The organism is Scytonema sp. UIC 10036 (genome assembly GCF_009725235.1).
Genome location: NZ_WJFC01000058.1, coordinates 1 through 57,671, shown reverse-complemented (window position 1 = coordinate 57,671; position 57,671 = coordinate 1). Strand labels below are relative to the sequence as shown.

Genomic DNA, 57,671 nt, shown 5'->3' with positions numbered 1-57,671 from the left:
GCTAGCCCTATGGCTGCTACCAAGAAAAACCAAACTGCAAATAACACGGCGATTGTTAAAGCAGGAGGTATCGATCTACTGGATTTGTTAAAGGAAGGGTTAGTTACGCCATCGCGAGTTGTCAATATCCGCACCCTTCCCAACCTGGATCGCATAAGTGCAGATGCCCAAACTGGTTTACGCATCGGACCTCTGGTTACACTTGCTCAACTCAGCACAGATCCGGCAGTCCGTCAAGGTTATACTGCCCTTGCTGAAGCAGCAAGTCATATCGCCACACCACAAATCCGTAACGTTGCTACTATTGGTGGAAACCTCTTACAACGTCCGCGCTGTTGGTATTTCCGCTCCGAACAGTTTCGCTGTTTGAAGCGGGGAGGTCAGGAATGCTTTGCTATTGAAGGGGAACACAAGTTTCATGCTGTTTTTGATAATGAGGTTTGCCCTTGCGTGCATGCTTCTACAGCTGCAACGGCACTCCTCGCCCTTGGTACTCGACTGGTGTTGACGAGTCCAAAAGGAGTGCGCGAAGTTGCACTGGAAGAGTTTTTCGTCACACCAGAAAAAGACGTGCTGCGCGAAAACTCGCTTCAGCCTAACGAGTTAATTACAGAAATCCGGGTACCTGTACTGGGGGCAAACGTGCGATCGGTGCATCTCAAACAGGGTGAGAAAGAGTCTTTTGACTGGGCGATCGCAGAAACTGCTGTGATGCTGGAGCAGTCTGGTGGACGCTGTACAAAAGCTTCTATCGTCCTCGGTGCAGCCGCTCCTGTTCCGTTGCGTGCTAGGACTGCGGAGGCTGTTTTAATTGGCAAACAGATTAATGAAGAGATGGCGCTTGCGGCAGCACGTGCAGCAGTACAAGGCGCAAAGCCGCTCTCACAGAATGGGTATAAAGTACCTATTTTTGAGGTGTTGGTGCGGCGTGCAATTCTGCTTGCGGCTTCAAATACTGGAGGTAGTCGTTGAATGAGGTATAGCGATTCCCACTTTAGTAAACCTGAGTTCGGCGTAAGAAAAAGTCTGAAAACCAAGCAGAGTAAAGATTGTAGCAATACATAAATAAGCTTTGCTTATTGCAGCGAAAAAAAATCAGATATCTTGGGTACTCAAAGAAGTAAAATGAATTTGTGATGAATTCATTTTGCTTATGAGTAGTAAAAAAGTGTTCAAACAGGATCGCCGGGGAGGAAGACGTGAAAATGCACCATTATTAGGCAATTTGGAAGAATAAAGACACAATTACAATCCGTGTACCCAAATTAATTGCAACACAAGTACTAAAGAAAAATTACCAGGAACTAACTCTCCCCAAACACTATCTGGAATAATCGTTCCTAATTTTCGAGAATTATCACCCAGTTAGGAGAGCACTAGTAATAAAGAAGATATTCATGAACACGTAAGCTGTAAGAGTCGCACCTAAACTGAGGTGTTCTATTTGCAGTAGATTTTTCTTTTTTTCGCCATTGTAAAGTCTGTGAAAAAAGGTCTGAATCGCACTTACAAACAGAATAAAGAGCATTGTAGCAATATGAATTTTATCAACCAGAGTCACCTCTTCGACTTGCCCAAGCATTGACTCTGCAACCTGCAAATTCACGAAAACTGCAAACAAACAACCCACTAGTAGACTAAGACTCGCTGTAAAAAGGTCATTTTGCGATACATCAAAAAAGATGCATAATAGGCAAACAGCAAAGATAATATAGACCCCCGCAGTTAACTTGAGGAAACTCATGTAACTTATTCGTTGGAGATCAAAAGTAATTATCAATTTTGGAAAATAGAATTCATCAGTTTTTATTCTTGGATCGCCAAAATTAGAGATATAGTGAGAACTTTCAGGCTTCACATTGAAACTAGTAATCTTCCAACCATCTTCCAGGTTGATATCAGGATGTATCTTGGAAGATTTCATATCACTTTCATAGACCAGATTGTCAACATTTATATTTTCACTAGGTTCAAAAAAAAGTTGCAGCTTGTGACGATCAAAAGGATAGTTTTTCAAATCCCAGTTTTGTTCAAAAGTGCCTTGGAGATTACCAATTACATATGTTCCCGCTCCCATTTGAGTGGTTGAAGTATATGTCATTTTGTAGTTTTTTCCGTTAGGAAAATATACGGTTTTGAAGTCAAGAGCATTCGGTTTATTACAATTAGCATACAGCCAAGTATCGATAAAAAACGAGCTTTGTGTAAAGTTAAAATCATTGAGCCTCATGATATAGGCATTAATTTTACATCGAGTCTGTGCATTGGGGGGTTTAGTAGTTGCCTTCGAGGCAGTCGTGGGAGCAATAATTGGGGTGGGGGTTTGAGCCGTTACATGAATCGGATACTCTATCAGGGCAACCAGACAGATGAGGATGATACCTAGTCCACAGAAAACTGGATACAGCAGCGCCTGAAATACTGACTGTGCAAAAAGCCGTTTACTAAGTAACATTATCCGTTGCCAGAAGACCATCTTCTTTTGCTGGTTCGATAGCTTTGCGGTATCTAGAGTACTATTTTTGTTGCGCTTATACATTCCCTTTACTAGTAATCGTGAACAAATTTAAGTATATCTACTCGTACTATGTTCAATACGGTGATATCGACTATCCGATCTTGAAGATACGTCTTCTGGACGATGTTCAAGACGATTTAAAGTGTTTTTCCCAGCCAAAGTAATTGATTCTTGTTCTGAATTAATTACTTTTCCTACCGCCAGTGCAAATATTGGGTCGTGACGTAGAGTTTCACGATCGTTGATATCTTCATAGCCCATGATTAAGTCATATATTCTTTGTGCAATTAAGCTATTAACTGGATGCAAAATTTTATTGGGATCTCGGTAGTCTTTGAAACACGCTGCTAACCGGGACGTTATTTCTCTTTTTCTGTCCAGTTCCGTAATTAATGTTAGTCCTGCATCGGATGTTACAGGCTTGTCATTGAAATTAACTATAACTGGACATGACCTTACTTGTTCAAATACGAACTGTTTCGGTATACTATGATTTTTATTTGGGGTTATACTTCAAACCGCTTTCATCGTTGTGCAATATAGATTTTGGCAGTTTTTGACCCTTATTTCTTCAAGCCTGGTGAGAAATCCGGGTATAAGTATGTAGTGGAAGCGACTGATACAACAATTACAGGTAGCAGGAATGGATGGTTCTTTCGTACATAGTGTGCTAAATTTTCATTAAAATCTACAAGTATGCTTGTATTTACAAGGCTTACAGGCACTTATAATTTCAATTTTAACAAGGAGTAACATTTTGAAACTAATAATAGCTGTAAGCCAAGCCCAGCAATAGTTTTAAGCTTATTTTTTTACAATTTTAGCACGCTAAGTACGCAAGAGCCATATGTATAAGCGATTAACCCGGCAATTACATTAACCATAAAATTACAAAGCGTCAATTAACTCCAACTTATGTCGTTCAGACATACGAAGCAAATCCCAGCCTGAAAAAAAAGAGAAATATTACAGATAGTGCCAATCTTGATGCCGAAGAGAAAGTATTTGGTATTGGTGATTTGCTGGCTTTAAAGCCAACCGTAGCAGTGTTAGAACCAACAGGGGTAAACTACTCAGGCGTTGTGGATTCACCACCTCAAGCTTGCAGGAGTAGAAGTACTGCTCGTAGGTCACGATAAACTGTGTCGATATCGCAACACAGAAGATAAAGATGATGCAGGGGATGCATATGCACTCGCTAGTTATTATGCGTGAAAATTATGGTACTTGCGTACTTAGCGTGCTATTTTTATGGAAAAATTAGCTTAAAATCCTTGTCTGGATTGTATTACAGCCATTATTACCTTCATAACAGTATTCTTTTCTAAAATTGAAACTAGAAGTGTCTGTAAGCCTTGCAAATAAAGCATAATTATAAATTTTTATGAAAATTTAGCACGCTATGTACGAAAGAACCAAAACGCTCGGCAGCAAAGGCTCGCACTCGCATTATGGGTCGGGCTGTCATGTTGCTGTGCGCGAGAGTTGGTTAAAGAGCTCGCAGCCCAAAAAGAAGGCTACAACTCAACAGTTAACCCAGAAGTAAAGGTATAGGCACCAAGAAGCGAGTGTAATTCAACACTCGTTTTATTTCGCTATCGCCATAACTCCCACCATATGCACTGCATATTGTGAGCCGATGTCATTAGATGCTTCTACACGCTGTACCAACCATTCAGCATCACGGCATAAGACTCGCATTCCAGGAGCCAGGGGCAGGATATTGGGCATAACATAGAATTTGTATAAAAAAATACGCAAATACTTTTTTAATTTAAACTGTGGCACATAACACAGAAATATATTTCCAATGTTGTTTTTTTGCTCTGGTATAAATTAAATAAGTGCTTCAATATCCCTGTATAACACCTCAATTTTCTAATGTCAATTTTTTAGACTTCATATGCAGTCTGTAAAAATACGTAAAAGCTTTGGTTTTATATCGCCCTACTTATCTATCAAGTAATCGCCTCTCATCTTCAATCAAAGCCATTTTCACCGGAAAGCGATCGCCTTTTAATTCTTCTACTTTTAGCCCACACTATAGTCACTCATTTCCCGCATGAAAGGAGGATAAAAACCTAGCACAATATCTTCTTTTGGTACGCCCAAATTGACTAAATCTGCCGCAATATCATGTTCTGTTGAATTATAAAAAATCCAGATTTTCTCGTTGCGAATATCAAGATGTATTACACAATGATGCACCCAGCGCTTATGCTGCCAACCTAGATGCACAATTTGATAGTGATGGCGCTGCGTATCAAAAATAGTCTCAACCTCAATCTCACCATAAGCTGGCTTAATTTCTGCATAACCCATCAACAATTGCTGTACAATTTGCTGATAGTTCGTTAATTTATCCGTCACTCTTTCCATAGTGAAATTTGCTCCAATTCAATATCGTAAACAATTATTTTTACGGAGTTTTCTTGCAGCATTGAGGCGGGAAAATCAAGTTGAAAGAAACTGTTGTAGATTAGATCGGGTACGGCTAGATAGAGAATGCGATCCGGGTCTTTACGACGCAATGCAGCCCGATAGTTAATAAACTGCCCCAGTGCTGTATGAAACTCGGAAATTGCCGAAGCACTGGTCAAAAAACTTTTGACTTCCACGGCAATTTTCTCATCTCCTCGCTCCGCAGCTAGTAATCGTTCTGCCCCGAAGTCAATTTCCATATCTACACCACCTACTTTAATCTGAAGCGGATCGTGAGTCACATTCCACCCATCTTTAGCAAGAGCTGTCTTAACAACTTGATGAAAACGATCCTTAGCCACAACAGACGATTCGATCTAAAGGTGCAATTCCAACCTATCACACCAAGCTGTCATAGCGATCGCAATAGCTAAGGCTTTTTGAGTTTCAACATATTCAGTAAATATAAGGATACGATGACTATTTTTTTTACCTGTTCAAGCTTAAGAAAAATAGAAAGCGCTATGTCATTTTTATGGCTTCTGCGATCGCTACAACCGTTGCAGACGCAACCGCAAAAAGCCAAGCTCAATCCAATTCATCTACCCTAGGAAAGACGACAACTCTTACCATTGGCATCCCTGGGGTCAATATAAGTCAAGTTCAGAGAGAGATACCACCGGATGAACCGCCACCACTGCCTCCCAAAGCTGAGCTTTCCGTAATTGGCAAACGCACTCAGCGTTTGGATGCCCATGCAAAATTAAAGTGCTAAAACGTAATCCGCGTTCTTGCATACTGCCCTAAGAGAGCGAATGTACTGCTTGTAGTTCGCCTGCGTCAGCTTGTATTGAAATAGGGCAATCATATTATGTTCGCATAATTACTTGCGATTTACTGACTTTTGTACATTGAAGTTGTTGCTGTATGAGTAAGCTACCAATTGTTTCGGGTGCGGAGTGCATTAAAGCTTTAGAGAAAATTGGCTTTTCAGTGTATCGACAACGAGGTAGTCACATTACGACGATCTGCCAAGAACCCACCAATCCAATACTTGTCGGTTAAGCCCATTTGCTGAATACGGAACCTTGTGAGTCTTTAGAAGAGGCAATTGCAGCACTCAAGGCAAAAATGCTCGAACTGTTGAGAGCTTTTTCCGCAGTTTGAGTTACCGATGCTATTTCCACCAAAAATTGCAAAGTGACGGTTCATCCATCTCCTTTGCCGTCTTAACGAGAATCGCGAAGCGTACCTGAAGTATATCGCCTTTGGTGTCTCACACAGAACTGCGGAAGCGCGATCGATTCATTTATGTGAAAATTGGCTGTCATTTTTCTGTCACATTTAGCAATTAAGCTGAGAACCAGCTATTTTTTTGCAAGTTCCTTGAAATTTGCCTTCCTGAGGTTACATCATTCTATTGAGGTCTAAGGTTAAAAAACCTTACTCAGCGACAAGTCTGCTGTAACAGCAATGTATCTATCACCTTAGGAGAAATCAGACATGAAAACACGAAAACTCGGAACACAAGGATTAGAAGTCTCAGATATCGGACTCGGTTGCATGGGTATGAGTTGGGCATATGGCAGTAGAGATGAAGCTGAGTCAATTCAAACAATTCACCGAGCTATTGAATTAGGCATCAACTTTTTAGACACCGCTGAGGTTTATGGTCCGTTCACCAACGAGCAATTGGTGGGTCGGGCTATCAAAGACCGTAGAGACCAAGTCATCATTGCTACTAAGTTTGGCTTCAAGATTGATGAAAACGGTAATATAGCTGGTGTAGACAGCACACCAGAAAATGTTCGGCGCGTCTGTGATGCTTCTTTACAGAGGTTGGGAGTTGACCACATCGACTTGTTCTACCAACACCGGGTGGATAAGACAGTGCCAATTGAAGAAACCATTGGTGCAATGGCAGACTTGGTGGAGCAAGGTAAAGTTCGCTACTTAGGACTATCAGAGGCAAGTCCAGAAACTATCCGTCGCGCCCATGCAGTCCACCCCATTAGTGCATTGCAATCCGAGTACTCTCTTTGGGAACGGAACCCAGAAAAACAAGTTCTGCCAACTGTACGAGACTTGGGAATTGGTTTTGTTCCCTATAGTCCACTCGGACGCGGCTTTCTTACAGGGCAAGTCAAACGGGCTGAAGATTTTGCTGAAGATGATTATCGTCGGAATGACCCTCGTTTTCAAGGTGAGAATTTTGAAACTAACATGAGAATTGTCGAGCAGGTTAACCAGATTGCCCAATCTAAAGGGGCGACACCCGGACAAATTGCATTAGCTTGGTTGTTGCACCAAGGCAATGATATTGTACCTATCCCTGGGACGAAACGCAGGGCATATGTTGAGGAGAATGCCGCAGCAGTTGATATTAGCTTGAGTGCTGAGGAATTGGCACAACTGGATCGCGTTGCACCTGTGGGAGAAACAGCAGGCGATCGCTATGCTCCACAGATGATGAGCCTTCTTGACCGATAACTACGATTGCTTATAGAAAATCCCTACTCCCCACTCCCCACTCCCTACTCCCCATTTTCTGGCTAGACACCCACGGGCAATAGCCCTCAATGAGGTTAGGAAAATAATTCTTTTCCCATGCCCAATGCCCAAAATTGTATCAAAGACAGCAAGAATGAGAAAGACAGAGCAACCATCAAACTCTTATGATGAAACGTGCTCCTTTGAAAAAAATTAGAAGCGTATCCGCGACTTGCCAATTACCCCAGATAAGCTGTTATAGGGAGTAACTCACATGAATGAGTCTACACACAATACTGTGACAAACGACGAGCATCGTCGCCTAGTAAGCTACGAAGCGCCAGTCAGCGTACCACGTATCAGCACTCAACTGATTGTCTCAGCTGGTGAGCCTGAAAACGAGGCGATGCGGCGCTTACTGCTTGAGCCTCCCGCCGATCCAAGCCAGATGGGTGGGTTGCGGTTCGTCATCTTAGCAACAGATGGCGTCGAAGAACTCGAACTCACCGTGCCTTATAAATTTATTGCGGAACGCGGCGGGACTGTACATCTAGTTTCTCCTCGTTTTGAGATGCCACCTGCAAAGTTTGGCGTACAGTATCCTCAAATGCGGGCTACACATATTATGACAGTGCGCTGGATGGAGAACGCTGGTTGGTTCCCAATTGACCGATTCCTCAATGAAGTCAAAGTGTCTGACTACGATGTACTGATTATACCTGGTGGTACGTGGAATCCTGATGCCCTACGTTCAACACCCGCAGCGATCGAGTTCGTCAAGGAATTCTACGAGAGTGGCAAAGTAACTGCCTCGATCTGTCACGGTCCGTGGGTGTTTGTCAGCGCTGGAATTTTGCAGGGTAAGCGGGCGACAGCGAACTGGCCCATTCATGACGACTTAAGGAATGCAGGTGCAATTGCGATCGATGAACCAGTTGTGGTTGATGGTAACTTAATTACCAGTCGTCACCCGATTGACTTGCCACCCTTTATGGAAGCAATTGCTGTGGCGGTAAAAAAAGCTACTGGTGCAGCACAACACAGTTTCACCTCTTGAGCAGGTTCAGATCCCCGACTTCGCACTTATTTGTCGGGGATCTTACCGACTTAACTCTTTGCGGGATAAACAAATTCATGAGCCAGCCGATTAACTCGCCTCTAGTCAAAATAACGCTGCTCTTTGTCAGCACTCTAGCTGTCATGGCAAGCGCCACAATCGCTCCTTCACTCCCAATCATGCGAGAACATTTCGCTGACGTCGATAATGCAGACTATTGGGTTAGGTTGGTTTTGACCGCGCCATCTCTTTTCGTTGCGATTGGAGCACCCTTTGCAGGCTTCATTATTGATAGCATAGGGCGCAAAACTCTGTTAGCAATTACGTTAATAATTTACGGATTGGCTGGCAGTTCAGGCTTATGGCTGAATTCTATAGGACTCATCTTAGTGGGGCGGGCGTTGTTAGGTTTGAGTGTCGCTGGGATTATGACTACCGCCACGACATTGATTGCTGATTACTATACAGGTGCAGCCCGTGCAAAATTTTTGGGGTTGCAGGCGGCGTTCATGGCATTAGGGGGAGTCGTTTTTCTCTCAAGCGGTGGCTTCTTAGCGGAAGTAAACTGGCGTATGCCATTTCTACTCTATGCAGTTGCTTTGCTACTTTTGCCACTTGTTCTGCTGATTTTGCCGGAACCCAGACGTAACAGTCAGTCCTTAGAGCAACAAAGTAGTTCTCAAACTCAGGCTGTTAGCTTCCCGTTTGCACTGGTGGTATTGACTTATACGATCGCGTTTTTAGCTCAAGTGGTCTTTTACATGGTACCCGTGCAGTTACCCTTTTATCTACAAGCTTTAACAAATGCCAGTGCTTCTCAGAGTGGACTAGCAATTGCCCTAGCCACTTTATTTGCTGCTATCGGCTCTATCTTGTATCAACGCATCAAAGCCCGCTTAACCTTTATGAGCGTTTACGAGATAGCTTTCTTTAGTATAGGAGTTGGATATGGGCTAATCTGCTTTGCAAACGGCTACGGGATGGTTCTACCGGGACTTGCGATCGCGGGTTTTGGACTTGGCTTGCTGCTACCGAATATGAATCTTTGTCTAACCTCGATCGCACCTGATACTCTACGCGGACGAACTTTAGGCGGATTGACAACCTGCTTTTTCTTTGGTCAATTTATGTCACCACTGCTTAGCCAGCCATTAAGTCAGCTAGTAGGATTGAGAGTAGCTTACGGACTGGCTGGGATTCTGGTAATAGTTCTCGCTTTAGTCACTTTTGTTGTTATGTCTCAGCAGAAAAGATTGGCATAATTAATGTAAAGAAGAATGCAGCTAGGTAAATGAAAGAACTTCAAAATATTATTGAAACCTTCAAGCAATCCAAACTCACCGATCGACGTACTGCTCTTGCCACTGTTGTTAAAACGAGTGGTTCAGTATATCGCAGACCGGGCGCACGGATGTTGATTACCGATGATGGTCAAACAATCGGCGCTATAAGTGGTGGGTGTTTGGAGAGCAACGTCTTTGAACGATCGCAACCGTTGATGTTTTACTCGGGCGAGCCGTTAGTTGTACAATATGATACCACATCTAGCGACGATATTGTTTGGGGCTTTGGTCTTGGCTGTAATGGAGTTGTCAATGTCTTAATTGAATCTCTTGCGGATGCATTTGCTAGCAATCAACTGGAGTTTATCGCTGAGTGTTTTCTTCAATATCAATCGGGAGCGATCGCAACTATCTTTGATGTTAAGGGAGAAACCCAAGTAAAAGTTGCCTCTCGGCTGTTCTTAAAACAAGATGGTGCTGTAACTAATAATATTAAAGACCGTGAATTGGCTCAAAAAGTGTTGCAAGATGCTCGAGAGGTTCTGACAAACGGGCGATCGCGTGTTGCATCTTACTCACTCGTCAACGGACGTGTCGAAGTCCTTCTGGAAGTTATTCAACCACCCCTCCCGTTGCTAGTATTTGGAGCAGGTTATGATGCTATTCCGGTTGTTAACTGTGCCAAACAGCTTGGTTGGCACGTTACAGTCATTGATAATCGACCCGGTTATACAACTCGCGATCGCTTTCCCAATGCAGATGATATCATTTTTTGCGATCCAGAAAACCTGAAAGCACACCTCAGTTTCAATTCTCATATGGTTGCTGTAGTGATGACCCATAAGTACCTTCACGATTTAGAATTGTTAAGAACTTTACTATTGTCTCCCCTAAAGTATATTGGTCTGTTAGGACCGAAAACTCGACGAGAACGATTGCTTCAAGACTTACAAGCCTCTGGATTCATGCCTACACCAGACCAATTGCTTCACCTTTACAGTCCGGTTGGTCTCGACATTGGTGCTAATACTCCAGAAGAAATTGCTCTTTCAATTGTGGCAGAAATTCAAGCTGTTGTTGCTTGTCACAGTGGTAGCTCGCTCCGAGAACGCACCAAACCTATTCATTCCCAGCACGATGAACTCACACCTCTGGTGTCAATTTAAAAGTCACTTCAATACATCACCAAAATCTGACAAGAACCCATATGTTGTCCTAAATGATTTTGAAGCATGTCGTGTCTGATTTGAAAACCCAATGAGTGCAAAGATGCACTCTAGTTCTGAAGTTATTCCATGTGCCATCAATTTTATAGTAAGTATACTGCCTAAAAAGTCCAGCAACAGTGGCAGAACAGTTACATCTGTTATTCTGTACGCTAACGTTTCAAAGTCCTGACGAACAAGTCCCAATACGGTTCGGTTAACAATTCTAACCTTGAAGATCCCCCAACCCTTCTTAGAAAGGGGGGCTTTGTTCCCCCTCTTTTAAGGCTACGGTGTACACACAAGTAGGCCCAGAGCGAGTTTTCAGCCAAAAAAGGTAGATTCGCGCCTGATAAAGCCCAGTAACCGTTCAGGGGAGTGTTCATGGAATGCTCGTTGTCCGCCGCAAGGCGATCGCAAACAACACAGGCAGAATTGGGCGATGTGACAACAGGTTAGTAGCTCTGTGAGAAGCAGGGTTGATGGAATGCTCGTTGTCCGCCGCAAGGCGATCAAAAACAAATCTCTCCGGATTTTGTGGAGTATGTCGCTGAGGTTTAGTATACTTCAACTCTTCAGGCTGCTATTCGCGTCGCCTTCGCCAGAACATTTGTGGGTTCGCGCATTTATATATAGTCTTAAATCTTGAAATGGCTGAAAGTCTTGTCAAAAGCTAATTTTACATTGTAGGCAGTCCGCACTTGCCCTTGGTAAACTACTACTTAAAGAGATTTCAGGGGATAAGCAAGAATGTCCAATCCAATCAGAATTCATGCTCAAATATTCGAGGGGCAAGCATTTGGAGACCCTAGGCTGGAAAAAAGGGGGCGGCATTGTACTCAGCGATGGAAAAACATCAATCAGTTATCATTCGACAAATCAGTAAAAATAGAGCTGAACAGGTAGGGTACTACCGCTTTTTGGAGAATGAAAAAGTGAGCCTGGGAGAATTAGCTCGGAGTCTATCAAACCAATGCTGGTTACAAGTAGAAGGAAAGCACATATTAGCAATTAGTGACAGTAGTGAAATCAATTTACAGTCGCATATAGGGAGATTGAAACCAGAGGGGTTGGGGGTAGTAGGAAACAATAAAGATATAGGATTTTATATTCATCCCACCCTAATACTAAACGCAGAAAATGGATTTCCTTTGGGGTTGAGCACAATACAATTGTGGACTAGAGATTTAGAACATGATGACAAGTATGAGCGCAACTACCAACTTTTACCGATAGAAGAAAAAGAATCATATAAGTGGCTACGTTCTGCCGAAGAAACCCAACCCTGTTTAACTATTGGTCATGCAAAAAGCATAACTCACATCGCTGACCGAGAAAGCGATATGTATGAAGAATTTGCGACGGTACCAAATCAAAATAATCATTTATTAGTCAGAGCATGCCAGGACCGACGCCTCAAAGTCCAGAGCGCGTCACTGTTTAAATACTTAAACCAACAGCCAGCAGAAGGCACTTATACTGTGGATGTACCAGCCGACTCACGTACTGGCAGAACTGCAAGAGAAGCGTTATTAATTGTTCGCCGTGCAAAAGTGAACATTCAACGTCCAGATAAATTGAGTGCCTCAGATTATCCACCAAGTGTGACGCTTTACGCAGTTGAAGCGGTTGAAGTTAACCCACCTAGTGGGCAGGAACCAATTCAAGCCGCGATTGTTAACAACCCATGAAGTCGTTTGTTTAGAACAAGCACTTTGTGTGATTAAATGGTACACATGGAGATGGCGCATTGAACAACTATTTGCCACCTTGAAAAAGGCCGGATTAAATGTAGAAGCCACTCAATTAGAATCGATTTCTGCTATTCAAAAACTGACTGTATTGGCCCTATCTATTGCCTTGAAAACCTTACAATTAATTCAAGGTCGAGATAATCCCGAACTACCTGCTACCATTGCTTTCTCCGATGAACAACAGCAATGTTTAACTTTCAAAAGCACCAACTGTAGAAGGAAAAACTCAATTCCAAAAAAACCCTTACCCTCCCCATTCTTTACCTTGGGCTACTTGGATTATTGCTCGAGGAGGCGGTTGGTGTGGTTACAAGTCCCAAAAACCTCCAGGTATGACTACGTTGATTCGCGGGCTTTATCAGTTTGAGTCTACCTTTTTTGGCTGGAAACTCGCTCTAGGCCTACTTGTGTGTACACCGTAGCTCTTTTAAGGGGGGCTAGGGTATCGAGTCTTATCCGAACCGTATTAGGAGCAAACAGACAGTGATTAAAGTGCATTCAAGTGCAAGATTGTAAATTTATTTTGTTAATCTAGTTAGATATCCGGAGAAGATCGCTCCCTCCGTGTAGTCTTACGTATAAAAAAACTAACTAATTTTTAATGGCACACAAAATATCTCGCAATCCAGTTATTTACTAATTATTTATGACTCAGTCTAGATATGATTTTAAACGTAATTTAGCAGTTATCATTGGTATTAATGAATACTCAAATGGTATCCCGCCCTTAACAACTCCTGTTGCTGATGCCGAAAAACTGGCAAATATTCTTCAACAAACCTATAAATATCAAGTTAAGACTCTACTCAATTCACAGGCTACCCTTTCTGGATTACACTCTCTGCTTGCCGATTTCAAAAACAAGAAATTCCCAGTAGGTGATACAACTGTGGAGGTTCAAGAGAGCGATCGCATCATATTCTACTTTGCCGGACATGGTATCGTTCCTACAGATGAACTTGAAGATAACAGTGAATGCAGAGGTTATCTCATCCCAACAGATGCAAAAACTGAGAATCTCCTTCAATCGCAAGACCTTCTTTTACCCATGCAAGATTTGCATGATGCTCTGATGGAATTGCCTTGTCGTCATATGCTGGTAATTTTAGACTGTTGTTTTGCAGGTGCATTTCGTTCGAGTTCTTATCGCAATGCTACGCCTGTACGCAAAATCTACAAACAACGATACGATCGCTTCATTAGTGAACCTGCATGGCAAGTCATCACCTCTGCTGCTTACAATCAAAAAGCCCTTGATTTCTTTGGTTTTTTTGGTAAGAGAGAAAGCGACGAGACGCAAGACCATTCGCCTTTTGCTAATGCATTATTTGAAGCATTGGAAGGTGACGCTGACACAACTTTTAAAAGAGGCGATGGGATTATCACTGCAACGGAAATTTATTCCTACGTGCGGGATAAAATCGAACCGATGACTGATGACCGCAATAGTCGCCAAACACCTAGTTTATTTCCTCTAGAAAAGCACGACAAAGGGGAATATATTTTCTTGTTACCTCACTTCAATCGGGAAAATCTCGAAGATGCACCCGTCCTGAAGTTAGACACCAATCCCTATCAAGGACTCAAAAGTTATGAGGAAAAACATTCTTCTCTATTCTTTGGTAGAGATGTACCGATAAAACAATTGTACGATCGGATTCGCGATCGCCATCACCAACTCGCGGTCGTCTTAGGAGTTTCCGGTTCCGGTAAATCAAGTTTAGTCAAAGCAGGTTTAATTCCTTGCTTGCGAAATCAGCCCGAACAAGAATTTTTTATCTTACCGACAATTAGACCAACAAGATCTCCTTTTAAAGCGCTTGCAGAAGCGATTTTAATAAATGCATATCCAGATGAGGTGGAGAGACGAGAAGAAATTGCTCGTCTTAAACAAAAGCTTCAAGAAGCACCGAATCAATTTATTAACCTGATTCAACAGTACAACCAAGTTCAAGACAACACAAAGTATTTACTGGTTGTAGATCAATTTGAAGAACTCGTAACAATGTGCAAGTCAGAAGCAAAGCGAGAAAGTTTCTTAAATTTTCTCGCACAAGCTTTGGCTGCTGATTCTCGCCTCTATGTCGTGTTGACTTTGCGGTCTGACTTTGAATCCCATTTCATAGATTCTCCTTTGAAATCCTACTGGAATGCAGGACGTTTTGAAGTCAAAGCGATGAAATCTCATGAGTTGCGTCAAGCCATTGAAAGACCTGCAATGGAAAAGATTTTAGAATTTGAGCCTCCAACATTTGTGGATCGTCTTATTGATGATGTGGGACAAATGCCAGGAGCGCTATCGTTGTTATCTTTTACACTCAGCGAACTTTATATAAAATGCGTGGTAGAAGAAAGACGAACTTTAACTCAAGACGATTATGAGACTTTGGGAGGGGTTATTGGTTCGTTAAGACAACGAGCAACAGAGGAATATGACAAGTTTGACCCAGCCCATCAAGCAACATTGCGACGAGTCATGTTAAGAATGGTGACTATTGAAGATGGACACTTAGCAAGGCGAAGAGTCCCTTCATGGGAACTTAAGTACCCGTTGGAAGCAGAAAACCAACGAGTGGAGAAGATTCTCGACCATTTCGAGCGTGTTTGCTTAATTGTTCGGGGACAAGATATCGGGGGAGAACCCTATGCAGAACCCGTCCACGATGCGCTAGTTCGAGAGTGGGACAAGTTAGACGCATGGCAGCGACAAGAACACGAAAATATTATATTACAACAACGTTTGACATTTGCTGTGTATGATTGGAATCAGCACGAGCGAGCCATAGGATATCTTTGGGTGAAAGATCCTCGTCTCGATGGTTTAGAAAAATTACTTGGCTCTCAAGATGGTCTTTGGCTGAATCAACAAGAAATAGAATTTATTCAAACGAGTATCAATATAAGAAAAAAAGAGCTTGAGGAAAAGGCACAACAGCAACGAATATTTGAGGAGTATCAACTCACAGCAAAACTACAACAGCAAGCATATCTCGTGGAACAGCTACTTAATCTGAAACAAGAGACGAATGGTTTAGCTCTAGCAGTTGTAACATTGGGACAAAATGTAGAAAAACTTACGACAGTTCTTAGTCCCGTACAGTCTAGTTTAAGAGCAGCAGTGGAAAATGCTAGAGAACGAGATGTTTTGGGAGTTGGAAATATATCTGCTGTGGCTATTAGCCCTAATAAACAATATATAGCTTATAGTGTATTTGATTCTCAAAGATTGCGTTTGTGGGATTTTCAAGGAAATTTTATTAATGGTTTTTTAGTTCCCGATTGCGATCGCATTCAATCCATTATTTTTAGCCCGGATAGTCAAGCGATCGCAACTGTGAGTGACCATTTCCAGGTACACTTGTGGAAACTTAATGGCGATCTTATTTGTGACTTTACAGTTCCCGATGGTCATCTCAGTTCCCTAACTTTTAGTTTTGATAGTCAAATTATTTTAACATCTACTTTTGGAATTGTAGGAAAAGTGCAGCTATGGAATCTTAATGGGAATCTTATTCAAGAATTTTCTGTTTCTCAAACAAAAATCAATTCAATAAATTTTAACGGAAAATACATCGTAACAGCTAGTAGTGGAGAGCCGACAAAAACTCAATTATGGAATGTTAATGGTGACTTAATCAAAGATTTACTTGACACAGAAGAAATCAATTCTGTAGATTTCAGCCCTAATGGGAAATATATTGTAACTGGGAGTGCTAGTCCTTCAGGAAAAGTTCAGTTATGGAATTCCGAAGGTGAGTTTCTGAAAAATTTTCTATTAAGTGAAGATGAAATAAGCTTAAAAGAAAATGGCATTCAATTTGTTACTTTTACGTCAGATGGTCAGAAAATTATTTGTATTAGCAAATGTAAAACAGCCACGCCATCATTTGTATTGCGATTGTGGAACTTAGAAGGATATCTCATTCAAAAACGGGAGTATTTAGGAAATTATATTTCTGTCAGTGCAGATGCTAAATGTGTTGTTACAGGGAGCCGAGGCGACCTTGGTAAAGTCACATTATGGGATTTGCAAGGTGATGAAATTGATGTCTTGTCAGGACACCAAGCAACTGTTAACTCAGTGGCTGTTAGTGAAGATGGTAAAATTATTGTGAGTGCAAGTGATGATGGCGCTAGATTATGGAATCTAAGAGATGCCATTCGTCAACCGCTTCCACATCAAGAAACTGTGAAATTAGCCGCTATAAGTACTGATGGAAATGCGATCGCCACAGGAACTGACAATGGAATTCTACGTTTGTGGAATTCACAGGGCGATTTATTAAAAGAGTTACAAGCCTATCAAAGTACTATCAATGCAATTAGTATTTGTGATAATGGCAAGAACATCATTACCTGTGGAAGTGATGACATGAATTTTGACAAGATTCGGGTATGGAATAGTTTTGGGAATTTGCTGGAAGAAAGAATCTTTGAAGGACAAAAAAGTTATCATCGAAGATCTGCTATTAGCGCTGATGGTAAGACAATTGTCAGTATCAGTGATGTTGTGAATATTCAAATTTGGAATGACCGAGGTCAACTCATTGGTGAAAATTCTCATGGTCACTCGGCTTGTATCAATGCAGTTGCTATTAGTGCTGATGGACAAACGATTGTCACGAGTAGTGATGATGATACGTTAGGATTGTGGAATAGGGAAGGTAAACCGCTCCTCGATCGCCACATATCAGATTTATATCCCAATTCCGTTGCTGTAAGTGCAGATGGGCAGTATATTATCAGTGGAACTCGCGACAATTGCGTGCGGTTGTGGAATCGTCAGGGTTATCTCCTCGATAGTCTCCTCCCCGGACATAAAGATGTAGTGAGTGCTGTTACAATCAGTCAAGATGGACTGACAATTGTCAGTGGAAGTTGGGACGGAATGGTGCGTTTGTGGTGGGGTGGAAATTGGAAAAACTGGTTGCAAATGGCTTGCGATCGCTTGCGTTATCATCCAATATTAGAAGACCTCTCAGATGAGATTGAAAAACAAGCATGCGAAGTTTGTAGAAAACTTGTTTGGGAACAACCTATTAGTGGTAATTGACAACACGAAAATTATGAAGGAACTTGCCAAAGCTTAATCTCCATATCATCACTACCACTAACAAGGAGTCCATTACTTGAATGTTGGTTTTCGTTCCTCAAATGCCACATCACTCAACGGGGGGAACCCCCGCACTTTTTGTGGCTCCCCAACCTACGCCTAAAATTCTATATTTAAAGATAATATATATGTATTAATAATCAATAAATTGGTTAAGATGAGTAGATTAATATTTCCAAATCTTCAGGATAAACAGATGGGGCAAGTTATTGTGACCCTGACAGTCACTAACCGTATTGACCGCGTTTTAGCGGAGAGAGGCTTTATTCCAAACGAAGAAGTTCGCTCCTATGTCTTAAATGATGTCATAGTCGATACAAGAGCTACTTTACTTTGTTTACCTGCTACCATAATTAGCCAGTTAGGTCTGGTTTCAGGCGGAGAAGCAAATGTGGAGACAACAGCCGGAGTTCAAAAAGGAAGAATTTTTAGAGATGTTGAACTTTGTGTTGAAAATCGTCAGGGAACTTTTGATTGTTTAGAATTGACAGAAGTACCTTATGCTCTATTAGGTGTGACGCCAATGGAGATTTTGGGTTTAGAGCCAGATTTGAAGAATCGTAAGTTAAGAATGTTACCGATGAACTCCGAGCAGACTTACCTCAGTATTCTTTGAAAATCCCGTTCTATTAGACATCTCCGATAAAGATGTAAGGGCGCAATGCCTTGCGCCCCTACAAGGACTTTCAGGCAATGCATAATTAATTTCTCGAGATGTCACACCATTAGATAGGTTTAAAACGTAGTAAATCTTGGTTAATCGTAGTAAAACTGTATTCATAGCCATCAGCACGATGGATAAGTTTGATATATTGTCGATCTAGAGAAATCCGATGACCGCTAATGAGCACTTCTACTCCTTTAGGAGTGGGAGTTTTAACTCTGGCACGATAAATTCCCGATTGAATGTGCTTGCGGTGTTTCAGTAAAGTACAAACAACATAATCGCCTGCCGTAGCATGAGTATACTTTTGATTTTTGGCTACTAGCTTAACTTCTTTTTTACCAGTCATGGGATTTTTTTTGATACTAGCGATCGCTGGAAAACCTTTAGCATTCATTCTTTGTACTTGTCTTGTCCCGTGTCCTTTACAGGTAACCCGCAATGGTTGACATATTCGCAATTTGACAATTTGGTCGGTTCCTACACAAGCACTATCAATCCAGTGCGCTTTTGGCAATCCGCTTTGAATACGAATCATTTTAGTAGATGCACCGTCTCCACTGATGACAGGCAATCCAAATTGATGTGCCATTTCAAATATTGCTTTACGAGTTGAGTTAACTGCAGCAGCATCCGATAATGATTGTTTTTGATGGGATTTAATTTTTTTGAGGATTTCGGGTTTATCCTGAAGAAATTGCTCTACTGGCTTATTCCCCTTTTTCTGGTTACATTTCTCACAAGATAATGTCAGGTTTGAGAAGCTATCGCTACCTCCCTGAGAGCGTGCATTAATATGCTCAATTTGTAAGGGGACATCTGTTTGACCACAATAAACACATTCTCTACCCCAATGCTCAAGCAACGCTTCGCGTAAGGTGTAACCCGCTAGCGTACCTTGCTGATATTCAATACCTTCTATGTCTGGTGTCTCCATTTTTTGTAAATCGAATTTTACCGATTCAATTGCGATGGATTTAATCGGTGCTAATTTCAGCAATCGTTTGATCCAAGTCTCAATGGTTAACAACCGATGACGTAAACTTGGTGCTAACCATCCAAGTGGCTTTTTGCGGTCAAATCTCTTTTTGCGATAGCGCAGTCTTCTGGTTCTTCTAGAACGTCGAACACCAGCACGTTTCATCAATTCCATTTTAATCCGAGCACCTCGGTGTTCTAATTCCATTGCCCAGATGACTTCATTCTTATTTAAGTCTACTAAGGAAATGCCCGTAAATTTTGAACCGGGGTCACAGCGAAGTTCTAAATATGGCTCTACATTTTCATCAACATCCTTATCTAGAATTAAAGTAAATGGGAATAATTTCAGCTTTTTCCCTTTGCCTTGAGATTGTAAAATCCTTGCTCTAGCTGGTGTTGTTGGTTTTAGTATTTTTCCATTTTTACTGAGAACAAATACAGAATTAGTAATCATCATTTGATGAATCTCCCGATTGGGGTATGGTGTGCCTCGACACTGCTTTTAAACTTCTCAAAAAGGTTCGGTGTTGCGCTATGACAAAGTAGCCATGTTCCTCCCTCGACGCTTGAGACGGGCTAATCTCATTAAGTCATGATTTAAAAGCCGACTTAAACCTTTGCAGGTAATACAGAATATACAGTTCTGTACTGAGTCTGGTGAAGTCAATAAATCGAATTCCTCCGATTTATTACGAATTGCTTCGTTTTGTCTACTTCTCTAATGATTAACCGAATCCATAATCTGATTTTGCCTTCTTAGATGAGTTTTGCGCTCGCGTGAAACTCCTTTGATAGCTTAGCAAGTCATTTCCTCATTATATCCGAATAAAGCATACTTACGGTCTCAGAAAGTTCTGTCTTAAGGTATATATTAATTTAATAAAATTTATTCCCCTAGTTATACAATCTTTATGTTTAACCAGGGAAATGTTATGCGATTTTTCACTCAATTCCGTCGTTGGGTATTTTTAGCAATCTGTATCATGACCGCAATCGTAGCGTGTACGATCTCTTCAGGAAGGCGCGATCGCATGACCTTTTAAGACTGCATAACCTTTTTTCAGGGGCATCTTGATAATTCTCCAAATGTAATTAGGAATGGAAATTTAGCATTTTGAACTCATTTCGACAAAATTCTCAGAACCGAACTTTTATCAACATTGGCTAACATACTGAGAATACTCAAAGACAAACTGTATCTTATCTACATATTTATCTCAAAAAGTTCCGGATTTTTCTGAGTTTGAAGAAGTTTGTTATGCTGCCTTGCGCCCAAACGCATAAAAAATGGTGAGATCGTTTCAAATTCCCCGTTCAGTTTGCAGCGCCTCCAATTCCATATCAAATTCAACTCTGGCTTTTGCTAACTGCTTAGATGTCAGTTGCAATATTGTATTGGAGATGATAGGAGCGATATAATCTACGCCTAACCGTTGCAGACTATATGCTAAAAAATTACGCACAGCCACAGGACGGTTATCATATCCAATGAAATTGCCATCCCAGTTTCGCAAAGCACCAAATTTCACGGCAATAAAAACGCGATCGCGTGGAACTTCTTTGATGGCTTGGCGAATCAGTTCTTCATTATGTCCGACTCCGTAAAAGTCACCTGTATCTAGAAAGTTGACGCCAAGCTCAATAGCATGACGAATTGTTGCTATGCTTTCAGCGTCGTTAGCTTGCTTTCCACCGTAAAAATCTGACATCCCCATGCAACCCAAACCTAACGCTGATACTTTATTATTCCTAACGCTATTAATGAAGTTATACAATATTGTAGTTTCATCGTATTGACCTCAGAAAAATCACTCATGATACAACTTCACGAGCATTTGCGTGTTTTTCTGAGAAAATATCGAGTTATTTATTCTGTCAGAGTAAAGATTTGGTAAAGGATTTAAAGATAAGCTCTACTTTTTGCTCGCTGCAAAGCACCCCCCAGGGTACTGTAAGAGTTTGATGGCATTTTCTAGAGTGAAAATACAAACTCGATTAGCGCAATGAAAACACTAATTTACCAAACACTAATACATCAGAATTCTTCTGATTTATTTGTTGTTAGGGAGTTTTATTAGCAATATTCTACCAAATTGACATAAAACCCTAAAAATTCACTAACCTAAGTGGAAAATTGGCGCTTGCTTTTTAACTTTGACAGGAGTTTCATAATGGACGCTATATTGTTTTGGAATGATATTGCTTTAACAGCAGTAGCAAATGACCACACTGGATCGCCCGCACCTCTCGAACAAGGGGGACCAACCCGAACCTCACGGGCGTTAGCAATTGTTCATGTCGCTATGTTTGATGCTTTTAATTCAATCGATCGTTCTTTCACACAGTATTTGGTTTCTGTACCATCATCTAGGAGTGCATCTAAAGATGCAGCTATTGCTCAAGCTGCATTTGCAACCTTAGCAGCTTTATACCCGCAACAATTAGAAGTGTTCACTTCCAAGTTCAACGATTTTCTAGCATCAATTCCACCAGGAGAAGATCGCGATGAAGGCATCAATATCGGAGCAGATGTGGCAGATCGCATTCTTGTCGATCGCCGTCAAGATGGTTCTCAAGTTGATATGCCATATATTGCAGGTATCTTACCGGGACAGCATCGTCCCGATCCCCTCAATCCCAATCAAGGCTTTTCAACACCTCGTTGGGGAGGCGTCAAGCCATTTGCTTTACCAAGTGTTGTAGAATTTCGCTCTGAAGCACCACCAGCACTTAACAGCGATCGCTATACCAAAGACTTTAACGACGTAAAGGCAAACGGAGCCCAGAACTCAACAACTCGCACGGCAGATGAAACCGAAATCGGCATTTTCTGGGCATATGACGGAAGTCAAGGAATTGGGACACCACCCCGACTGTATAACCAGAATGTAAGAGCGATCGCAGTTCAAGAAAAAAACACTCTCAAAGAAAATGCTCGCCTATTTGCATTAGCGAACTTAGCAATGGCTGATGCGGGAATTCAATGTTGGGATACAAAGTATTTCTACAGCTTCTGGCGACCCATCCTTGCTGTTCGCGAAGCAGATGCAGGTAATAGCCCCACAGGACAAGGAGATGGTAATGTAAACACAGTCGGAGACCCTCTTTTTGTACCGTTAGGAGCACCCAATACCAATGCACCACAAGGCAGTATAAACTTTACACCTAACTTCCCATCTTATACCTCCGGACATGCAACCTTTGGTGCTGCCGTGTTCCAAACATTAATACGTTTTTACAAAAGAGATACCATCTCTTTCAAATTAGTATCTGATGAATTTAATGGTATTAATAGAGACGTTGATGGGACAGTAAGACCAATGCGCGAGCGAACATATGACTCCTTCACAGAGGCAATGTTAGAAAATGCCCGCAGTCGAATCTACTTGGGAATTCATTACCAATTTGACGCCGATGAAGGAGTCAAAGCAGGAACAAGAATTGCCGATTACGTGTTTGACAATTATCTCAAACGTGTGTAACAAACAGTGACCAGTGACCAATGACGGGTCACTAGTCACTGTCAATTTCCAATCGGGTAGCAAGATGGTAAAAACATTTCTCCTGTTTCCATCGATACAAAGCCTCGATCGATTCCTGGCGCATAGAGTTTGGTAAGATTTTCTTCAATCCAACTAGCAGTTTCGGGATAACCCAACTCAGTCACCCGTTGTAAAGTTGCTACCCAACTGACTAATCTACTTGGTTCGGCAGAATGAACGGCATAGAATCCTAACCATACACTATGTGGCACTAAAACAGGACTCGTAGCAAAAGCTAACTTATCTTCTGCATCTTCTGGTTGAACGATTCGATTATCCACCACTACGATTTGTCCGCGATCTGATGAAAGTTCTCCTAAGTAGCTGACAGTTCCATTCAGTCGATAACCCCAGGGAATAATAAAATGAACGAGTAGATATTGCAACCACTCCACATAGCGATAAAATTTTTCGTGCCCGTTCCACTCTATAGCACATCCATCAGCAGTTGGTTGCCATTGACAATACAGTCCGGGTTGTCCCTTGGGAGGACGGTTTTCATCCATCACTGATTCTGCTGCTTGTGGATGCGACTCATTAATGAAATAGCCTCCTTCCTCACCCAATGGCAAACCCACAGCCTCTCGACCGGGATCGGGAATTATCATTAAGATAGATTGCGATCGCTTGACTCGTCGAGTACGAGCAAAGTCCAAAAGATACAGTGCTTGAAAGTCGAACAAAGGATGGTCAAGCTGGAATTTGCCAGAGAATTTAGTTGTGTATCCCATAATTTACATGGTACATAAGTTTGCTACAAATTATACCCAGATTGGACAATTGAAATCCTTTCTCCAGAACAAAGTTCAAATCGGGTAACTGGGAATATTCTTTATTACTTACAACATGGTTGTCAGCTGGGATGGTTAATCGATCCAGCAGATCGATCTATTTTAGTCTTTCGGCGAGGTCAACAACCAGAATTGTCATTAGGTAGCGATCGCTTGTCAATATTAGAGAGTATCGACCTAGACATAACAGTAGATACGATTTTTGGTTGGCTGAAGATGTCTAGTAATTAGCCAACAGGTAATAGTATTCCCAGTAATTATACTTCATTTACCGTTTTAATCGCCTCGGTCAAGTTAGTGCAGACGAAAAGAATATTGTGTAGAGAATTGACTCTCCTCCTAAAGTCAGAGATCGGTCAAAAGGAAGGCAAACATAATAGATATTATGTAGAAAATAAGAGAGACTATTGTGGAGTTTTCTACAACTTTGGGTTTAGGTAAACTTACGCGAGCAACGATGGCGCAGTCGCTGCTGACACCACGATTGAAGGGAATATAGTTATGAGTCAACAATTAGCTGAGGGAAACGCTGTTGGCATGGCAGATTTGTCGCCAAGCAAGATAGCGGTCAACTTAAAAATTAACGGCACGGTTTACAATTTACAAATCGAGCCGCGTGTTTCTTTGCTCGACGCTTTACGCGAGTTTGCTGGACTCACGGGAACGAAGAAAGGGTGCAATCAGGGGGCGTGCGGTGCCTGTACTGTGCTGGTTGACGGCGATCGCATCAATTCGTGTTTGGCACTCGCCGTTCAGTACGAAGGTGTGGAAATCACGACGATCGAAGGCTTGGCAAATGACGGCGAACTGCATCCCCTACAAGCTGCGTTCGTCGAATACGATGGGTTTCAGTGCGGCTACTGCACCCCCGGACAGATTTGTTCTGCGATCGGAATGCTCAAAGAATTTCAGCAAAATCTGCCAAGCGCAGTTTCACCGAGTATGAACGGAGAATATGAATTTTCCGATGAAGAAATCAGAGAACGGATGAGCGGAAATTTATGTCGCTGCGGTGCTTATGTCGGCATTACCGAAGCGATTCACACCGCATTCGATGGGGAGGCGGCACGATGAAAAATTTTATTTATCAGAAAGCCAACAGCGCAGATGCAGCGATAAATTTAATCGGACAAAACACAAACGCGAAATTTTTGGGCGGCGGAACGAATCTGGTTGATTTGATGCGCGAAAACATCGAGCGATTAGATGCACTGGTGGATGTGACACATTTACCTGCTGAAATCGAAGAAACTGCCGACGGCGCAATCAGAATCGGTGCGGCGGTGAAAAACACTGCCCTTGCCAATCACGAATCGATCCGCGAGAAATTTCCTGTTCTTTCCCAAGCCATTCTCTTCGGCGCGTCGGGACAAATCAGAAATATGGCAACCGTCGGAGGTAATATATTGCAGCGAACTCGCTGTTATTATTTTTATGACGACACGGCGCGATGCAACAAACGCGAAATCGGTGCGGGCTGCGATGCGATCGAGGGTTTTAATAGAATTCACGCGATTTTAGGCGCATCCGATGCCTGCATTGCCACGCATCCATCGGATATGTGCGTAGCGCTCGCCGCCCTTGATGCACGAGTTTTGGTTCAAGGCGCAAATGGCACCCGCGAAATTGCCATCAATGATTTTCACCGTCTTCCCGAAAACACGCCGCACATTGAAACCGCGTTGCAAGATGGTGAATTGATAACGGCGATAGAAATTCCGCGAAACGATTTCGCAAAAAATTCGCTTTATCAAAAAGTGCGAGATCGAGCAAGTTATGCCTTTGCATTGGTGAGCGTGGCTGGTGCTTTAGAAATCGAAAATAAACAAATTAAAAACGTGCGAATCGCGCTTGGCGGCGTGGCTCATAAACCTTGGCGGGCTTTTGCTGCAGAAGAAGTTTTGCTGGGTTTACCTGCAACCGAAGAGAATTTCTGGCGTGGGGCGGAAGCAGAATTAGAAAACGCGAGGGGATTTGCCAACAACAGTTTCAAAATCGAATTGGCGAAACGGGTGATTGTTGGCGTGCTGAAGGAACTGGCGGAACAAGGAGGAACAAACCGATGATCGACACGCAGAAAATGATGGAAACCGTCATGCAGTACAAAGAAACCGCTCCGCTATCTCAAGATCGGCGCAGTCTCATCGGAAAACCTTTGAACCGAGTTGATGGGCAATTGAAAGTCAAAGGTGAGGTTCCTTTCTCGGCAGAGTATAACGTTGCAAATTTGACTTATGCTGCCCTCGTTTACAGTTCGGTTACCAAGGGAAAAATTGCGAAAATCGACGTATCGAGAGCCGAAAAAGCAAACGGCGTTTTAGCGATTGTCACCCACGAAAACGCCCCGAAAATGAACGAACCGTTGCCGTTCAATCCAAGTGGCGGCAATGGTGCGGCGGCAAGCGATCTGCCGATATTACAGGAAGCAGATGTGCATTGGAACGGTCAGCCAATCGCTGTCATTGTTGCTGAAACCCAGGATTCGGCGGAAGAAGCCGCTACACTCGTTAAAGTCGAATATGAAACGGCAGAGGTGGAAGTTTCTTTTGACGCTTTGAAAAAGATTGCCAAACAGCCTGAGAATATTCTTGGCGAACCGCCTGAAATCAAAATCGGCGACGCGGAAAACGCATTTGATGCAGCAGAATTTAAGGTTGACAATCTTTATCATACGCCGCGCTATAACCACAATGCGATCGAGCCGCACGCAACCATTGCCATCTGGCACGATGATGAAAGTTTAACCGTTTTCGACAGTACGCAATGTATTCATAACTTAAGCTACACCCTCGCTATGATGTTCGGCATTCAACCCGAAGCCGTTCGAGTCATCTCGCCGTTTGTCGGCGGCGGATTCGGCGGTAAAGGCACGATGTGGTGGAATACGGCACTTTGCGCGATCGCAGCGAAAGTTGTCAACCGTCCGGTGAAATTAGCCGTTTCACGCGAAGGCGTTTTTCGCATTGTCGGCGGACGCACGCCGTCAGAACAGCGCGTTGCACTCGGTGCTGGTAAAGACGGAAAATTCACTGCGGTTATTCACAGTGGCATCACCGCCGCAACGACGCATAACAATTTCCCCGAACAGTTCACCTTTCCAGTGCGACATCTTTATGCTGCGGAAAATTTTTACATCGCACAGAAAGTCGTCAATCTCGATACCGTCGCGAACACTTTTATGCGTGCGCCAGGTGAATCAATTGGCACCTTCGCGTTAGAGTCGGCGATTGACGAACTGGCTTACGAACTAAAAATCGATCCGATAGAACTCCGGCGCATCAACGAGCCAACGAAAGATCCGGTGAGAGATGTTGCGTTTTCAATGCGTAATTTGACCTTGGCTTACCAGCGTGGAGCGGAGAAATTCGGTTGGAACCATCAAGCACCGCGATCGCAGAAGGATGGTAAATGGCTCGTTGGGCAGGGAGTGGCGACGGCTTATTATCCATATTACCGTTTCGTTTCGACCGCCCGCGTGCGAATTTCTGCTGACGGCACGGCAGTCGTTAAAGCCTCGGCACACGAGATGGGTATGGGAACGGCAACGGTGCAGATTCAACACGCAGCAGAGAGATTGGGTTTGCCAATCGAGCGAGTTTCGTTTGAATACGGCGATTCAAATTTACCCCAGGCACCGTTAGCTGGCGGCTCGAATCAAACTGCTAGTAACCTCGCAGCGATTGCCGCAACGATTGAAAAGGTTTTGCGCGAACTGCTCGCGATCGCTGGAGACGATTCGCCACTTTCGGGTCTAAAATACGAAGACATTGAGGTGCGTGACGGCGGCATTTTTAGCAAGGAGGATTCATCGAAAGGTGAAACTTACACGTCGATCTTGCAGCGTGTTGGGCAGGAATATGTGGAAGCGGAAGCGGCATCGGGCGAGCCTTCGGAGATAGAAGAATATTCGATGGGTTCATACGGCGCACAGTTCTGCGAAGTCCGCATTAACGAAGAAACTGGCGAAGTGCGTGTTTCGCGCTGGTTGGGTTCATTCGACTGCGGAAAAATTCTGAATCCGAAAACTGCGACCAGTCAGTTTCGCGGCGGCATTATTATGGGCATTGGAATGGCGCTAACTGAAGAAACATTATTTGACGAGCGAAAAGGGCGAATCATGAATGCCTCACTTGCAGAATATCACATTCCGGTTAATCTAGACGTGCCGCATATCGAAATTATTTATAACGATATTCCTGACGAACACGCTCCCTCAGGCGTACACGGTATCGGCGAAATTGGCATCACGGGGGTGGCGGCTGCGATCGCCAACGCAGTTTTTAACGCGACGGGCAAACGCATTAGAGAGTTACCGATTACGCTCGATAAACTGCTATAGCAATTCCCACTTTCGTGAGATACAGAATAATAAATTAACCGCAGCCTGTAGCGGATGGACGCTGATAAATTTGTACCTCAAGTGATTAGGAAACGCTATAAATCACTAGATACACCCCAATATAGTTTTATAACTCCTCGTCCTGTCAATTGATAGGCGGGGTTTTATTTATAAAACTTTGTAAAGAATTAGCTTCTTTATCACAATACCTTTGCCAAAATAAGAGCCTACAAAAATTTTGACAAAATCTGGCAAAATAACCCATAGATAAGCGTTTAGCTGACAAACAGGCTGATAATCTCAAACCCTTTATAATACAGGCGATACGTTAAAAAAATCCTATGGGAAACCTTGCAGGAATTTTTAAGACTAATTGTTTTTGCCAAGCCTCAGAGAAAAAAGAGTGAATACATCCATTCACCCTCGTAAATTGGCAAAGGTATTGTTATCATAAAGCTTATTTTTAAGGCTGAAAAATAAATGAATCACTTAATGGGATAGTTCCCTCAAAGTATCATATAAGCCTGTTTTATTCAAATCCAGCTTTCCCAAGAAAATTCTCGTACTTGTTGCATTCGCTCAAAGTCACTATCACATGAAACAACAATCAACGAGTAATATCACGTCCGCTTATATACCCTAAATAAAACTCACGCAAAGACGAGGCAGCGCGTTGCTCTGGTTACCACCAGTTGAAGCGCTTGCCGTCGCAAAGGAGACGCTTGACATAAACAAGTTTCTCGACCATTATTGCTGTCTTTGTATTCAAAGACTCCCGGTGTCACCAAATAAGCAAGAGATTTACCACCCGTTTGGAAATTACGTTCAGATAAATTTTGCAACTTATTCCACTGTTCGTCTAGATTTGGACACCGGAGTAAAATAGCTCGATGTCCCTCTCCTCCCAAACGCAATGTTGTAGGAGTCTCAATTTCTCGATCTATACCAATTGCTAAACTCCAACCAGGAAGCAAGCGAATAGCATTCTCCACAAAATAACCATCTGCTTCTTTGACTTGTTTCGTCCCTTCTGCGATCGCATGGTTTCTCGATCCAGTCTTTAAAATCTGGGTATGTTTGTAGCAACCAGTGGTCTATGAGTGGTTGTTGGAAGAGACTGGGGTATAGCAAGCTATCGGGACCGTATTGTAAAGCGAGTTTCCGCAGGCATTAAGATGAGGGATTTATCCTGGAATTCTTGGCAGACAGCCTCTGGCAAACAACGCCACAGCCACCAGAACAACTGTTTGTAGTTTTCCTTTTTCTTGGCTTCAACGGGGATTTTGTCGAACAGGTTTTGTTCTTGTTTTTGGAGGTATTCGCGCCGTTTATTGAGGAGTTCTGAGTGCTGTGGGATTTTAAAATTTAGTTTTGCACCCGAAAGTAGGTGAGCGATTTGTAAGCCATCGTCCTTGTAGTTAACACTTTGAATGATACTGCCAATTGCACCGCGATCGCTCGCCGAGGCAATCCAATCAGCTTGATGGATGTGTTTCATAACTGTACCTCCTGATGTTTCAGGGTTCCAGCCATTTTCAACCCAATTTTGCATGACTGGCAATTGTTGCCAGAAGCTGTTCTCACCGCGCCCTGATTGGTTGTTATGTAGTGCTTTTAGCACGGGATCGTGTAGCAATCCCCAGATTTTAGTTTGCCAGTATGCTTCTGACACCAGTGAATTCCTTAGTTGTTGTCTCCAGTATGGATTGTATGAATTGATATCCCCAAGTGTCCAATAACAGCAAATATTTCTGAAGAAAGATTTTGATTATCCAAATTGGCTTGCAGTAAGGTTTTCAGTCAAAAAGTACCACTCAAATCAATATTTTCTTTTTATTGACTTTTTTAAAGTTTTGTGTATTGTTTCTGGGGACTAGCGATTGGGGAATGGGATCGCACTCACTGATACAGAAGATTGGGAAAAATTCGCCCTGCATTAACCTTCTTCAATCATCCAAACCAAAAAACCCAAAATTTGCTCGACTGGAGGTAAAGGATAATCATTCAAATCTATTGTGACAACTTGTGACTCTAGCTTAAGAAATCGCCATTGTGTGCCACTGGTGACGCAGCCGTAAACAACTAAAATTGGTTGACCGCAAGCTTCATTAAAGCGTTGCATCGCAACCATCTCAGCAATACACTGTCCTAGTCCCAACTTTAAATCCGCTTTTTTTGCTTCTACGACAACTATAGTAGGAGCTTCTACAGTTAATTGTTCTGAGGATCGGCTAACTAAAAAATCGCAGACGCCATTGAGTCCTGCATCTATATCTACATCAAACTGTTCCCCAGAAAAAACGCTGATTTCTTTGTTGAGAATGCGTCGTACCTCCAAAAGTACAGGATTAATTATGACCTCAGAACGAGCTTTTTCTGTACCTACTGCTACTGCCCAAAGTAAATCTTCTAACATTATTTCTAGCCTGGGACTAAGGGTTATTGGTGCAATTGTATCTGGAAAAAATTTTACCCCTTCAACAATAGTGAGTTTCAAATCCCGCTTCGCTTTGTCGATGGTAAATTGGCTGTAGGGCATAACAAACTATAAATGAAAATTTATCGGTTAGAAGTTAAAGACTCTATAAATTCATTGTACACTGCGATCGCTTTATTAAGCCCTTAAGAGAAGTCCACAGAATAATCGATCCAATGTTGTCATGCTGAGTGTAGCGTAAGCGTAACGAAGCATCTTAAAGTAGAACTTGCGTACTTAAAGAGATTCTTCACTTCGTTCACAATGACATTGGGCATTTTTTTTCGTGGAGTTTTCTAACGAAGTTATTAGTATTTCATCTGATATACTGAGTTTCAACAAAGCATTGTAGTAGGAGTAGAGATTAATATGTGTCTATTTTGAAGTTTTGATTGTAAGTTCAAGTGCATTGCAAAAGCTACTGAGTCTCCTTAGCAAAGCATTATAATAAGGGTAGGCATCATCCCGTTCATCTTGAAGACGAGCATACAAGGTTAATTCTGGTTCTGGGGCTAGACGATCTTTTGGGATATCTAAACCTGCTTCGGTTAAGCGCGTTGCTGCGATCGCAACTAACAACGCTCCAACTGTATTCGTTTCGCCATTGTGAAGATCGTCTATTCCTGGTAAAACGAATTCTGCCCCTGGCAACTCAGTAAGATTCATAATCGATTCTTCCTGTGGTTCTCGAACTTTTCATAACATTAATTTTGAAGCGATCGAGCAGCAAAAATCTCTCAAATACACGAACACTATAGGTTTTTGAAAGTTTTTGACTGCTGCCACTCTATGGTTTTAAAACTGCCACTTTTTACTTTAAGTAACACCCCATATTGAGATCGTCCACATTCGGGGTTTGCCTACTTCTCATCAATGCTTTCTCATTCTCCCGCAATCGCCGCACGGCATCGCGAACCAGTTCGGTAGCGTTGCTATAATAGCCGCTCTCTACTTTCTGGCGAATGTAGTTCCCATCAACATCTGAAAAAACGATGTTCATGCTTCATCCTTTTTGCTCATATCATGCACTTAAAATATACATAATTTGAGCATAAATGGCAAGAATTGGGTCTCAAAGAACAATACCTTCGTCGATTGTTTCCAATCTATTAGTTTCCCTAGCGAGTAGGGACAAAATGGAGCTTATATGAGAGGACAAATCATTTTTAGGTTTCCAATCTATTAATTTCCCTAGCGAGTAGGGACCTTATACGACAAGGCACAAGCCAAAAAAGATGGGATTATGTTTCCAATCTATTAGTTTCCCTAGCGAGTAGGGACATCTTCAAAAAAGGTGCTGATAATGCGCGAGATGCACTGTCGTTTCCAATCTATTAGTTTCCCTAGCGAGTAGGGACCGACGGGTGTTTTTCTCCCACTCAAAGTTGGGGTTAGATGTAGTTTCCAATCTATTAGTTTCCCTAGCGAGTAGGGACATGGAAACTGGCATTACGTTCATGATTGTTTGTGTCTCTGTTTCCAATCTATTAGTTTCCCTAGCGAGTAGGGACAATGAATTGATAAAGCTCGCAATGATAAACCATTGCGTTTCCAATCTATTAGTTTCCCTAGCGAGTAGGGACCTTGAGATATGCAGTCAACCATGAGGTGTAGCTGTAGGTTTCCAATCTATTAGTTTCCCTAGCGAGTAGGGACCATTTGGCTTGTCCTCCCTTCTATGAATCAGTATATATATAGTCGTTTCCAATCTATTAGTTTCCCTAGCGAGTAGGGACTCGCCCCCTTGATTTGCTGTTGGGTCAATCCCGAATAGTTTCCAATCTATTAGTTTCCCTAGCGAGTAGGGACCATCTGTGGTGACTTATCAATTGGTTAAAGTCATTCCCGTTTCCAATCTATTAGTTTCCCTAGCGAGTAGGGACTTTTTCTTTGCCGAACCAAGCGGGGTCGCGATCGCTGCTTGTTTCCAATCTATTAGTTTCCCTAGCGAGTAGGGACTTAATGAATGGCTTTGAAGAAGTCTTGGCAGATTTTGGTGAGTTTCCAATCTATTAGTTTCCCTAGCGAGTAGGGACGAAAACGTCGCCTCTTTCACAACTCGATGGTAGTCGTGTTTCCAATCTATTAGTTTCCCTAGCGAGTAGGGACTCCGGTTAATCGCTGCATAGCTATCAATTATTTGCTGGTTTCCAATCTATTAGTTTCCCTAGCGAGTAGGGACTGTGAGTGAGTAGGGAGCAAAGATTTCCCTCTTCGTCTGGTTTCCAATCTATTAGTTTCCCTAGCGAGTAGGGACTTTAACAATGGATGAAGCAGAAGCCGAGGTTGAAAGGTTTCCAATCTATTAGTTTCCCTAGCGAGTAGGGACGTGAGGGCTGCATTATTTAATCTGGCTCGTTCGGCTTCCGTTTCCAATCTATTAGTTTCCCTAGCGAGTAGGGACCCAGTGGGAAGGAGATGGAAACTCACGATCTCCTCACGTTTCCAATCTATTAGTTTCCCTAGCGAGTAGGGACAACGCCGAGATATATGGCGTCAACGAGGACATCAGCGAGTTTCCAATCTATTAGTTTCCCTAGCGAGTAGGGACTTTTAATCAACGCATTGAAAAGATGCTATGAGGAAGTTTCCAATCTATTAGTTTCCCTAGCGAGTAGGGACCCCTCTAGTTTAGACCCTTACCCCGTAAGGAGTCCAGAGGCAGTTTGCGAGGGGGTCAGAAAATGAGACGAGAAAAGGGAAAAAAGTCATCATAAAAATCGCTGAAACGCTTACAGGACAAGGCGGCGAGGGGGTCAACGAAAGAATCAGTATTTCAGACTTTTCCCGACCCGCTCGCTGCTAATTAGACGATTATCGAACCAGGTAGCTCTGTGACAGGGGGACCAACGCCCCAAGTTTCCACTTGTCCCCAAGTATGCTGAGACAAAGGATAAAACCGCACGCTGTCTTCTGCAAGTTTTACCTTTTTCTTGAACCTTTGACAAAGTTCTTTATACTTACTTGGAGGCAATTGGCACTCAAAAACCGAGTACTGTACCCGTTTGCCATATCCTTCTAGCAAATCTGATACCTTTTTGCGCCGTTTGTCGCAAGGAATATCATAAGCTACCACGTATAACATGAACTCAACGAATTAAGTAAGGCTGGTATGTATGACTGGGATTGTATACAAACTGCTTGTAAGCTTTAACTTGCTGAGTTAGCAAATCCCATTTGGGTTGTTTTTCTTCAGAGTCTGTTTGCACTTCCTCCTCCATACGCTGTAAAAATGCCTTGAGATACTTTCGCCGTCCAGAATCGTTTAAGTAACAACCCCCATCTCGGTATTCAAAATCTTGTGCATTTACAGCTTTAGTATTAACTAACCACAAAACCAAGGAATCCACAATAGGAGCGCGAAACTCCTCAATCAAATCCGAGGTAAGAGCAGCATGACGTTCCGAACCTTGGTGTAGGCAAGCATAATAGGGATCGAGTCCTTGTATTTCTATCATTGCTAGTAGGTGATTCCACAGCACTTGATAGCCAAAACTTAACATAGCATTGACAGGGTTTCCTGGTGGACGGCGACTGCGCCCGGTAAAGACGAATTCTGAATTGGTCAAACATTCTCCAAAAGCAGAAAAATATTGTACCGCACCCGAACCTTCAAAGCCCATTAGCCGTTCCCAACTATCAGCTTCTGCAGCTTGCGAAACCAAGTAATCTAGGCTTTGCAATGCTCCTTCCAACACTTCCGACTCAAGCCGTTTTCTCTGTCGTCGCAATAGCACGCGACTATTTTTCAATTTTGCTTGTACGATCGCCCTAGCGGTGACTAACTTTTCCACAGGTGACAGCTGCTGTTGATAACGGCACAATTGCCGATAACCCCGCTCGATTGGTAAGATACGTCCGTAACAAAATCCCATGCGCGAAAGATAAACAATGGGAATATCTCGCCAAAGACAAGCACGAATTGCTTGGGTACTCACTTGCGATTTACCAAAAATCAGAACTTGTTCCAAGAGTGGTAACTGCACTTCAGCACAAATCGTTTCTTTCTGCTTGACGATTAACATTTCTTGCTGTAAAGAAACATAGCAATTCTGCTGGGAAACATATAGCGTCCTCATAAGTTAAGTTAAGAGCGAGTCTTAACCTCTCCACCACCTACTCAAAGATGATTGACGACGACGATGAGAATTTTCTCGTCTTGAATCTGAAGATAGTACTTCGACTTGACGTTGTGGTTCCAACCAAGCAATCACTCGGTCAGCAACGCTAGACACAGCAAAAGTCGTCAAAGTCACCAATAGTGTATTAATAATGACTGCTGCTAATCCCAAGGGGGCAATCAGCAAGATAATAAGAGTAATGCCACCCGTAAAAACAGAAACTAAAGTGTTGCGTATGGTAGAAACACGCGGAGAAATGTACATAAAGATTAACGATCGCTCGTTTTTTTGACATAGGGGTGTATAATATGCAGCGCTGCATATCATCAAGATATTCGCTCGACCCAAAAAAAGCACGAAAAAGAGAATAATTCACCATTTCTTCACAAAGCACGAAACCCTTGCCAATCCTGGAATAGATTGATACAACATTTGGGTAAGTCATATTTTTTGTAAATTGTCCTAAATCGAGCTTCGTCATTTGTCATTTGTCATTTGTCATTTGTCATTGGTCACTGTTATTAATATGCGTAAAAAAGATACCTCTCACCCTTACAAAGATCCCTTAAGCTTTGAGCGACTTATGTTGCTGATTGCAACTTTACTAAAGTATCCAGGAATCGGTTGTCCTGATGGCATGGAGGACTTACCTAAAAACCAACATCATAATGCTCTCACGCAAGTGCAGTTAGGATTGCGTGAATTAGCAAACGTTTTTGGAATCCAATTACCAGCCAATTATCCTTCTACACCAACATTACGCAAAGACTTAGAAACTCTTCGACACTATGGCATTCTAGATCGAAGGATGTACAGGTGGGGATACTATTTAGGTACAGGCGTCATGTCCCAAGAAGAACTGAAAGTTGCGATCGATGCTATAGCATCCCAAGCCAAATATCAAGGAGATTCCCAAGTCAGACGCATTCACGAGACTCTTAGCAAAAGGTTGAGAGGATTGGATTTGCAACTCAACGGAGAATTTTTTTACCCTATCAGACAATATCTCAATCGTGCCATAGTCCATACAGACCCTGAAGAAATGGCAGAAAAAGGAAACAACCAAGATACTCTGTTCCACAAATTACCAATCCTGGAACAAGCCATCATTCAAGGACAACCCGTTGAAATCTCCCGCAGTCAAGATCTTTATGGTACTGGTCGTGTCGGACCCATACAAGTTTTACCATTACAGTTGATTTATTACGATATCGCTTGGTATTTACTTTACGAATATTGCGATAGCGGACATTTGGCGATTGGACGAATGAATCGATTCAAGAACTACTGCAAAGTTTTAAATGATTCGGGTCGAGGTACAGAAGCACAAAGATATAGCTTAGGGAAAGCATACGAACTATTAGAAAATGGTTGGGGACTCAATTTAGGAGAACCAAACGACCAACAGTTAGAGTTACAAGGTAAGTTAGAGTATGTCACGGTAAAAGTGCGTTTCTTTCATCCGCTCGTTGCGTTTATCCAAGAAGGAGAACTCCGCCATCCCAATCAAGAAATTATTTCTAGCCCTCTAGATGAAGTAACGGGTAAGGTTAATTTTGTGGACTATATTATAGCGCTACCACCACGCTCTTTAAATGAGTTTTTGTTTTGGGTTTATCGTTACATGGATAAGGCTCAAGTGCTTGCTCCTCCTTCTCTTGTGCAGAAACATCACGAAGCTGCTAACAATTTAGTGGCAAGGTTTTAAAATGCCAGGACTTACCTCAGTATTCTTTGAAGGTCGAACAAGGGACGGTCAAGCTGGAATTGTTCTGAAGTCTCATGAATTACGTCAAGCCATTGAAAGACCTGCAATAAAAAAGATGTTAGATTTTGAGCCACCAACTCTTATGGATTCATCGATTAACTGTGTCCATAATTGCTTCTGGGTAGCGCGTTCCTCTTGTGGCTCCAATCGGCGCAGCATCTTCAATTCGCCGCAAATCATCATCACTCAATTCGATTGCGATCGCGCCAAGATTCTCTTCAAGTCGCTCGCGCCGTTTTGTTCCGGGAATCGGTACAATATCTTCGCCTTGTGCAAGCAGCCATGCAAGAGCAAGTTGTGCGGGTGTACAGTTTTTCTCAGTTGCAATCTCTTTAATTTTTGCCACAAGTTGTAAATTTCGTTCAAAATTCTCACCTTGATACCGTGGTAAGTGACGGCGGAAATCATCAGGTGCAAAGTCTTCAGGTTTTTGAATTGTTCCAGTCAAAAAGCCACGTCCGAGGGGCGAATAAGCCACTAATCCAATTCCTAGTTCCTGGCAAACAGGCAACACATCTGTTTCTGGTTCCCGCGTCCAAAGACTGTATTCAGTTTGCAACATTGCAATTGGATGAACCTTTACCGCACGACGCAAAGTGTCTGCACCTGCTTCTGAGAGTCCGGCATATCGGATTTTGCCTTCTTGGATCAGTTCTGCGATCGCACCAATGGTGTCTTCAATGGGCACATTCGAATCGACTCTGGCTGGATAGTACAAATCGATATAATCTACTCCCAGACGTTGCAGACTATATGCTAAAAAATTACGCACTGCAACAGGGCGGTTATCATAACCAATGAAATTGCCATCCCAGTTTCGCAAAGCGCCAAATTTCACGGCAATAAAAACTCGATCGCGTGGAATTTCTTTGATTGCTTGGCGAATCAGATCTTCATTATGCCCGACTCCGTAGAAGTCCCCTGTGTCAAGAAAGTTCACCCCAAGTTCGATCGCATGACGAATCGTCGCGATGCTTTCGGTGTCGTTCGCTTGCTTTCCACCGTAAAAATCCGACATACCCATACAGCCCAAACCCAATGCTGATACTTGAGCATCAGATTTTCCGAGTTGGCGATATTTCATGAGTTTTGATTCCTTTGCATATAGTTTTCTTACAAATTACAAAATTTGTCATTTGTTATTAAGGTTATGAGTGTATTGTATCACAAGGGATAAAGACTTAACAAATTACAAATTTTGAAAAATGTCACAAAGCTTGTTATAGTTAGATTTTTTCTGCCGTTAGGGATACGGTTAGTAATTTGACGACTGCGATCGCCTGTTCTTCGAGTGGCTCATGAGCGGATTCTCGAATCATTAGGGGATGGTGAAATTTGAGGGTAGCAGCACTTACTGCCGCAGTTGCCAGGGAGAGATCGCCAATCTGGAATTCTCCACTTTCGACGCCACGGGTTAAAATTCCTTGAAGGATGGAAGATAAAACTTGCAAGTGATGCTCCGCCACCGTGGGATCGGCTTCCAGAATGGCGAGATAAGCATCAAAAAGTTCTGGCTCAGCGGCAAGTTTGTCCCGTTTGAGTCGATAAAGTCCCAATACGTAGGCTTGCAGGCACTCCCCAGCAGAATTCGATTTTTGAGTTATCTCTAGCAGAGCTTGTTCGATACCGCTAAACCAGCGCCCCACGACAGCATCCATCACATCCGCTTTGGTTTTGAAGAAGCGGTAAACGTTGGCATGGGACATTTTACAAGCACGAGCAATTTCACTAACTGTAGTGCGGGAGTAGCCGTACCGCCGGAGATGAGCTTCAGCTGTTGCCAAAATGAGTTCTTGTGTCTCTTGAGCAGTTCGTTCTGTTTGCGCCATCCCAGTTATCAATTGCTACTAAATCATTAACACATTTTGACACTTGTAGACGCGTTAGACGAGCGTTAGCTGTTGGATGAAGAAGTTAATACTGACGTTGCGATCGCGATGGAGGTAAGAATTCAGTCATTCTAGATTAGACAGACAAAAACCCAATCATTGCAGCTCGCATCAAAACATACTTATAACTGTGAGCAGTTACTTTCAATGGGTTTACGGAAAATTGCGTAATTTGAACTTAAACTAAGTCACTAGTGCATGGACAATAGACTAGAAAGAAATTAAATGTTATTGCCACACGCCAAACAGGAGGATAACTTGTGATTTATGAGGTGAAGACGGCTAAACCGGAAGATTGTCTGGCGGGCGGTGGGGAGATGGGAGCGCTGATGCGATCGCTTGATTGGTCAAAAACCCCCTTGGGTTCGGTCAGTAGTTGGTCAATAGCCTTAGTTGCAAGTCAGATAGCGACAGCGATCGCCAACACCCGTGGTTTGGAAATGGAATGCAAACGGGCTGAAGCGTTAGCAGAACTTGACCGAGTCAAAAGTCAGTTTTTAGATAACATGAGCCACGAACTCCGCACTCCACTTAATGGGATTTTGGGTTATGCTCAAATCCTCAAAAAAGGCAAAACAATAATAGATCATCAAAAGAACGGTTTGAGCATTATTCATCAGTGCGGCGAACACCTCCTCAATCTGATTAATGATTGCCGTTTGCCATGCATCTGCGCCAACTAGCAAAAGGTTTTAAAGGAAAACAAATTCGGGAATTTTAAAAAAAACTTAAGACTTAAAAATATTAAGAGGTTTCAATGAGTTTTAATAATTATGAAAAAGGTGTCATCTTAATTGTCGATGACACCCCTAATAATTTACAAATGTTGTTCTATTTTTTAGAAGATTCTGGGTTTAAAGTTGTGGTGGCAGAAGATGGCGAAAGTGCAATTGAAATGGCAGAATATGCCCCTCCAAACCTGATTTTGTTAGATGTACTTATGCCGGAAATGGACGGTTTTGAAACTTGCCGTCGCTTAAAAACCAATCAAACCACTCAAGATATTCCTGTCATTTTCTTGACGGCAATCACTGATAAGGTAGATAAAGTCAAAGGATTAAAACTTGGAGCAGTAGATTACATCACTAAGTCCTTAGAACATGAAGAAGTTTTAGCTCGCGTCAATATTCACTTGCGGCTGCAAAACCTAACGAAAAGACTTACGGAGCAAAATCAGCTTCTGGAGGTAGAGATTTTTGAGCGCAAGCGGGTAGAAGAAGAACTCCGACGCCAAACAGATGAATTAACCGAGTGGAAAAACCGCTATGAAGCACTCATTCAGGCGAGTGGTCAGATGCTCTACGACTGGAACCGCTAATTTAAATCTAGAGAAATCTGGGTAAATGAAGTTTGCCCACATCTACGAGGTTTTCTAGACCTAGATACAGCAACGGTTACTGTGTCATTTCCCCTTGGGTTTTCACCAAGCTCGAATAGCTCCAATTGAATTGGATTGAGCAAAAGTCCATCCCCACCTACAGAGTAAGTAGGGTGACAATGACTCGTAACCACTCGTGTCCTGTGAGGACGAGCATTAAAATATTGGTGCCGAGGAGTGCCTTTGACACTCTTGGCGACTTTACTCCAATGCGACCAAACGTGCTTTACCTTTTTATCGGTATAGGCGGACTTGGAATGAAGTAAATGATGTTGTTTTGGCAATCGTTCGGAAAATCTTCTACCACGACGAGCAATAACAAATGCTGCTGATGACGCTGAATTCATGCCATACATAGACATGAATTTGAGCATTCCAATCGTGCTGCTAAAAGCCGGATTCACTTTCTTATGATAAATCCCATATTTTGAGCACGCATTATCTAGAGCCTCGTTCCATTGCGTATAACCAAATGATGAAAGCATCCTGGCATATTTTTTCCCTTTCTCCTTGAGTTGCTTCTTCTTTTCCGAAAAATCCAAATTCTCAGATCCAACTGGAAAATTGTATTTTTTAGCTTTGAGTGCAATAAATGTTGCAGCATCTCTCAGGATAGCTTCCCTCCGATCGGAGCTAGTGGAATGTAAATCTAATTTATAATCTCCATATTCTAATAAATTACCTTGGACATCACATACTGCCCAACCAATAGAATCTGCATTTAAGTCAACACCTACATAACCAGACAAATACTCTGATGTAATTTCTGGTAGGTTGACATCCGTTGTGGCGGCAACGTACCAACAATTATCTTTCCAATAGAATCGGAGCGTGACGGCACTATAACCAATTGCCCACTTCTCGGTTCCGTCCTTAGTTTTTACCTTATAGCAACGTTCTGAGATAGATTCAACCAGATTGTGTTTGCCATACTTAAAGTTCAATCCATCAATCCGAATGTAGTCGCCACCCAATCTTTCTTCTAGCGCGTAGGGAGTACGGATAGAAAGCACAAAGTTATCAGTTTTTTCAATGTAATCAAATTGTGCTAATTGATTGCCTGATGACTCGTCCTTGCTGCCAACCAATATAAAGCTGTCATTGTCTGGTAATACATACTTTGGTGATGTGGACTTCAAATGAGCTAATTGTGACTGTAGTAGGTGCAATCGACGCTTCTTTTGATGTAATCCAAATTTCGCGTCTTGGAGTTGCGTTGTTTGACGTTGCCTTGCGTAAATGCTACACGCCTTTTTGATTTTGGTTTTACTGGTTTTAAATCCTTTTTTCTGATTTTTTAAGATATTTTCTTGTTTGGCGAATTCTTTAATTTGCTTAGAACGTTTTTTCATATCCGATTTTATCGATTTAATCTGACCTTCTAAGAATTTGATGTGATTGGCTCTGTTCTTGTTAACATTGGTGACAATTCCTTGAACTTCAGTATATATGGAATTGCTGTATCGCTTGTTGATATTGAATAAGCGTTGTAATTCTTTATTACAATCAAGCTTGCTTTTTCCTACCAAAATCATGGACAGGCAATGATGGCGGGCAGAATCCATTAAATTGGAAATAGTAAATAATTCTCCCCAATGCCAAAAATCTATTTGGTCTGTATAGCTTTTGGTTGATTCTGCCACACTAACATCCAATGCGTGCGCGTCTATAAATCCTATCACAGATATAGAGAGATTTGGCAAGGTCAACACCAGATTTTTTTAAATATCTTGCCAAGATATCTCGTGCAGTTCTCTCATGATTTTGAGGTTTTTCGACTACGGGAGCCATAAAGACGCGCTGAGAAAACTGTGATAATCTCCAATACATCAGTCGCTAAGTCTTGTTCAAAGGTCGTCTCTGTTGGCTGCCAATCGTATCGTCACTTTCGTTCCAAACTGTTCGCATAGTGAAAAGACAAGGTGCTCCCAAATCTTAATAGCCTATCTTTATGAGTAATCACTAATTCTGCTACTAATCCTTGAGTTATCAAGGTAATAACACGTGTCAATCCCTTCTTTTTATAGTTAAGTCCCCGAACCAAATCTTTAATAAGTTCGGCATTGGGATAAAAAGATTGTAGAACTTGACACGCTCCGCTCCAAGTCTTCTTTTTGGTCGTGAGAACGTAACGAATGCATAAAGAATAGTTATTCTAGATTCTTGGTTGGATTGGGCAAGAAACTGTTCAATAGGATATCGCCTATGCCCTCCATCTGTTGTGATCAACTCCAATTTTCCTGAGTTTGTCCAATTATGAGCAGTTTCTACTCTTACCCCTTTGAGTTTTGCGACCTCTCCAATCGCTAAGTATTTTTTCATTTTCTAGAGATTTTACGTTGCTTTCTATAGAATTATCTAACTTTCTCAAGATTTTTGGTTAACTGCCTCAAACCCTCATACTCATGAAGTTACCTATGGAGGCAACTTAGAGCAGATATTAGGCTATACTCTAGAGGAAATGTCAGGAGATTTGAACCACTGGCAAGAGCTCGTTCATCCCCAAGATAAAAACTTATTTAATCGAGAAATTAACCACGTTTTATCCACAAAAAAGCCATTTCATCTAGAATATCGCGTCCTTCGCAAAGATGGTACTTACATCACAGTTGAGGATAAAGGGTACTTTGTTTTAGACAGTGCAGGCAATATTGCTCGCATGGTTGGCTTTATTATTGATATTAGCGATCGCAAACAAGCACAAGAGGAGCGCGAGCAAGCAGAACAGAAAATCCGCGAACAAGCCAAACTGCTTGATATTACGACAGATGCGATTCTCGTGCGAGACTTGAATAACCAAATTCAATTGTTTGACAACCAAATCCGATTTTGGAACAAAGGCGCTGAACGTCTGTACGGATGGAGCGCAACAGAAGCGATAGGTAAGAATGTTAATGAGCTTTTATACAAACGCAAAACTATGACTCAACTTCAAGATATTCAAACAAGTTTAGCTGAGTGTGGCTCATGGCAAGGAGAGTTACGTCAGATCACCAAGGAAGGTCAGGAAATTATCGTCGCAAGCCGTTGGACTTTAGTCTATGATGAAGATGGGCAGCCAGTATCTATTCTTACAGTTAACACTGACATTACCGAGAAAAAACAACTTGAAGTACAGTTTCTCCGAGTTCAGCGCCTAGAAAGTATCGGTACTTTAGCAAGCGGTATTGCTCATGACCTCAACAATACCTTCACACCAATGCTACTGAGCGTTCAACTTTTAGAAAGGAAACTTTTGGATGAACAAAGTCAGCAGTGGCTTTCGATTGTTAAAACAAATATACAACGTGGGGTAAATTTGGTAAAACAGGTCCTGTCATTTGCACGCGGTGTTGACGGTGAGCGTACAACCTTACACGTAGAACAGATTATCTCAGAAGTTGAGCATATTATTAAACAGACATTTCCCAAAAGTATAGAAGTTCGCAGCAATGTAATAGCACAAAACCTTTGGACTATCAAAAGCAATGCAACCCAACTGCACCAACTCCTGATGAATCTTTGCATTAATGCTCGTGATGCTATGCCTAATGGTGGTATCCTCGAAATTTCTGCCAAAAATCTTTGGATTGATGCTCGTTATGCCCGAATGAATATTGAGGCTAAGGAGGGTTTATACGTTGTTATTACAGTATCTGATACAGGATGTGGGATAGAAAGAGAAATTATCGAGCGAATTTTTGAACCATTTTTTACAACAAAAGAAGTCGGCAAAGGCACGGGGCTTGGTCTTTCAACTGTCATAGGCATTGTGAAAAGTCACGGGGGTTTTGTCAACGTTGTTAGTGAGGTCGGAAAGGGAACAGAATTTCAGGTGTACTTGCCTGTAACGCTAACAAATCAAACAGAAAGTTGCTTCACACATAATGATAAATTACCAGTTGGGTTTGAACAGTTGGTTCTTTTTGTTGATGACGAAGATTCAATTTGTGAGGTGACTAAAACTGTGTTGGAAACCTATGGATATCGGGTTTTAATTGCTAAGGATGGAATTGAGGCAGTAAGGCTGTATACACAACATCAGAAAGAAATTAGTGTTGTGTTAATTGATATGATGATGTCGTCAATGGATGGTTCAACTACGATTAGAGTGTTAAAAAAAATTAATCCACAGCTTAAGATTATTGGTATCAGCGGACTTGTGTGGATTTCTCAGATGGCTAAAATTTTTGGGAACAGCATCACAACCTTTTTATCAAAGCCTTACACATCGAATGAATTATTGAAAAAGTTACAGTTTGTTCTCAAAACAAACTAGTACAAATATGAAACTCAACCTACCCAAGTTCATGTCATATGCTTTTCCCATTTTCAATGGGATGATGCCAAATTCACCAGATTGACGATCGCTTGAACTAATCGATCGGGATCTACTGGCTTGGCAATATGGCGTTGAAACCCCACAGCAAGTGCTTGTTGCTGATTTATCTCTCCTGCGTAAGCAGTGAGAGCGATCGCTTTTATCTGATGAATTTGCTTGCTTGGCATTGCTCGGATTTGTCGCATTAGCGTATAGCCATCCATATCCGGCATCCCTATATCACTGACTAATACATCAGGTTGAATCTTTGCTATGACTTGGAGTGCTTCAAGTGCGGAAGCAACTTCTGTGACGATCGCACCACGTTGTTCTAAGATAAAAGCAATCAACTCTCTTGAGTCTGCCTCATCATCAACAACAAGCACCTGCACACCACTTAGAGGTAATGCCTCATCTATGGCGCAAGAGGAATTATCTTCATTTTTTATGCTTTTGTCTTCTAAAAGCGGTAAAGCAACAGTAAAAGTAGCTCCAAGCCCTTCCCCTGGGCTTTCGGCTCGAACAGTACCACCATGTAGTTCGACTAAGTGACGGACAATCGCCAATCCTAACCCCAATCCGCCAAACTTCCTGGTTGTCGTCGCATCTGCCTGACGGAAGTACTCGAACACATAGGGCAGAAAGTCAGGATGAATGCCTTTGCCCGTATCGCTGACTGTAATTTTAGCCTGCCAGTCAATGGACTCTAATCGAATTTCTACCTGTCCGCCCGGTGAAGTGAATTTAACGGCGTTAGTCAGCAAATTCCAAATCACTTGCTGTAATCTAGCTGAATCTCCTAAAACTTGCGTGATTTTTGAGTCAAAGACTGTATCAATTTGAATGGACTTGGCTTGAGCCGCCAATCTTACTGTTTCTATAGCTGCTTCAATCGTCAATGCCAAATTCACGGGTACCATTTCAAGGCTCAGTTTGCCACGTAGGATGCGAGAAACGTCTAATAAATCTTCAATCAGTTGTGCTTGGAGTTTGGCGTTGCGCTCGATAGTTTGTAGCGCCTGAACCGTTTTTGTTGCATCTAACTTACCGCTAAGGAGTAACTGAGACCAACCTAAGATAGGATTGAGGGGAGATCTCAACTCGTGAGATAACACTGCTAAAAACTCATCTTTGATCCGGTTAGCAGTTTCAGCTTCCGCACGGGCAGCTTGCTCTTGCTCGAGCAGCCACTGGCGCTGTTGGTCAAGTTGTTTTTGAGCTTCGATATCTGTTGCTGTGCCAAACCATTTAATAACCTGCCCTTGTTCGTTTTTTAGTGGTACAGCTTGATGCAAATACCAGCGATAAGCTCCATCTGCCCGTCGCATTCGACCTTCAGCTCGATAGTTTGCACCTGCCTGTTGCGCGGCTACCCAATTTTGGCTCAGAGTTGGGACATCATCAGGATGTACAATCGCTTCCCAGCCGAAGGTTTGTGCTTGGGTTAGGGTTAACCCAGTAAAATCTGACCAGCGTTGATTGACATCAATCAGTATTCCATCGCTGTTGGCAGTCCAAACCAGTTGCGGGATCGATTCTGCTAAATAACGATAGCGTTCTTCACTTTGCCGCAGGGTTGCTTCAGTTTGTTTGCGCTCGGTAATATCAAGTGCAGTTCCAATGAAACTAACTGCTCGTCGGGCGACTCCATCTCCCTCGAATTGTACCTGCCCGTTGGCTGAAACCCACCGCTCGCTGCCATCATCCCACGCAATGCGGTAATCAATTTCATAATTACCTGACAGCGCGGGATCGAGCGCTGTTGCGATCGCAGTCGATAAGCGTGTTCTATCATCAGGATGTATCCGTTCCATCACTCTTGGAAGGGGAATTGTGACTGCATCCTTCGGCTCGCCCCAAATCTCGCGCATCCTTTCGTCTAGTTCCACAAGATTTGTGTCGATGTCGTAGCGCCAAGTTCCCAACCGAGCCACTTTAATAGCAAGTTGTATGCGTTCCTCGCTCTCTCGCAAGGCAACTTCTGCTTGTTTGCGATGAGTGATATCTCGGAAGAAAATGTCAAGACCATCTTCATGAGGATAAGCGTCAATTTCAAGCCACAGATTATATCTGGGAGCTTGGTAGAAGTGATGCTCAAAGTGGACGGGAATCTGTTCTACCATTGCCCGTCGATACTGATATTCTAAGTTTGTTCCTACCGATACAGGCCACTCCTCCCAGTAAGTCTTACCAATGACTTCTGTACGAGGTTTGCTGTTAATTCTCTCGGCTTCCGCATTTTGGTAAACGATCCGCCAGTCACGGTTAACCGCTACAAAAGCATCTCTCGTGCTTTCCAAAGTCCGCGTAATTCGCAGATTGGCTTCCCGCAGCGCCCTTAAGTTTGCCTTGGTTTTTTGGTTGGCAAGCCGTAATTGCGTGCAAAGTAACGCGATAAAAAATGACACTAGCGAGAATGCAAACAATTGCACTAAGAGATTTATACTAGTAATGGCAAATGAGTGCATCGGCTCAATAAAGAAGTAGCCGCTGTAAACAACAGACAAGGCGATCGCGAGCAATCCCGGTTTCAAACCCCCATACCAAGCAGTAGCTGCAACAGCAGCAAAAAATAGCGGAAATATAAGAGGATTGAGTTGCGGTAGAAGCAGTTGTGTTAGCAGAAAGGCGACTGTCGCTGCCAGAATCGCAACTCCATAAGGTAGCAATCGAGAGCGCATATAATTTTCTTTACGTACAGTCCCCGTCATGTCACGAATTTACCCCTATTCTACCTGCTAGAAATACTGCCTTTGCAGTTTCTTGCGAACATATCATTTGATAGAAGAACTTTTTTTCAAAACCAGTAAGATTTTATAGTATTGAGTAAAAATCCCTATATTATATAAGGAGAGTTAATCGCCTCTTCTTGACGGACATCCACTAATGCTTGATAAACCATAACTGCCACTTCAGCACGGGTAGCATCTCGGTTGGGATTGAGATGTTTTGGATTGGGAAAGTTAACAACCATTCTTCTTTGCGTAGCAATAACTATCTCTCTCTTTTTAAACTCTGGGATTTTTTCCCAATCAGTATAAACGTTGTTGGCAGTAAAATTATCGGTGCTTAATTCCAATCCATTGACGAGAGAGACAATCACTTGCAATCGTTTCATATTGAGATGGGGACGGAAAGTATTATTGGGAAAAGCTGAGATAAACTGCCCTTCATATGCCTGCTGTATTGCCTTATAAGCCCAAAAACTCCCCGGCACATCTTTAAAGTCTACCGCTTGCCGTTTCGGAGGTGGATTAAATGCTTTTACTACTATTGCAGCATATTGCGATCGCGTCATGGTAGCATCTGGTTTGAAAGTGCGATCGCGAAAACCAACGACTATTTCCAACTTAAATAATTTCTGAATAAACTCCTCCGCCCAATGATTCTTAATATCAATTAATCCTTTGAGCGGAGATGCAAAAGATGTAAAATTAGGTATAGGTGTGGAAACAGGCGTAGAAATGAGTGTAGGTATAGAAGTTTGTGGCAACGCAGGTAAGGCTGGAGGTGCTTGAGGAAGTGCGGGTATGGGTTTTGGTATCTGGGTAAAAACGGATGTTGGTTTAGGAGTCAATGTAGGAGCTTGATTGTAAACTAATTCTACGTATCCCTTGATTTTACCTGGGTCTACTTGATTGCCGACAGCTAATAGTCTGTGAGAACCAGAATTTTGCAAATCGAACTTACCATTGAGGCGCAAAATGTTGCCTCCATAATCATTTGTATTGCCTAAATCTGGTAAGGCGTTAGAAATTACAGTTAGACCATCTTCAGTATTTCTTTCACTGATATTATTTCGCAATACTGGGCGGGCATCACCGGAGACAACAATTCCAGAGCGATTTTCGTAAATATGATTTTCTGTAAGAATGGGAGAAGCGCGATCGCCAATCACCATACCAAAACCAGATTTATATAATATATTACCTATAATATCTCCTTGAGTGTCGCGAAAAATGGAAATGCAATTGGTAGCGTTCTGTGCAAATAAACTACCAGTAATGGTGACATGAGCATTACCAGAGGCAAAAACACCGTCACGGTTACAATTGATGAAAGTACAATTAGAAATGGTACAAGCAATTGATTCAATCCAAACACCAACTCCACGGTTAGCCTGATTTGTGACGGTTATGCCTCGAAGTTCTGTAACATTGGAGGACAAGATGAAGGTAACATTTTGCTTTGCTAAGGTAGGGCTGCGATATTCACCACTCCCTTCAATCAACACATGACTACCTTTATTACTTTCATTTCCTATAATCGTGACAGCAACGGGAACATCAAGCGGAAAGATTTCACCGCTAGCAGCATTGTAATAACCCTCTGCCAATTGAATCTGACTACCCGATGAAGCTCGCTTAAGAGCTTGGGTGATTGTTTTTAACGGTGCTTGTTGGCTACCTGCCGCACTGTCACTGCCTGCTGTTGGATTAACGTACACAGTCTCAGCCATGTTTTCACACTCTAAGAAGCACTGCGGCAATACTACCGCAAAGACTTGAAATATTAGCAGTGGAGGAGATAAATATACATTACAGCAGTTTTGACAGTCTAGAACCATACTATGTGCTTGTAGTTTTAAATACACTCACGGAATTTTGCAATTGCTGCGTCAGGTCTACGGTTTGTTCTAAAGACAAAGATATAATACATGATGAATTAGCCGTGCGTTCTGAAGCTTGAGCAATTTCTTTCATAAGAATAGCTACAGCTTGAGAGGTTCTTGCTTGAGACACTGTTGCTTGAGAAATTAATTGTACTAATTTGTCAATTTGATGAGAGACTTCCACAATCCTTTCTAAGCTTTGTTTGGTGTTTTTCACGAGTTGAACACTTTCAACAACCCGAGTTGTGCCAAATTCTATTGCCCGTACAACTTCATTGGTTTCTGATTGGATGTTTTGAGCTACGATCTCAATTTCTTGGCTGGCTTGAGTGGACTGCACTGCCAGTTTACTGATTTCTTGAGCTACAAACCCAAATCCCTGAGTTTCATCATTAGTACGAGCCGCTTCAATACTCGCATTTATAGACAGTAAGTTCGTTTGCATGGCGATTTGCTCAATCAAGGTGACTGCTTTGGAAATTTGTTGGGATGATTCGCCAAAATGCTTGACTTTTTCTGCTGTTTGTGTAACTACTTGTCGCAAATCTAAGATGCTAGAAACTGTTAGTTCCATTGCTTGTCCCGCAGCTACGGTTATATCTAATGCTGTACGAGCAACTTCTGTGGTTTGGTTAGCGCTTTCTGCTACAGCTTGAATGGATTGATTCATTCGCTCAACTTCATCCAAAGTCCGAATAATTTCTTCGGTTTGTGCGAGTGCTTCATCTGCTAAATTACGAATTGCTTTGGAATTTTCTCCAACAAAGTAAGTGACCTGTAGGGCTGCTTGCTTAACCTGTGTAATTGTGTCTCTCTGGCTTGCAATAATAGTATTGAAAAAATCAGATACAATTCCAATTTCACCAGTTGTAATTTTAGCCCGAACTGTCAGATCTCCTTGAGCGACTTCTTCAACATCATTAATGAATTCTAATAAATTCTGTTGAAGAATTTCTTGACTCAACCTTAATTCTTCTTCCGCCCGCTTGCGTTGAGTTATGTCAGTCTGTATCCCAATGAAATTTATAATTTTTCCTGAAGTATCTCTGACAGGAGAAACTGTCAGTTCATTCCAGAAGGAAGTACCGTCTTTACGGTAATTCTGAACTATAACCCGACATTCATGTCCGAATCTGATGGCTTCGCGTATCTGCTCGATCGCCATTGGATCGGTTTCTGCTCCTTGCAAAAAGCGACAGTTCCGACCAATGATTTCCTGTTGTGAGTAGCCTGTTATGCTTTCAAAAGCAGGATTACAAAAAATGATAGGATTGTCAGGCAAGCGGGGATCGGTAATGACCATAGCATTGCTTGCGTTGGCGATCGCGCGATCGCGCAGTCTCAAAACTTCCTGTTCTTGCTGTAGTTTATGGAGAAGATAGGCTTGTTCTAAAGCGATACCAATTTGAGTTGCTAATTGCTGGAACAAATCAATTTCTCGTTGTTGCCATTTCCGGAATCCAGAACATTGATGACCGCAGATTAAACCCAGTAACTCACGATCGGTAACAATAGGCGCAACTATATTTGATTTAATCTGAAATCCTTCTAAAATCTCTTTGTGACAATCTGTAAAACCTGCTTCGTAAATGTTATCAGTTGCTCGGACTCGACCATTTTTGTACATTTCTATGTACTCTTTTAGGAATGGAGCGTTCACAGTCTGTCCCAAAGTTTTTACCCAATCAGATGTTATTGCTTCGGCAACAATCGTGCCAGTCCAATCGGGATTAAAGCGATAAATAATGACTCGATCCATCATGAGTGCTTGCCGGACTTCACGGACAGAGGTTCTTAAGACGTCGTCAACATTTAGGGATTGCCGAATGCGGAAGGCAATTTTTGTAAAGAGTTGGGAGCGCAAAGCTTCAGCTTCTTGGAGTTGTAAGAGCATCGCTTGTTGAACGATCAGTTTTTGATCTACATGAGAAGTTAAGAGAGTAAAACTAAGAATGACAAGTGTAGCAATATCGATACTTAGCGCCAACCAGTTGAAGGAAATGTTCATGGCTTCGGTTGCAACTGCATTGACAGCCTTTGTTGAGTGAAAAGAAGCAGCAGCCATTCCTGTATAATGCATTCCCGCGATCGCACTTCCCATAACCAGCGCACTCAAAATTCTTGGCAACCGACTGCCTTTGCTAGATCGTCCTCCTAGCTCAGAGACAATCCACAGTGCTACGATTGACGCACCTATTGCGATCGTGACAGAAAGTGCAAACAAAAAAGGATTGTAGTCAATGGTTGCATCCATTTCCATTGCCGCCATTCCAATGTAGTGCATAGCCGCAATACCAATGCCCATCAATACCCCACCAACGAGCAATTGCTGCTTGCTTAACGTTTGACAACTGGTAAGAAAAAGCGCTGTGCCACAAGCAACAATCGCAGGTAACACAGAGATGATAACAGTAGATACGTTATAGACCATTGGTATTGGCAACCTAAAAGCTAGCATGGCAACAAAATGCATCGACCAGATACCAGTACCCATAACAACAGCACCGCCAATTAACCAAGCCAGTGTAGCCTTTGCTTGAGTTGTTTTTACCCGTCTAGCAAGATCCAGAGCAGTGTAAGAAGCAAAAACTGCTATGACAATTGAAAGTAAGACAAGGTGTGGGTTGTAAGTGCTATTAATTGTCACATCTGCCAGAAGCATCACAATGAACCTCAAACGAATAGTTGACTGTTAACTGCTAGCTGTTAACAAAGAAAAAAGTCTGGTAGATGCACAGAAGCCTTTATGCTAGCGATGATAGTAGATGCAAAATGTTCAAACCTTTACTGATGAAATAGTAGAACGATTTTTATACTATATTTTTTAATTTAATTACTTATTTTAGGTTAGGTAAATTAAACTCTATTTCTGCAAAAATGTAAACTTTTTTGCCAGTATTTAAAAAAATCTTTAAGGTAATAATTAGAACCACTATAGATCACACCTGATGGTCGAGCTTTTGAATAACTATTTCAATACGGCGGTTCTTTTGCCTTGCAATGGCGCGCTCGAAACAATCAAATCTCGTATTTGATACAATGGGTTGAGTTTCACCATAACCTTGTGTAGTAACCATAGATACATTTAAGTGATGTTGTTTGCTCAACCACTGCTGTACGGCTACAGCCCTCTGTTCTGAGAGTTGGAGATTGTCCTTGCTACTACCTTTAGAATCAGTATGCCCCAAAATTTGCAACCAACTGCCTGAATACCGATTGTTTATTGCTTGGCTAACTTGATTTAATGCCTTCTCTGCTTTTTCAGCAATGTGATGCTTACCGCACTCAAATAATAGACTGGTTGGTATCGTAATTATAGTTAAGTGCTTATTTGCCTGCACTTGAATTTGTGGCTGCGTAATTTCTGAAAACTTTATCTCTGGATAGACATCACGAGGAAACCTCACAATAGGAACTTGTTGTTGGGGAAATTCTACTGATAATACCTGCACCTTTTGAGCTTGGGATTGTCGAGCGTTGGTAAAACTACCTTCAGAATTTATAGTAGTGGATTGTAGAAAAGTTCCGGCAACAATGCTTGCGGTGATAGACACCAAGCAATGTATGAAACGTGGTGAGTACATTTACCCTGTATATGAGATGAATTATTCATACTTTTTTCAATCTACAATAATTTTACTAGGGAACATCATGCTTCTACCGCAAGCAATATTGTCAAAAAGGTTATTTCCTATACTAAATTTTTTAGGGATGTAAATAAGGTAATACCATTAAGAGGTTATTTATAAAGTAAATCTTAAATCGCCAAATGTATTTTGCTCATTGGGTTGAGGAACGAAACCCAACAATAAGGGTTCAATGTTGGGTTTCGTTCCTCAACCCAACCTACGCAACTTCGTTCCACAACTCTTACAAAATTTAGCATCCACATCGTGGAAACGAAGACCACAACCAGAACAAGTTGTTTCTACCTGATTGGCTGTTTTGAATAATCGCTTAATCAGATCGCCCACTTGCCAAGGAATCAGAGCAACACCAGTCAAAATCATCAATACCGTCAGCAGACGCCCTAATTCAGATACAGGAGTTACATCACCAAACCCGACAGTTGTCATGGTGACAACAGAGAAATAAAAAGCATCCAAAAAAGTTACAAAAACTTTTGGATTTACGGGATGTTCTACTTGATAAATTAAGCCAGAGTATACAAAGATAATAGCAAATAGAGTAAATAGTATACGTGCAAAAATCACGCCATCTTCAGTATCAATACTGAATAAAAACTTTTTATCTATAAACCTAATGAGTCTTAAAATCCGAAACCACCTTAGCAGTCGGATAAAGCGAATATCCACCGTTCCTATAAAAACAGGTAAGATTGCCATTAAGTCAATCAGTGCGTATGGACTAAAAATATACTGAACCTTATTTTCTGCACTCCAAAGACGGAGGAAATATTCTATTACAAAAACGAACAATATGACTGTATCTATTGCATCTAGGTTTAATCGAATAATCTCAGGAATATTATATGTTTCCGCTACAAAAATTCCTGATGACAGTAAAACCAACCCGGCAATAGTAAGATTAACAGCTTTGCCTACTGGCGTTTCCAAATCTTTCAAGTAAAATGCTGTTTTTTCTCTACTCAATAGCATAATGCACGCTAGTTACTCTTAACAAAAGCAATCCTATTGATTGATGAAATTCATGATGTCCAGAACTCCGACTTCTCAAAGAAGTCAAAGTTCTAACGTTTCACAAATGATTTAGGATTGCTATATTATGTTAAACATTTTTAAAGTTTTTGGCTTTCTACTTTACAAAATCCATGAGAAGCCCATCCCTACTCCCTACTCCCTACTCCCTACTCCCTACTTTCAAAGGTTATGCTGGTTGAGCGCCGGGACGACCATTCTCAACCACGAAGGAAGCAAAGGTGTTCTAATGTGGTTGTCTCTTGCTGAAATTGCTCTGGCAAAGAGGCATTACGTACACCACCAGGATTGATACCATACTCGTAAATGTAGTCACCTAAGTGGAAGACTAAATCTAAATCTTCTTGAGCTAGGTTGCGGTAAGCAGAATAGAAGCCATCTTCCCACTTTTGGCAAGTCACAAAGGCAAAATTTAGCTCGCTGAGGAAATCGCCTGGAACTGGTGCAGTACGGGTGCGCCCAATTTGGCTCTCTTCCTTACCTACACGGAATTGATACCAGTACCAGCGATTGGGTTCTAGCCCCATTACCTCAACATGAACGGAGTGGGCAAACTCTGGAATTGCCATTACCGTACCACTGCGGACAACTTGTTGCATCTTTTCATCAGTTGCAACTTGCCACTGCACTGGAACGTTTTGCTTTGGCATTCCACCTCCTTCAATCAAAGGCTCTGGTGCAAGCCGCGTCCATAAAATTACGCTCTTAGGCAATGGATCTCCTGACGCAACACCCAAACTAAATGGATATGTAGAAAATTTGGGTTGAGCATTGACTTTTCTGGGAAACTGATTGGCGATCGCAAACCCGGTTACAGCTCCTGCGCCAATTAAAAACTGCCGCCGTCTCATTGCACTTGATAGCAATTGCTCAACATTAAATCGCTGCATATACTTTTCTCCTCACATCTGTTTCCAGTTGATGCAGTTCCCATGCCGAGCAACTGATAGCAACAACCAGCAGTTTTTCTTCATCTTGCAAAGCTCAATTTAGCTTCACAATATAAAACTATCAACCAAATCTTAAATGCGAGCCAAGCGATCGTTAAAGGCTGTTTAAAAGCCCGACTCCCCACGTTAACCATGATAAATTATTTTTGTCAAGTTTTTTTGCTATAAATTAATATGCAATGGAAACAAAGATACAGCTAATTTAATGTTCTACCACTTTTAATCGTTAGAAGGTTTGCGTAGTATTGGTTTCAAGCTTTTGGCTTTTGCTTCCCAGGCTGCCGTTCTTTCTTGTGCAAGCCTTTCCCTTTCTTCTTGTTTGGCTTTTTCCTTAATTTTCAGGTATTCCTTTATATGATTTGGTAGTTTTTGGTCGAAACCGAAGTAATCTGCATACGCAATTAAATCGGTATCCGATAGTTCACCGTAGAATGCCCGCATTTTGCTTTGAAATTTGGGATTGAGAGCGATTAGCTGACGGCGAAAACTCAGATAACCTTGCCAGTCTCTAGCAATAATCGTGAGTTTCATGGCTTCCAACAATTCTTGTTCAGTCATGTGACACTTTTAAGGAATTTGGGGGAATTAGGACAGTATAAAGCTCTCTAGGGACAAAGTTAAGGCAATGTGACATTAACAGACATTATTATAGGAATCATTACAGGAGCAAAGATAAAGATAACAACCCGCCAGAGAATGTTCTTGTTTAAGTCATACATTTTTGTGTTTTGGTAAAGCGGAGGCAAAAACAAAAGCGCCCAAATGATGAAAGTTGTTGCGATCGCCGGAGTCCCAAAGTTAGCGAGTGCTAACATACCCCAAAAAGTTGCTAAAGCCCAACCAAAGCATCGTAACAATTGATACATATTATTATTCCATAAGCACCTTGCCTATGATGCCCAGTTCCAGAAGAAAGTTCCACAAAAAATTCAAAAACTTGTACCAACTCGTTCCCAGGTAGAACCTGGGAACGAGAGGAACAACAAACGTTCCCTGTTCCCGAATTCAATGAACTACTTACTCAACTACAGGTAATCCGGCTAGCGCCATTGCCACCTCAGAAGCACTATATTCGGTATCAACAAGCTGTCCTGCTTGATAATCGATATAAGCTTGCATATCAAAGTGCCCGTGACCGCAAAGATTGAATAAAATAGTCTTGCTCACTCCAGTTGACTTGCAGCGCAAAGCCTCATCAATGGCTGCTTTGACTGCATGGTTAGCTTCTGGTGCTGGCAAAATTCCTTCTGCGCGTGCAAAAGTTAATCCAGCCGCAAAGCAACCGAGTTGGTATTCAGCACGCGGTTGAACTAATCCCAAATTCACAATATGGCTTACCAGAGGAGCCATACCATGATAGCGTAAGCCTCCAGCATGAATGCCTTCTGGTACAAAACCGCTACCCAAAGTGTGCATCTTGGTGAGTGGAGTCAGGTGGGCGGTATCGCCAAAATCATAAGCGTATTTGCCACGAGTTAATGAGGGACACGCAGCTGGTTCGACAGCAATGACTTGTATATCTCGTTCTCCTCGAAGTTTAGCACCGATAAATGGAAAGGTAATTCCTGCAAAGTTGCTACCGCCACCCGTGCAGCCAATGACAATATCGGGGTAATCTCCTGCCATCTCTAATTGAGTCAGTGCTTCTAGCCCAGTGACAGTTTGATGTAGCAGTACGTGATTGAGAACACTGCCTAAAGCATACTTAGTGTATTCATCAGCAGCAGCGACTTCTACAGCTTCACTGATAGCAATTCCCAGACTACCCGTGCTATTAGGATATTCTGCCAGAATTTTGCGTCCGGCTTCAGTTTCAGGGCTTGGGCTAGCAACGACCCTCGCACCGTAGCTTTCCATTAATGCTCGGCGGTAAGGTTTTTGCTGGTAGCTGACCTTAACCATGTAAACTAAAACTTCTAGATCGAAGAGCGCACCGGCAAAAGCTAAAGACGATCCCCACTGTCCCGCTCCTGTTTCAGTGGTTAGCTTTTTTACTCCAGCTTGTTTATTATAGTAAGCCTGGGGAACTGCAGTGTTTGGTTTGTGGCTTCCAGAAGGACTAACACCTTCATACTTGTAGTAAATTTTCGCGGGTGTATCCAAAGCTTTTTCTAAACGACGAGCACGGTAAAGAGGAGTGGGTCGCCATTGACAATAAATAGAGCGAACTTCATCTGGTATGTCAATCCATCTTTGTTGGCTAACTTCTTGCTCGATCAGTGCCAAGGGAAACAGAGGTAACAAATCGTCTGGTGTAACTGGCTTACCAGTACCAGGATTTAAAACTGGTGGTAAACTTTGTGGCAAGTCAGCCTGGATGTTGTACCAGGCTGTAGGCATTTGGTTTTCACTCAGAACGTACTTAATCGTGTCCATAGGATGAGTTAATATCGGTAAATTAGGACACTTATGATTTTCCAAGAAAAAGGTTAAACTTTCTCAATCTCCCTGCGGGCATTCTTCCCACAAAGTTGTAATTTCCCGCAAACTCTGGTGAGTTCCATCACCTAAAATCAGGTGGTCGAGTAAAGGAATGCCCAATAAGTTTGCCCCAACGAGTAACTGACGGGTTAATTCAATATCGGCTTGACTGGGTTCAAGATTTCCAGATGGATGATTGTGGGCTACGATCAACCGAGTCGCTCCTTGCCTGATCGTCTCTCTAAAAATTTCCCTCGGCGGTGCCAAAGTTTCTGTTGCAGTGCCAATTGTAATGACTTGCGTTCCTAACAAACGGTTTTTCACATCCAACAGAACAACAGCAAACCTCTCCTGATTTTGCCACATTAGGTCTTGGCTGAGGGCTGCAGCAGCCACTGCTGGGCTATCAACGATCGTTTTTTCTCCAGGACGAGATAGAAATGCTCTTTTACCCAATTCAATTGCTGCCACAATGGTTGCTGCTTTCGCAGCTTTTATACCATGGATTTGCATTAACTGTGCGGCGCTGACATCTCGCAAAATCGTTAAAGGCTCATTCTCACGCTGGTGTTTCCCCAGTTCGTTCAAAATGTACTGCCCTAAACCCACAGCAGAAAGTTTTCCGGCTCCTTGACCGGTGCCTAGCAGAATTGCTATCAACTCGGCTGTAGCCAAAACTTTGGGACCGTATGTCAACAATCGCTCACGCGGACGTTCGGTCATGGGCATATCAGCAATTCTAAGGCTATAAGTCATACAAGAGAGCGGGAGATAAGAATGATACATTCACTTCTTCCAAGAAATCCCTTGTAAACTTTGAAACAAATTATTTTTTGACAAAAAATTTAATATTTGCCTGTACCTCGATACAATTTGTCAAAAGTCATTTGTCAAAAGTCAAAAGTCATTTGTCAAAAGT

45 protein-coding genes, 6 pseudogenes and 1 CRISPR repeat array (1 of these 52 running past the window's edge) are annotated in these 57,671 nt (G+C 42.2%); of the genes and pseudogenes, 20 read left to right on the top strand and 31 right to left on the bottom strand.

Annotated features, from left to right (window positions below):
- Positions 1-972 carry the 3' portion of an FAD binding domain-containing protein gene (locus tag F7734_RS25825; RefSeq protein ID WP_155747492.1) on the top strand. The gene continues 90 nt to the left of window position 1, outside the view, so the window shows 972 of its 1,062 coding nt (coding positions 91-1,062); the start codon falls outside the window, past its left edge; its stop codon occupies positions 970-972.
- A 385-nt stretch (positions 973-1,357) separates the two neighbouring features.
- Here F7734_RS25825 and F7734_RS25820 read toward each other — a convergent pair whose 3' ends face one another.
- Together F7734_RS25820 and F7734_RS25815 are read right to left on the bottom strand one after the other, a co-directional pair.
- A complete protein-coding gene (locus F7734_RS25820; protein ID WP_155747491.1) occupies positions 1,358-2,539 on the bottom strand; it encodes a hypothetical protein in 1,182 nt (393 codons plus the stop codon).
- Between the two features lie 27 nt (positions 2,540-2,566).
- On the bottom strand, positions 2,567-3,004 hold the full coding sequence (locus F7734_RS25815; protein ID WP_347566285.1) for a transposase: 438 nt from the start codon (positions 3,002-3,004) through the stop codon (positions 2,567-2,569).
- 594 nt (positions 3,005-3,598) lie between these two features.
- Here F7734_RS25815 and F7734_RS65500 point away from each other — a divergent pair.
- Positions 3,599-3,733 (top strand): hypothetical protein, encoded by a 135-nt coding sequence (locus tag F7734_RS65500; RefSeq protein WP_279239761.1) that lies wholly within the window; start codon positions 3,599-3,601, stop codon positions 3,731-3,733.
- Positions 3,734-4,105: 372 nt separating this feature from the next.
- Here the strand turns inward: F7734_RS65500 and F7734_RS25810 are convergent, their stop codons facing one another.
- The 3 genes from F7734_RS25810 to F7734_RS25800 all read right to left on the bottom strand — a co-directional run bounded on the left by F7734_RS25810 (position 4,106) and on the right by F7734_RS25800 (position 5,301).
- A complete protein-coding gene (locus F7734_RS25810) occupies positions 4,106-4,249 on the bottom strand; it encodes a hypothetical protein (RefSeq protein WP_155747490.1) in 144 nt (47 codons plus the stop codon).
- Between the two features lie 300 nt (positions 4,250-4,549).
- Positions 4,550-4,897 (bottom strand): XisI protein, encoded by a 348-nt coding sequence (locus tag F7734_RS25805; RefSeq protein WP_155747489.1) that lies wholly within the window; start codon positions 4,895-4,897, stop codon positions 4,550-4,552.
- Entirely contained in the window at positions 4,885-5,301 is a 417-nt protein-coding gene (locus F7734_RS25800) for a XisH family protein (RefSeq protein ID WP_166482145.1), read from the bottom strand. The genes F7734_RS25805 and F7734_RS25800 overlap by 13 nt, the downstream gene beginning before the upstream one ends.
- 173 nt (positions 5,302-5,474) lie before the next feature.
- Here F7734_RS25800 and F7734_RS25795 point away from each other — a divergent pair, with 173 nt between their 5' ends.
- The 6 genes from F7734_RS25795 to F7734_RS25770 all read left to right on the top strand — a co-directional run bounded on the left by F7734_RS25795 (position 5,475) and on the right by F7734_RS25770 (position 10,935).
- A complete protein-coding gene (locus F7734_RS25795) occupies positions 5,475-5,714 on the top strand; it encodes a hypothetical protein (RefSeq protein ID WP_207714208.1) in 240 nt (79 codons plus the stop codon).
- A gap of 152 nt (positions 5,715-5,866) precedes the next feature.
- Positions 5,867-6,004 (top strand): type II toxin-antitoxin system HicA family toxin, encoded by a 138-nt coding sequence (locus F7734_RS25790; protein WP_243147083.1) that lies wholly within the window; start codon positions 5,867-5,869, stop codon positions 6,002-6,004.
- A 438-nt stretch (positions 6,005-6,442) separates the two neighbouring features.
- On the top strand, positions 6,443-7,429 hold the full coding sequence (locus F7734_RS25785; protein WP_155747488.1) for an aldo/keto reductase: 987 nt from the start codon (positions 6,443-6,445) through the stop codon (positions 7,427-7,429).
- A 274-nt stretch (positions 7,430-7,703) separates the two neighbouring features.
- Positions 7,704-8,486, top strand: a complete 783-nt coding sequence (locus F7734_RS25780; RefSeq protein WP_207714207.1) for a type 1 glutamine amidotransferase domain-containing protein — start codon at positions 7,704-7,706, stop codon at positions 8,484-8,486.
- Positions 8,487-8,563: 77 nt separating this feature from the next.
- On the top strand, positions 8,564-9,748 hold the full coding sequence (locus tag F7734_RS25775; RefSeq protein WP_155747487.1) for an MFS transporter: 1,185 nt from the start codon (positions 8,564-8,566) through the stop codon (positions 9,746-9,748).
- Between the two features lie 29 nt (positions 9,749-9,777).
- Positions 9,778-10,935, top strand: coding sequence for an XdhC/CoxI family protein (locus tag F7734_RS25770; RefSeq protein WP_155747486.1), 1,158 nt, complete (start codon positions 9,778-9,780; stop codon positions 10,933-10,935).
- Between the two features lie 421 nt (positions 10,936-11,356).
- Here F7734_RS25770 and F7734_RS25765 read toward each other — a convergent pair whose 3' ends face one another.
- Complete coding sequence (locus F7734_RS25765; RefSeq protein WP_155747485.1) at positions 11,357-11,545, bottom strand: hypothetical protein; 189 nt, start codon at positions 11,543-11,545, stop codon at positions 11,357-11,359.
- Between the two features lie 274 nt (positions 11,546-11,819).
- Between F7734_RS25765 and F7734_RS25760 the strand changes: the two are divergent.
- The 3 genes and pseudogenes from F7734_RS25760 (at position 11,820) to F7734_RS25750 (ending at position 18,457) form a co-directional block, all read left to right on the top strand.
- A pseudogene (locus tag F7734_RS25760) lies at positions 11,820-13,150 on the top strand (IS4 family transposase).
- A gap of 224 nt (positions 13,151-13,374) precedes the next feature.
- Entirely contained in the window at positions 13,375-17,781 is a 4,407-nt protein-coding gene (locus tag F7734_RS25755) for a caspase family protein (RefSeq protein WP_155747484.1), read from the top strand.
- Between the two features lie 217 nt (positions 17,782-17,998).
- The gene (locus F7734_RS25750) at positions 17,999-18,457 is read left to right on the top strand and encodes an aspartyl protease (protein ID WP_155747483.1); all 459 of its coding nucleotides are present in this window, start codon (positions 17,999-18,001) and stop codon (positions 18,455-18,457) included.
- 109 nt (positions 18,458-18,566) lie between these two features.
- Here F7734_RS25750 and iscB read toward each other — a convergent pair whose 3' ends face one another.
- Together iscB and F7734_RS25740 are read right to left on the bottom strand one after the other, a co-directional pair.
- The gene (iscB, locus tag F7734_RS25745; protein WP_243147082.1) at positions 18,567-19,943 is read right to left on the bottom strand and encodes an RNA-guided endonuclease IscB; all 1,377 of its coding nucleotides are present in this window, start codon (positions 19,941-19,943) and stop codon (positions 18,567-18,569) included.
- A gap of 844 nt (positions 19,944-20,787) precedes the next feature.
- Positions 20,788-21,210: an aldo/keto reductase gene (locus tag F7734_RS25740; protein WP_279239763.1), complete on the bottom strand. Its 423-nt coding sequence runs from the start codon at positions 21,208-21,210 to the stop codon at positions 20,788-20,790.
- Between the two features lie 447 nt (positions 21,211-21,657).
- Here F7734_RS25740 and F7734_RS25735 point away from each other — a divergent pair, with 447 nt between their 5' ends.
- A complete protein-coding gene (locus F7734_RS25735; RefSeq protein ID WP_155747482.1) occupies positions 21,658-22,968 on the top strand; it encodes a vanadium-dependent haloperoxidase in 1,311 nt (436 codons plus the stop codon).
- Positions 22,969-23,009: 41 nt separating this feature from the next.
- On the opposite strand, the gene F7734_RS25730 is transcribed toward F7734_RS25735, so the two are convergent.
- Entirely contained in the window at positions 23,010-23,759 is a 750-nt protein-coding gene (locus F7734_RS25730) for a hypothetical protein (protein WP_155747481.1), read from the bottom strand.
- Between the two features lie 30 nt (positions 23,760-23,789).
- Between F7734_RS25730 and F7734_RS25725 the strand changes: the two are divergent.
- The 4 genes and pseudogenes from F7734_RS25725 to F7734_RS25710 all read left to right on the top strand — a co-directional run.
- Positions 23,790-24,050 (top strand): annotated as a pseudogene (locus F7734_RS25725) (Uma2 family endonuclease); the annotation flags it as partial.
- Positions 24,051-24,320: 270 nt separating this feature from the next.
- Positions 24,321-24,893: a 2Fe-2S iron-sulfur cluster-binding protein gene (locus F7734_RS25720; RefSeq protein WP_155747480.1), complete on the top strand. Its 573-nt coding sequence runs from the start codon at positions 24,321-24,323 to the stop codon at positions 24,891-24,893.
- Positions 24,890-25,885, top strand: a complete 996-nt coding sequence (locus F7734_RS25715; protein ID WP_155747479.1) for a xanthine dehydrogenase family protein subunit M — start codon at positions 24,890-24,892, stop codon at positions 25,883-25,885. The genes F7734_RS25720 and F7734_RS25715 overlap by 4 nt, the downstream gene beginning before the upstream one ends.
- Positions 25,882-28,158 carry a xanthine dehydrogenase family protein molybdopterin-binding subunit gene (locus F7734_RS25710; RefSeq protein WP_155747478.1) on the top strand — a complete coding sequence of 759 codons (2,277 nt, stop codon included), beginning with the start codon at positions 25,882-25,884 and terminating at the stop codon, positions 28,156-28,158. The genes F7734_RS25715 and F7734_RS25710 overlap by 4 nt, the downstream gene beginning before the upstream one ends.
- A gap of 650 nt (positions 28,159-28,808) precedes the next feature.
- Here the strand turns inward: F7734_RS25710 and F7734_RS25705 are convergent.
- From F7734_RS25705 to csx18, 8 genes are all read right to left on the bottom strand, one after another.
- Entirely contained in the window at positions 28,809-29,195 is a 387-nt protein-coding gene (locus F7734_RS25705; RefSeq protein WP_166482147.1) for a type III-B CRISPR module-associated Cmr3 family protein, read from the bottom strand.
- Positions 29,196-29,290: 95 nt separating this feature from the next.
- The gene (locus tag F7734_RS25700; RefSeq protein WP_243147079.1) at positions 29,291-29,830 is read right to left on the bottom strand and encodes a hypothetical protein; all 540 of its coding nucleotides are present in this window, start codon (positions 29,828-29,830) and stop codon (positions 29,291-29,293) included.
- 264 nt (positions 29,831-30,094) lie between these two features.
- Positions 30,095-30,697: a hypothetical protein gene (locus F7734_RS25695; protein ID WP_155747477.1), complete on the bottom strand. Its 603-nt coding sequence runs from the start codon at positions 30,695-30,697 to the stop codon at positions 30,095-30,097.
- A gap of 312 nt (positions 30,698-31,009) precedes the next feature.
- Positions 31,010-31,300 carry a hypothetical protein gene (locus F7734_RS25690; RefSeq protein ID WP_155747476.1) on the bottom strand — a complete coding sequence of 97 codons (291 nt, stop codon included), beginning with the start codon at positions 31,298-31,300 and terminating at the stop codon, positions 31,010-31,012.
- A 145-nt stretch (positions 31,301-31,445) separates the two neighbouring features.
- A complete protein-coding gene (locus tag F7734_RS25685) occupies positions 31,446-31,634 on the bottom strand; it encodes a type II toxin-antitoxin system ParD family antitoxin (RefSeq protein WP_155747475.1) in 189 nt (62 codons plus the stop codon).
- Positions 31,635-31,731: 97 nt separating this feature from the next.
- Positions 31,732-33,256: direct repeats of the CRISPR family, unit length 36 nt; unit sequence GTTTCCAATCTATTAGTTTCCCTAGCGAGTAGGGAC.
- 184 nt (positions 33,257-33,440) lie between these two features.
- On the bottom strand, positions 33,441-33,719 hold the full coding sequence (cas2, locus tag F7734_RS25680; RefSeq protein ID WP_155747474.1) for a CRISPR-associated endonuclease Cas2: 279 nt from the start codon (positions 33,717-33,719) through the stop codon (positions 33,441-33,443).
- 4 nt (positions 33,720-33,723) lie between these two features.
- The gene (gene cas1 / locus F7734_RS25675; protein WP_155747473.1) at positions 33,724-34,713 is read right to left on the bottom strand and encodes a CRISPR-associated endonuclease Cas1; all 990 of its coding nucleotides are present in this window, start codon (positions 34,711-34,713) and stop codon (positions 33,724-33,726) included.
- Between the two features lie 21 nt (positions 34,714-34,734).
- On the bottom strand, positions 34,735-35,019 hold the full coding sequence (gene csx18, locus F7734_RS25670; RefSeq protein ID WP_155747472.1) for a CRISPR-associated protein Csx18: 285 nt from the start codon (positions 35,017-35,019) through the stop codon (positions 34,735-34,737).
- A gap of 262 nt (positions 35,020-35,281) precedes the next feature.
- Between csx18 and F7734_RS25665 the strand changes: the two genes are divergently transcribed.
- Positions 35,282-36,463, top strand: a complete 1,182-nt coding sequence (locus tag F7734_RS25665; protein ID WP_155747471.1) for a WYL domain-containing protein — start codon at positions 35,282-35,284, stop codon at positions 36,461-36,463.
- 148 nt (positions 36,464-36,611) lie between these two features.
- Here F7734_RS25665 and F7734_RS25660 read toward each other — a convergent pair whose 3' ends face one another.
- Together F7734_RS25660 and F7734_RS25655 are read right to left on the bottom strand one after the other, a co-directional pair.
- Positions 36,612-37,607 (bottom strand): aldo/keto reductase, encoded by a 996-nt coding sequence (locus F7734_RS25660; RefSeq protein WP_155747470.1) that lies wholly within the window; start codon positions 37,605-37,607, stop codon positions 36,612-36,614.
- Positions 37,608-37,749: 142 nt separating this feature from the next.
- Positions 37,750-38,352 carry a TetR family transcriptional regulator gene (locus F7734_RS25655; protein WP_155747469.1) on the bottom strand — a complete coding sequence of 201 codons (603 nt, stop codon included), beginning with the start codon at positions 38,350-38,352 and terminating at the stop codon, positions 37,750-37,752.
- A 320-nt stretch (positions 38,353-38,672) separates the two neighbouring features.
- Between F7734_RS25655 and F7734_RS66260 the strand changes: the two genes are divergently transcribed.
- Positions 38,673-39,095 carry a histidine kinase dimerization/phospho-acceptor domain-containing protein gene (locus F7734_RS66260; RefSeq protein ID WP_347566284.1) on the top strand — a complete coding sequence of 141 codons (423 nt, stop codon included), beginning with the start codon at positions 38,673-38,675 and terminating at the stop codon, positions 39,093-39,095.
- Positions 39,096-39,169: 74 nt separating this feature from the next.
- Positions 39,170-39,646, top strand: a pseudogene (locus F7734_RS25645) (response regulator); the annotation flags it as partial.
- An 80-nt stretch (positions 39,647-39,726) separates the two neighbouring features.
- Here F7734_RS25645 and F7734_RS25640 read toward each other — a convergent pair.
- Both F7734_RS25640 and F7734_RS25635 read right to left on the bottom strand, forming a co-directional pair.
- A complete protein-coding gene (locus tag F7734_RS25640; RefSeq protein ID WP_155747467.1) occupies positions 39,727-41,433 on the bottom strand; it encodes a hypothetical protein in 1,707 nt (568 codons plus the stop codon).
- A 113-nt stretch (positions 41,434-41,546) separates the two neighbouring features.
- Positions 41,547-42,112 (bottom strand): annotated as a pseudogene (locus F7734_RS25635) (IS607 family transposase).
- Between the two features lie 109 nt (positions 42,113-42,221).
- Here F7734_RS25635 and F7734_RS25630 point away from each other — a divergent pair.
- Positions 42,222-44,048: pseudogene (locus tag F7734_RS25630) on the top strand (PAS domain-containing protein); the annotation flags it as partial.
- Positions 44,049-44,101: 53 nt separating this feature from the next.
- On the opposite strand, the gene F7734_RS25625 reads toward F7734_RS25630, so the two are convergent.
- From F7734_RS25625 to radC, 10 genes and pseudogenes are all read right to left on the bottom strand, one after another.
- On the bottom strand, positions 44,102-46,801 hold the full coding sequence (locus F7734_RS25625) for a PAS domain-containing protein (protein ID WP_155747465.1): 2,700 nt from the start codon (positions 46,799-46,801) through the stop codon (positions 44,102-44,104).
- A 125-nt stretch (positions 46,802-46,926) separates the two neighbouring features.
- A complete protein-coding gene (locus tag F7734_RS25620; RefSeq protein ID WP_155747464.1) occupies positions 46,927-48,549 on the bottom strand; it encodes a DUF1565 domain-containing protein in 1,623 nt (540 codons plus the stop codon).
- A gap of 109 nt (positions 48,550-48,658) precedes the next feature.
- The gene (locus tag F7734_RS25615; RefSeq protein ID WP_155747499.1) at positions 48,659-51,364 is read right to left on the bottom strand and encodes an MHYT domain-containing protein; all 2,706 of its coding nucleotides are present in this window, start codon (positions 51,362-51,364) and stop codon (positions 48,659-48,661) included.
- A 277-nt stretch (positions 51,365-51,641) separates the two neighbouring features.
- Complete coding sequence (locus F7734_RS25610; protein ID WP_155747463.1) at positions 51,642-52,286, bottom strand: OmpA family protein; 645 nt, start codon at positions 52,284-52,286, stop codon at positions 51,642-51,644.
- Positions 52,287-52,538: 252 nt separating this feature from the next.
- The gene (locus F7734_RS25605; protein WP_155747462.1) at positions 52,539-53,321 is read right to left on the bottom strand and encodes an ion transporter; all 783 of its coding nucleotides are present in this window, start codon (positions 53,319-53,321) and stop codon (positions 52,539-52,541) included.
- 284 nt (positions 53,322-53,605) lie between these two features.
- Positions 53,606-54,271 (bottom strand): annotated as a pseudogene (locus tag F7734_RS25600) (PhoD-like phosphatase N-terminal domain-containing protein); the annotation flags it as partial.
- A 279-nt stretch (positions 54,272-54,550) separates the two neighbouring features.
- A complete protein-coding gene (locus tag F7734_RS25595) occupies positions 54,551-54,889 on the bottom strand; it encodes a hypothetical protein (protein WP_155747460.1) in 339 nt (112 codons plus the stop codon).
- 59 nt (positions 54,890-54,948) lie between these two features.
- Positions 54,949-55,197 carry a hypothetical protein gene (locus F7734_RS25590; protein ID WP_155747459.1) on the bottom strand — a complete coding sequence of 83 codons (249 nt, stop codon included), beginning with the start codon at positions 55,195-55,197 and terminating at the stop codon, positions 54,949-54,951.
- 151 nt (positions 55,198-55,348) lie between these two features.
- A complete protein-coding gene (locus tag F7734_RS25585; protein WP_155747458.1) occupies positions 55,349-56,707 on the bottom strand; it encodes a TrpB-like pyridoxal phosphate-dependent enzyme in 1,359 nt (452 codons plus the stop codon).
- 63 nt (positions 56,708-56,770) lie between these two features.
- Positions 56,771-57,508 carry a DNA repair protein RadC gene (gene radC / locus F7734_RS25580; protein WP_155747457.1) on the bottom strand — a complete coding sequence of 246 codons (738 nt, stop codon included), beginning with the start codon at positions 57,506-57,508 and terminating at the stop codon, positions 56,771-56,773.
- Positions 57,509-57,671 lie beyond the last annotated feature (163 nt).

Excerpts from the sequence above, each read along its gene's own strand:
- F7734_RS25755 (WP_155747484.1), top strand. The coding sequence starts at position 13,375 with ATGACTCAGTCTAGATATGATTTTAAACGTAATTTAGCAGTTATCATT.
- F7734_RS25810 (WP_155747490.1), bottom strand. The coding sequence starts at position 4,249 with ATGCCCAATATCCTGCCCCTGGCTCCTGGAATGCGAGTCTTATGCCGT.
- F7734_RS25610 (WP_155747463.1), bottom strand. The coding sequence starts at position 52,286 with ATGTACTCACCACGTTTCATACATTGCTTGGTGTCTATCACCGCAAGC.
- F7734_RS25790 (WP_243147083.1), top strand. The coding sequence starts at position 5,867 with ATGAGTAAGCTACCAATTGTTTCGGGTGCGGAGTGCATTAAAGCTTTA.
- F7734_RS25605 (WP_155747462.1), bottom strand. The coding sequence starts at position 53,321 with ATGCTATTGAGTAGAGAAAAAACAGCATTTTACTTGAAAGATTTGGAA.
- F7734_RS25710 (WP_155747478.1), top strand. The coding sequence starts at position 25,882 with ATGATCGACACGCAGAAAATGATGGAAACCGTCATGCAGTACAAAGAA.
- F7734_RS25655 (WP_155747469.1), bottom strand. The coding sequence starts at position 38,352 with ATGGCGCAAACAGAACGAACTGCTCAAGAGACACAAGAACTCATTTTG.
- F7734_RS25595 (WP_155747460.1), bottom strand. The coding sequence starts at position 54,889 with ATGACTGAACAAGAATTGTTGGAAGCCATGAAACTCACGATTATTGCT.
- F7734_RS25590 (WP_155747459.1), bottom strand. The coding sequence starts at position 55,197 with ATGTATCAATTGTTACGATGCTTTGGTTGGGCTTTAGCAACTTTTTGG.
- F7734_RS25695 (WP_155747477.1), bottom strand. The coding sequence starts at position 30,697 with ATGCCCTACAGCCAATTTACCATCGACAAAGCGAAGCGGGATTTGAAA.
- F7734_RS25620 (WP_155747464.1), bottom strand. The coding sequence starts at position 48,549 with ATGGCTGAGACTGTGTACGTTAATCCAACAGCAGGCAGTGACAGTGCG.
- F7734_RS25805 (WP_155747489.1), bottom strand. The coding sequence starts at position 4,897 with ATGGAAAGAGTGACGGATAAATTAACGAACTATCAGCAAATTGTACAG.
- F7734_RS25625 (WP_155747465.1), bottom strand. The coding sequence starts at position 46,801 with ATGACGGGGACTGTACGTAAAGAAAATTATATGCGCTCTCGATTGCTA.
- F7734_RS25660 (WP_155747470.1), bottom strand. The coding sequence starts at position 37,607 with ATGAAATATCGCCAACTCGGAAAATCTGATGCTCAAGTATCAGCATTG.
- csx18 (WP_155747472.1), bottom strand. The coding sequence starts at position 35,019 with ATGTACATTTCTCCGCGTGTTTCTACCATACGCAACACTTTAGTTTCT.
- F7734_RS25735 (WP_155747482.1), top strand. The coding sequence starts at position 21,658 with ATGGACGCTATATTGTTTTGGAATGATATTGCTTTAACAGCAGTAGCA.
- F7734_RS25775 (WP_155747487.1), top strand. The coding sequence starts at position 8,564 with ATGAGCCAGCCGATTAACTCGCCTCTAGTCAAAATAACGCTGCTCTTT.
- iscB (WP_243147082.1), bottom strand. The coding sequence starts at position 19,943 with ATGATGATTACTAATTCTGTATTTGTTCTCAGTAAAAATGGAAAAATA.
- F7734_RS25780 (WP_207714207.1), top strand. The coding sequence starts at position 7,704 with ATGAATGAGTCTACACACAATACTGTGACAAACGACGAGCATCGTCGC.
- cas1 (WP_155747473.1), bottom strand. The coding sequence starts at position 34,713 with ATGAGGACGCTATATGTTTCCCAGCAGAATTGCTATGTTTCTTTACAG.
- F7734_RS25685 (WP_155747475.1), bottom strand. The coding sequence starts at position 31,634 with ATGAACATCGTTTTTTCAGATGTTGATGGGAACTACATTCGCCAGAAA.
- F7734_RS25730 (WP_155747481.1), bottom strand. The coding sequence starts at position 23,759 with ATGGGATACACAACTAAATTCTCTGGCAAATTCCAGCTTGACCATCCT.
- F7734_RS25720 (WP_155747480.1), top strand. The coding sequence starts at position 24,321 with ATGAGTCAACAATTAGCTGAGGGAAACGCTGTTGGCATGGCAGATTTG.
- F7734_RS25585 (WP_155747458.1), bottom strand. The coding sequence starts at position 56,707 with ATGGACACGATTAAGTACGTTCTGAGTGAAAACCAAATGCCTACAGCC.
- cas2 (WP_155747474.1), bottom strand. The coding sequence starts at position 33,719 with ATGTTATACGTGGTAGCTTATGATATTCCTTGCGACAAACGGCGCAAA.
- F7734_RS25750 (WP_155747483.1), top strand. The coding sequence starts at position 17,999 with ATGAGTAGATTAATATTTCCAAATCTTCAGGATAAACAGATGGGGCAA.
- F7734_RS25715 (WP_155747479.1), top strand. The coding sequence starts at position 24,890 with ATGAAAAATTTTATTTATCAGAAAGCCAACAGCGCAGATGCAGCGATA.
- F7734_RS25820 (WP_155747491.1), bottom strand. The coding sequence starts at position 2,539 with ATGTATAAGCGCAACAAAAATAGTACTCTAGATACCGCAAAGCTATCG.
- F7734_RS25785 (WP_155747488.1), top strand. The coding sequence starts at position 6,443 with ATGAAAACACGAAAACTCGGAACACAAGGATTAGAAGTCTCAGATATC.
- F7734_RS25690 (WP_155747476.1), bottom strand. The coding sequence starts at position 31,300 with ATGAATCTTACTGAGTTGCCAGGGGCAGAATTCGTTTTACCAGGAATA.
- F7734_RS25795 (WP_207714208.1), top strand. The coding sequence starts at position 5,475 with ATGGCTTCTGCGATCGCTACAACCGTTGCAGACGCAACCGCAAAAAGC.
- F7734_RS25770 (WP_155747486.1), top strand. The coding sequence starts at position 9,778 with ATGAAAGAACTTCAAAATATTATTGAAACCTTCAAGCAATCCAAACTC.
- F7734_RS25615 (WP_155747499.1), bottom strand. The coding sequence starts at position 51,364 with ATGCTTCTGGCAGATGTGACAATTAATAGCACTTACAACCCACACCTT.
- radC (WP_155747457.1), bottom strand. The coding sequence starts at position 57,508 with ATGACTTATAGCCTTAGAATTGCTGATATGCCCATGACCGAACGTCCG.
- F7734_RS25665 (WP_155747471.1), top strand. The coding sequence starts at position 35,282 with ATGCGTAAAAAAGATACCTCTCACCCTTACAAAGATCCCTTAAGCTTT.